Below are 57671 nucleotides of genomic sequence, written 5' to 3' on the forward strand. Positions count from 1 at the left end.
AAGACTTTCTCCACAGCCTGCAAAAAGAGAGGATTATATAATCCTCTCTTTTTTATACATTGTTGTATGTTTTGTTCATTTAATATAGGATAATTTTGAAGGGGAATAAAAGGAAAAGTAGGTGTAGCATGCTTCAAGAATTTAATATAGCTTTACGTTTTATGCTAGAGTTATGTGTTCTTGGGATTGTTGGATACTGGGGATTTCGAGTAGGAACAATAACGGCTATAAAAATTATACTTGCGATTATTCTTCCAATTATTGTTGCTGTCATATGGGCGCTATTTGGAGCGCCGCACGCAGAATGTGAAGTACAGGGTATATTACATGTACTTTTAGAAATTATCGTATTTGGAACAGGTGTTGCAGCATTGTATCATTTGAAGCATCCTATGCTGGCGAGTGGACTGGCTATTATTATTGTTGTAAATCGAATGCTAATGTTTGTTTGGAATCAATACCTCGGGTTATTAATTATATAGTATCATGAAAAAAATGGTAAAAATATTTGAATGTATGTGTGATAAGGAGAGATAGTATATGAATTGGTCAGTCTTTAAAGATTTAAAATTTTTATTGCGATTTAGCTTAGCTATTCTTTTACATGCATTAGGAGTTACTTTCGCAGCGTTAAGTTATGGTACTTGGGTAGTATTTGTAATGGCAGCGATGGTTGTAACATTCTTTATGATTCAAAGAGCTAATTACTTATATAAGAGCGTTATGGAATAACGTTATTCGTTTGTACGTATAACTCTCTCATCAATATGGAACAATAAAAAGTAAAACATCCATATTGAATGTGAGGGATATACGTATGCGTATGAATGAAAAAGGGCATTCTGTTACAAATGGTGCAAATCAACTGTTTAATGTAAATTTACATGATTTTATTTCGAAAGAACAAAACAATACTTCAATGGAGCTTGCTTCTGAATTTGGCATTTCGCTACAAGATGTAAAGCGCCTAAAGAAGCAAATGGAGCGCTCTTAGAGCACTTGACAATCCTACTGAACAAACGTATAGTAATTTTATATTTACATATGAATAGAACCGTTGATAGAGAAGAGTAAATGAGATACACATGGAAAGAGAAGAAATGTCTTAGGCTGAAAACATTTCTACATGATGACTGATTGAATGACACTCTAGAGGTTTCAACTTGAACGGCATATATGCTTAGTAGGGATGAACGCATATTTAAGCGTTATTAAAAAAGTGGAAGCATACGTGCTTCAATTAGGGTGGCACCACGGGTATAATACTCTCGTCCCTACTGTTCAAACAGTAGAGGCGGGAGTTTTTTTATTTTTATTAAGATTAAAACAATTTGAGGAGGAACTGAATATGTCTATTCAAATCCCACGCGGAACGCAAGATATCCTTCCGGGCACTGTTGAGCTATGGCAGTATATCGAAGGGCAAGCACGCGAAATTTGCCGTCGTTACAATTATAAAGAAATTCGCACACCAATTTTTGAACACACTGAGCTATTTTTACGCGGTGTTGGTGATACGACAGATATCGTACAAAAAGAAATGTACTCATTCCAAGATCGTGGAGAGCGTAGTTTAACATTACGTCCAGAAGGTACTGCACCTGTTGTACGTTCTTACGTTGAAAACAAAATGTTCGGTGATGCAACACAACCAACGAAATTATACTATATCGGTCAAATGTTCCGTTATGAAAGACCACAAGCGGGTCGCTATCGTCAATTCGTACAATTCGGTATTGAAGCAATCGGTAGTAATGACCCTGCAATTGATGCAGAAGTAATTGCACTTGCTGTAGAGTTTTACCGCGGCATGGGCTTAAAAAATATTAAAGTTGTATTAAACAGCTTAGGTGATGCAGCGAGCCGTCAAGCGCACCGCGATGCATTAATCGCTCATTTCGAGCCACGCATTGGCGAGTTCTGCTCTGATTGCCAATCTCGATTAGAAAAGAACCCACTTCGTATTTTAGACTGTAAGAAGGACCGTAACCATGAATTAATGGGTACAGCACCATCTATTACAGAATACTTAAATGAAGATTCAGCAGTATACTACGACAAAGTTCAAGAACTATTAACGATGATGGATGTTCCATTTGAAAAAGATCCAAACTTAGTACGTGGTTTAGACTACTATCAACACACTGTATTTGAAATTATGAGTGAGGCAGAAGGTTTCGGTGCTATCACTACATTAAGCGGTGGTGGCCGTTATAACGGACTTGTACAAGAAATCGGTGGACCAGAAATGCCAGGTATCGGTTTTGCAATGAGTATTGAACGTCTAATTATGGCGCTAAAAGCTGAAAACATTGAGTTGCCAATTGAACATAGTATTGATTGTTACGTTGTAGCTCTTGGTGAAAAAGCGAAAGACCATGCTGCAAAAGTTGCGTTCGATCTTCGTAAAGCTGGCTTATCAGTTGAAAAAGATTATTTAGATCGCAAAATGAAAGCACAATTTAAATCAGCAGATCGTTTAAATGCGAAATTTGTAGCTGTATTAGGGGAAGATGAGCTAGATAAAGGTGTCATTAACTTAAAAGATATGGCAACAGGCGGACAAGAAGAAGTCGCATTAGATGTATTTGCTTCATACGTAGCAGAGAAATTAATATAGGGGGAACTTACAGTGGCTGAAAGAACACATGCATGTGGAAAAGTAACAGTAGAAGCAGTTGGACAAACAGTTCAATTAAAAGGTTGGGTACAAAAACGCCGTGATTTAGGTGGATTAATCTTTATTGACTTACGTGACCGTACAGGTATCGTACAAGTTGTATTTAACCCAGAAACATCAAAAGAAGCACTAGAAGTAGCAGAGACAATTCGTAGCGAATACGTATTACACGTAGAAGGTACAGTTGTTGAGCGTGGGGAAGGTGCAATTAATGACAATATGGCAACTGGCCGTATTGAAGTACAAGCAACGAAAGTAAACGTATTAAACGCAGCGAAAACAACACCAATCATTATCTCTGATGATACTGATGCATCAGAAGATGTGCGTTTAAAATATCGTTACTTAGACTTACGTCGTCCTGTAATGTTCAACACATTCAAAATGCGTCACGACGTAACAAAAACAATTCGTAACTTCTTAGATACAGAAGATTTCTTAGAAGTGGAAACACCAATTTTAACGAAGAGCACGCCAGAAGGAGCTCGTGACTATTTAGTACCAAGTCGTGTGCATGATGGTGAATTCTATGCATTACCACAGTCTCCGCAGCTATTTAAACAGCTTCTTATGGTCGGCGGATTTGAGCGTTATTATCAAGTAGCACGTTGTTTCCGTGACGAAGATTTACGTGCGGATCGTCAACCAGAATTCACGCAAATCGATATTGAAGCTTCATTCTTAACACAAGATGAAATTTTAGATATGATGGAACGCATGATGACGAAAGTTATGAAGGATGCGAAAGGTGTAGAAGTGAGTGCACCATTCCCTCGTATGAAATATGCTGATGCAATGGCTCGCTACGGTTCTGATAAGCCAGATACGCGTTTTGAAATGGAACTAACAGACCTGTCTGAATTTGCAGCAGGTTGTGGCTTTAAAGTATTTACAAGTGCTGTAGAAAGCGGCGGACAAGTAAAAGCAATTAATGCAAAAGGTGCTGCGAGCAAATACTCCCGTAAAGACATCGATGCATTAACTGAATTTGTAAAAGTATACGGTGCAAAAGGTCTAGCTTGGCTTAAAGTGGAAGAAGACGGCCTAAAAGGACCGATTGCGAAATTCTTCGGTGAAGAAGATGCAAACGTGTTAATGACTACATTAGAAGCTACTGCTGGCGATTTATTACTATTTGTAGCAGATAAGAAGAGCGTTGTTGCAGATAGCTTAGGTGCACTTCGTTTACGTTTAGGTAAAGAACTGGAGTTAATTGATGAAAGTAAGTTTAACTTCTTATGGGTAACGGATTGGCCACTTCTTGAGTACGATGAAGATGCAGATCGTTACTTTGCAGCTCACCATCCATTCACAATGCCATTCCGTGAAGATGTTGAACTATTAGAAACAGCACCAGAAAAAGCACGCGCACAAGCATATGACCTTGTATTAAACGGTTATGAGCTTGGTGGCGGATCACTTCGTATTTACGAGCGTGACGTACAAGAAAAAATGTTCAAAGCACTTGGATTCTCACAAGAAGAAGCACAAGAGCAATTCGGATTCTTATTAGAAGCATTCGAATATGGTACACCACCACACGGCGGTATCGCATTAGGTTTAGACCGTCTTGTTATGTTACTTGCAGGTCGTACGAACCTTCGTGATACAATTGCATTCCCGAAAACAGCAAGCGCAAGCTGCTTATTAACAGAAGCTCCAAGCCCAGTTGCAGAAGCACAGCTTGAAGAGCTAAACTTAAAATTAAGCTTGAAAGAAGAGAAGTAAGAGAAGTAAAAATAGGGTCTAGATGGTTATACTAATACCATCTAGGCTTTTTTTAAACTCGTATTTAGGAAGAAATAAAAGCCGGTTTATACTATGTTTTCATTTTCGAAATATGTATTTTTAGGAATTCTATAACTTTTTCTATACAAATAGTCGGAAAAACGCTAGAATACATGGTAGACCATTTTTGTAATAGGAGTGTAGAGCTGAATGTTACATCAATTTTCACGTAATGAATTAGCCTTCGGTAAAGAAGGACTTGAAATATTAAAAAATAGTACAGTCGGTATTTTAGGAATTGGCGGCGTAGGGTCATTTTCGGCAGAAGCATTAGCACGTTCTGGTGTAGGACGTCTTGTTTTAGTTGATAAAGACGTTGTAGATATTACAAATGTAAACCGTCAAATTCATGCTTTAGTATCTACTGTTGGACGTTCAAAAGTAGAATTAATGAAAGAGCGTATTGCAGACATTAATCCAGAGTGTGAAGTAATTGGACTAGAAATGTTTTATACAGATGAAACATATGAAGAGTTCTTTAAACACGGATTAGATTTCGTAGTGGACGCATCTGATACGATTACGTTCAAAATTCATTTAATTAAACAATGTTTACGTCGTAAAATCAAAATTATCTCATGTATGGGTGCAGCAAATAAAATGGACCCAACTCGTTTCCGTATTGCGGACATCTCTAAAACACATACAGATCCAATTGCGAAAGTAATTCGTACGAAGCTTCGTAAAGAGGGTATTAAAAAAGGTGTAAAAGTTGTCTTCTCTGACGAAAACCCAATCGTAATTCGTGAAGAAGTACGTAAAGAAATCGTACCAGACGAAAATGCAAAAATTCGTAAAGCGAAATTACCACCTTCTTCAAATGCGTTCGTACCATCTGTGGCAGGCCTAATTATGGCAAGTCACGTTGTACGTGAGCGTATTAAAAACGTAGAAGTGAAACGTGTAGGGCAAGAATAAAAAAGAAAGCATATATCCGCCTGGGGTATATGCTTTTTGTATGTTTTAAAGAAATATTGTTAATGGCAATTTTTATCGGTAAATCGATATTCCTTGTCGAATCATTGATATATTTTGAGTTGTGATCGATATATTTGAAAAATCATCAATATAATTTCATTTACCGGTGTGCTGTTTGCCGAAGAAATAAACAGGGATGTCACTAAGTTGAAAAAGTGACATCCCTGTTTTTAATTCTCTGCAGAATATACAATATCTAAATTTCCATTTTGATCCGTTTTGAAAATCGGAGCAATTTGTTCCTCTTGTTCTTCGACCGAAACAAGCTTTCGAGCGCGATCCATAATTCTGACAAGCATTGCATAATCTTCTTCGATCGCTTGTTGTTTCTTTGTGAGTACAGCTAATTTTGTTTCAAGTTCATGATTTGTTTTTTTCAAGGAAGTGAGCTGATCTTGTAATACGTCATTTTCAGTTTGTAATTTCGCAAGTGAAGGGTTATTGTGCTCCAAATTTTTTAAAAATGAGATGACATGTTGCATTGTAAGTTCTTGTTTACTTGGCGTAATATCTTCTGAAAACTCAGCATCGATTACGAGTTGATGAGTTTTTGTAAATTGCTCTTTTTCTATTTTAGCTTCAGAACGTTTTAACTCTTTACGCTGTTTTTTTGCAAGTTGCACTGCATTTTCGTAATTTTGTCTTACTTCAGCGTTCCATCTAAAACCACAAGCTGCGGAAGTACGGTTTAAAGCATCGCCAACTTCATCAAACGCTTTTATTTGTGTACTTCCACTGCGAATATGTCGCAAAACAGTTTCTGCTAAAAGGAGATCGTCTTCTTTTGTCCATGCATCTTGACGTGTTTTCATAAGCGAAGCCTCCATAATGGTGACGTTTTCGTTTATGTTACCCTTTATTTTTCGTTTTATTCGAACTTTGTAATCTTTCATACACAGTAGAAAGTGCTTGTTCAAATTTCCCTGTCGTTTTCGGTTTATAATATTGCTTGTTTTTAATTTTGTCAGGTAAGTATTGTTGTTGTACCCAGCCGTTTGGATGGTCATGTGGATATAAGTATCCAATGCCTCTTCCAAGTGATTCGGCGCCTTTATAATGACTATCTTTTAAATGACTAGGAATATCACCTGTTTGTCCGTTACGTAAATCGTGTAAGGCGTCATCAAGTGCTTTATAAGCTGAATTTGATTTTGGTGATAAGCAAAGCTCGATAACGGCATTTGCAAGCGGTATGCGCGCCTCTGGGAACCCAACTCGTTCAGCTGATTCAATTGCTGCTAGTGTACGTGGTCCAGCTTGCGGGCTAGCAAGTCCGATATCTTCATATGCCATAATAAGAAGGCGTCTACCGATACTTTGTAAATCGCCAGCTTCAATAAGACGTGCTAAATAATGGAGTGCTGCATTCACATCACTTCCGCGTACTGATTTTTGAAATGCTGATAATACGTCATAATGAGCATCTCCGCCTTTGTCGTGAACGAAACTTTTCTTTTGTAAGCATTCTTCCGCGATTTCAAGCGTAATCTCAGCTGTTTGGTCGTCTGTAGTAAAACTAGATAATACAGCAAGTTCAAGTGCGTTATAAGCAGAACGCATGTCACCGCCGGAAGCATTTGCAAAGTGGTGCAGTGCTTCGTCTGTCACCGTTACATCATATTCTCCAAGACCTTTTTCTTTATCTTCAAGTGCTCGTTTTAAGCCGATTAAAAGATCATCTTCTGTTAATGCGTGTAATTCGAAGATTTGACACCTGCTCCGAATAGCGGAGTTTATCGCATGGAATGGATTACTCGTCGTTGCACCAATTAAAGTAAGAAGCCCACTTTCTAAATGAGGTAATAGAAAGTCCTGCTTTGCTTTATCAAGGCGGTGCACTTCATCTAAAATTAACACGAGATGTCGATGCATTTTCGCTTCTTGTACGACAACTTCCATATCTTTTTTATTATGAGTAACGGCGTTTAATAGACGAAACGGGGTGCCGGTACTTCCTGCAATTGCGCTAGCGATGGATGTTTTTCCTGTACCTGGAGGCCCATATAAAATCATAGATTGAAAATGATTTGCTTGGACCATTCGCCATAAAATCTTTCCTTCACCAACTAAATGCTGTTGTCCGATAATTTCTTGAATATTTGTAGGGCGCATTCGATGTGCGAGTGGTTGTTTCATTTAGACCTTCTCCCTTAATGTATAATCTCACTCTATCGTATCATTTTTTGTAATGGAATTTGAAATAAGATGCTGTTTTATGGGGAAAATGAATATAAATATTTTTATTTTTCTTTCAATTGTGATAATTCCCGAGTTTTTCAATGTGATTTTATGTTATCATTTTGATACACAAGTTGAAATTTCTTATAATACTATATTATGCTATAATTTCATAGGATTTTAAATTGTGTTTTTTTATAAATAAGATATAACCAATAGAAGTGAAAATTTGAAAAGAGGTGCAAAATAGATGAAGATTTCAACGAAAGGCCGTTATGGCTTAACAATTATGATCGATCTTGCAAAAAAGTTTGGTGAAGGTCCAATTTCATTAAAATCAATTGCACAGGCACATGACTTATCGGAACATTACTTAGAGCAATTAATTTCACCGCTTCGTAACGCTCGTCTTGTAAAAAGTACGCGTGGTGCATATGGCGGATATGTATTATCTGATCAGCCAGCTAACATTACAGCTGGAGATGTAATCCGTGTATTAGAGGGTCCAATTAGTGTTGTAGAAATGATCGAAGAAGAAGAACCGGCACAACGCCAATTATGGATGCGTGTTCGTGATGCGGTGCAAGAAGTGTTAGATAGTACAACGTTAGAAGATTTAGTACGTTATGAGGAAGAAAATCACGGGGGCTATATGTTTTACATTTAATTCCTTGTGAAACGATTTGGAAAGAAGGAGATTTAATGGAACGCATTTACTTAGATCATGCTGCGACATCTCCGACTCACCCAGAAGTGGTCGAAAAGATGATTCCATATATGACAGAAACATTTGGAAATCCGTCTAGCATTCACTTTTATGGGCGTCAAACGCGCCATGCGGTAGATGAGGCAAGACGTGCGTGTGCACGTAGTATTCACGCGAATCCGAATGAAATTATATTTACGAGCGGTGGTACAGAAGCTGATAACCTAGCACTTATAGGTGTAGCGCGTGCGAATCGTCATAAAGGAAACCACATTATTACAACGCAAATTGAACATCATGCGATTTTACATACGTGTGAATTGTTAGAGCGTGAAGGGTTTGAAGTGACATATTTACCTGTTGATGAAACAGGGCGCGTTCAAGTTTCTGACATACAAAAGGTACTAACAGAAGAGACAGTTCTTGTATCTGTTATGTTTGGGAATAATGAAGTAGGGACAATGCAACCAATTGCGGAAATAGGAAAGCTGCTGAAAGAGCATCAAGCTTATTTCCATACAGATGCGGTACAAGCTTACGGTTTAGTAGAAATAAATGTGAAAGAATTTGGTATTGATTTATTATCCATTTCAGCTCATAAAATTAACGGGCCAAAAGGTGTAGGGTTTCTATACGCTGGTGCAAATGTGAAATTTGAACCGCTGTTAATAGGCGGAGAACAAGAAAGAAAACGCCGTGCTGGTACTGAAAACGTACCTAGTATTGTTGGTTTGCAGCAAGCAATTTTGTTAGCTGAAAAAACTCGTGAGCAAAAAAATGCCCAATATGAAGAGTTTAAAGATATAATGGTATCTGTCTTCAAAAATGAAGGCATTACTTTCGAGGTAAACGGAAACTTGGAATATCGCTTACCACATGTGTTGAATATAAGTTTTACAGGAATGAATATTGAACCGTTTCTTGTAAACTTAGACTTAGCAGGCATTGCAGTATCAAGCGGTTCTGCTTGTACAGCTGGATCAATTGATCCATCACATGTATTAGTGGCGATGTTTGGAAAAGACTCCGATCAAATACGTTCATCCGTACGCTTTAGTTTCGGACTTGGAAATACGAAAGAGCAAATTGAAAAAGCGGCGTACGAAACAGTGAAAATCGTGAAGCGATTAACACAAAATTAGCATGGGAGGTGACATGATGAACAAACTACCTCACGAAACACGCGTTGTCATCGGGATGTCCGGTGGCGTCGATTCATCTGTAGCAGCTCTTTTATTAAAAGAGCAAGGTTATGATGTAATCGGAATTTTTATGAAAAACTGGGATGATACAGATGAGAATGGTGTTTGCACAGCAACAGAAGATTACAATGACGTAATTGAAGTGTGTAACCAAATCGGTATTCCGTATTATGCAGTAAACTTTGAAAAACAATACTGGGATAAAGTATTTACGTATTTCTTGGACGAATACCGAGCTGGTCGTACACCAAACCCAGATGTAATGTGTAACAAAGAAATTAAATTTAAAGCATTTTTAGAGCATGCAATTGCGCTTGGTGCTGATTATGTAGCGACAGGCCATTATGCACGTGTTGCTTATATGGACGGCGAATATAAAATGCTTCGCGGCGTTGATGATAACAAAGATCAAACGTACTTCCTAAATCAATTAAGCCAAGAGCAATTATCAAAAACAATGTTCCCATTAGGTGAATTAAAGAAACCACAAATTCGCGAAATGGCGACAGCTGCTGGTTTAGCAACAGCGGCGAAAAAAGATAGTACTGGTATTTGCTTCATTGGTGAGCGTAACTTTAAAGATTTCTTAAGTAACTATTTACCAGCTCAGCCAGGTGTAATGCAAACATTATCTGGTGAAGTGAAAGGAAAACATGATGGTTTAATGTACTATACAATTGGCCAACGTCATGGTCTTGGTATTGGTGGTAACGGTGATCCTTGGTTCGCTGTTGGGAAAAACTTAAAAGACAACATTTTATATGTTGATCAAGGATTCCATAACGAACTTTTATATGGTGATGAAGTTATTGCTACGAATGTAGGATGGGTAAGTAACAAAGCAAAAGAAACAGAATTTAAATGCACAGCGAAATTCCGTTATCGTCAAGCAGACAATAAAGTAACGGTTCAAATCGTTGATGAAAATACTGTTCGTATTCTTTGCGATGAGCCAATTCGTGCAATTACGCCAGGACAAGCAGTTGTTTTCTATGATGGGGATGAGTGCTTAGGCGGTGCTACAATCGATGAAGTATACCGTAGCGGTAAGAAATTAGATTATTTAGGATAAACGAGAAGCCTCTGCCGATTAGCGGTTAGAGGTTTCTTTTACATAAAGCGAATTTTCGTTCGCTTGGAAAATACATTCTTTGTTATAATTTGTTGTAGAGGTGAAGGACATGTCAAACAAACTTGAAACAGGTATTCAATATATGCAAGAAGGAAACTGGGAAGAAGCAGCTAAAAATTTTACAGAAGCAATCGAAGAAAATCCGAAAGATGCGCTTGGCTACATTAACTTTGCGAATTTATTAGATGTATTAGGCGATAGTGAAAGAGCAATTTTATTTTATAAACGTGCATTAGAGTTAGATGATAAATCCGCAGCTGCTTATTATGGCTTAGGAAACGTATATTACGGTCAAGAGCAATTTGCAGAGGCTAAAGCTGTATTTGAACAAGCGATGCAAGCAGGATTACAATCAGCTGATGTAACGTTTATGCTTGGTATCACACATGTGCAACTTGGGAAGGATCGTCTTGCACTACCTTTCTTACAAAGAGCAACTGAATTAGATGAAAATGATGTAGAAGCTGTATTTCAGTGTGGACTTTGTTTTGCACGATTAGAGCACATTCAAGAGGCAAAACCTTATTTTGAAAAGGTATTAGAAATGGATGAAGAGCATGCAGATGCGTATTATAATTTAGGTGTTGCTTACGTATTTGAAGAAAATAACGAGAAGGCCCTTGCTTTATTTAAGAAAGCAACAGAAATTCAACCAGATCATTTTTTAGCTGGTAATGGTATTCGTTTATTAGAGCAAGAAGCCGAATAAGATGAATATGTAGTTTAATGGGTAGTTATCCCTCATCTAAAGAGGTGGGGGATGTACTGCTCATTAAAGTGAAAATATCGGGAAGGAGAGGAAAGATGGGAAATCAACATGCAATGGATTTGTTCGAGGAAGAGAAAAAATTTATAAAAGCGCAAGTTCTTCATACCATTTTCCACAACGAAGAAAACCTCTATTCCGTTGTCAGTATGAAAATCATTGAAACGAATGAAACGTACGATGAAAAAAAAGTAATGATAAACGGTCATTTTCCCCGCATGCATGAAGATGAAGTGTTTACATTGACAGGTCATTTTAAAGATCATCCAAAGTATGGAAAACAATATTTGGTTGAAACATTTAAAAAAGAATTGCCGCAAACAAAAGCTGGCATGGTGCAATATTTAGCAAGTGATTTATTTAAGGGGATAGGAAAGCGTACAGCTGAAAAAATTGTAGACCATCTTGGGGAACATGCTATTTCTAAAATTATGGATGATCCTGATGCGTTACATGGTGTTGTCAACAAGCAAAAAGCGCAGGAAATCTATGAGACGATCGTTGAGCATCAAGGATTAGAGAAAGTAATGAGCTTTTTAAATGGTTACGGTTTTGGAACGAAGCTTTCTATTAAAATTTATCAGCAATATAAAGAGATGACATTAGAAGTGATTCGGAATAATCCATATCAACTTATCGAAGAGGTTGACGGGATTGGATTTGGAAGAGCGGATGATATAGGACGTGCGTTAGGGATATCGGGTAATCATGATGACCGTGTGCGTGCGGGATGTTTTTATACGTTAGAGAATGTTTCATTGCAACTCGGCCACGTTTATATGGGAAAAGATCAACTTGTAAGAGAAACGATGTCACTTTTAAATAATCAAGAAGGCAGAGTGACAGAGGAAGATATTATAGGTTGCGTTGAAATGATGCAAAGTGAAGGGAAAGTCATTATAGAAGAAGAACGAGTGTATTTAGCATCGTTATTCTACTCTGAAAAAGGTGTTGTAAAGTCTATTCGCAGGCTCATGAATCAGGAAGAAACACCTTCATTTCCTGAAGCAGAAGTGTTAAAGACATTAGGTGAAATTGAAGAGCAGCTGAATGTGCAGTATGCACCATTTCAGCAAGAAGCAATTCAAACGGCGCTTCATAAGCCGATGATGCTACTGACAGGTGGACCAGGAACAGGAAAAACAACTGTTATTAAAGGTATTGTTGAAATGTATGCGTCACTTCACGGGCTATCGTTAAATCCGAATGAATATAGTGATGATAATCCATTTCCAATATTATTAACGGCTCCAACAGGAAGAGCTGCGAAGCGAATGAGCGAATCAACAGGGCTTCCTGCTTGCACAATTCATCGTTTGCTTGGCTGGACGCCAGAAGGGTCTTTCCAGCGCAATGAAACCGATCCAGTTCAAGGGAAGTTACTCATTATTGATGAGTTTTCGATGGTTGATATTTGGCTTGCAAATCAGCTATTTAAGTCACTGCCGACGAACATTCAAGTTATCGTTGTAGGTGATGAAGATCAGTTACCATCTGTAGGGCCTGGACAAGTGTTAAAAGATTTATTAAATGCAGGTGCAGTTCCAACAGTAAAACTTACAGAAATTTATCGCCAAGCAGAAGGCTCATCTGTTATTCAACTTGCTCATGCAATAAAGGACGGCACGCTTCCGCCAGATTTAGCGCAAAATAAAAAAGATCGTTCATTTATTAGTTGTACAGGGGCTCAAATTGTAGAGGTTGTCAAAAAGGTTTGTGAAAATGCTAAGACAAAAGGCTTTAGCGCAAGAGATGTACAAGTATTAGCACCGATGTACCGCGGACCCGCTGGTATTAATGTACTGAATGAAGCACTGCAACAAGTATTTAATCCGAAAAGGGAAAAGAGTAAAGAAATTGCTTACGGTGATGTTGTATACCGAAGAGGCGATAAAGTCTTGCAACTCGTCAATCAACCAGAGAGCCAAGTGTTTAATGGGGACATTGGAGAAATTGTTTCAGTGTTTTATGCAAAAGAAAATGTCGAGCAACAGGATATGATTATCGTTTCATTTGATGGAATTGAAGTCACGTATACGAAACCAGATTTAAATCAAATTACACATGCATACTGCTGTTCGATTCATAAATCACAAGGTAGTGAATTTCCGATTGTTATTATGCCGATTGTAAAAAGTTACAACCGTATGTTACGTCGTAATTTAATCTACACGGGTATTACAAGAAGTAAGAAGTTCCTTATTATTTGCGGGGAAGAAGCAGCTTTCCAGTCCGGTGTAAATCGTCTTGATGATGCGATGCGTCAAACGACCTTAGCTAGTCGTTTGCAAGAATCACAAGGAGAGGTACAAATGGTGACGGTTAATGGGGAAGAAATGGACGTGGAAAACATTTCACCGTATGATTTCATGTAACAAGGTGAAATTATATAGTGAAACTTTCAAACGTATAACGTTGAAAGCCTCCAGCAATGTATAAATGAATGCAGTTTGGACATAATGGCGAATAGAATCTGGGAGACTGTAAGGAGATGAAAGCCATATGTTCAGTTGTCCAAATTGCAAAGGGAAAGACATTGGAAAAATAGGTGTTAACCAATTTTATTGCTGGAATTGTTATATCGAATTATCGGTTTCAAAGGGGAAAGTCCATACGCATCAAGTAGAGGAAGATGGTTCATTAAGCTCTCTTGATGATTTATTTGATGAGAATGAAAGAACGATCGGATAACGAAAAGGGGGATTTACTTTGAATCTACGCAATTCATTAATCGCATTAGGTGTTGGAGCTGCAGCGTATCAATATGCTCGCAAACAAGATGTGTTTTCAAAACGCAATATGAAAAAAGCACGTAAGATGATTAAATCTTATTTATAATTGTACGACATAAAAACTCCCTTATTAGTAAGGGAGTTTTTTACGTACCCATATGCAAATATAGAAGTCCGATTTCTGAGAAAAGGTAAGATAGGCCGTAACAGCCAACGCCAAGTATTCCGTAATGCCATAATTGTTTCGCTCTTTCTTTCCGTGATGAGCGTATAAAAAACCCTTTCCAAATACCAAACCCGATACAAATCCATTCAAGAATCATAAAAAGTGCAGATAATATGAGCATAAACAAAACCATAATGAGCCCTCCCGATTATATTGTTCCATGCTGCATTCTCAGGGATGGTTGTCCTTATTATGTTAAATATATGTACGTCTTTACAAAACAGTATTGTCTGTATGAAAAGATTTTAAAAGTTTCGCACATAACCTACCCTATTTATTTTCAAAATAAAGGTGGAGGAGGTTTTTCGTGTGAAGAATCTTAAAATCATTTGGATATATCGTTTAGGATTATTGTTACTCGTTTTTCTTTGTTTGCTTGTCTTCTTAAAAATTAAACCGCTATGGGCGCCGATCATTTTTGTATTTAAAGTGGCGATTACACCGTTTCTTATTGCGTGTTTTATTGCATATTTATTGCACCCTTTAATTGAAAAGATTCATAAAGAGGGAATGCCTCGCACGCTTGCTATTTTGCTCATTTACATCCTGTTCTTTGGCGGGATTGGGTATGGAATTTATAAAGGAACGCCAGTTGTGATTAAGCAGTTACAAGAGATTAATGAACAATTTCCGCAGTTTACAAAAATGTACGATTCTTGGATGGATGGGGTTACAGAACAAACCGCAAATTTCCCATCGTTTATTCATGAAAAGGTGAAACAAATTTTTGGTGGTGTAGAAACGAAGATTCAAGCACTTTTAAATAAAGTAATGAGTACAGCTCGTGGTGTACTTGATTCGTTGCTCATTATCTTCTTAATACCGTTCATTGTATTTTACATATTAAAAGATTATGGTGAGTTTTATCATATATTTTGGAAATTAGTCCCGAGTAAATGGCGTAGTACCGGCCAAATGCTTGCGAAAGAAATTGATAAGTCACTCGGAAGTTATATTCGAGGTCAGTTATTTGTTTGTTTAGTATTAGGGGGAGTATCTGTTCTTTCTTTTTGGTTTATCGGTATGAAATATCCACTATTACTTGGCATCATCATCGGGATAACCGATATAATCCCGTACTTTGGCCCTATTTTAGGGGCGATTCCGACGTTGATGATCGCGGCAACGGTATCGACGAGCTTACTCATTAAGGCGGGGATTACGATTGCTATTTTGCAGTTTTTGGAAAGTAACATTTTATCTCCTTACATCGTCGGTAAATCACTTCGTATGCACCCTGTTATTATTATGCTTGCATTACTAGTTGGGGGAGAAGTTGCGGGGATTGTTGGCTTGCTAGTATCAGTTCCAATTTTAGCTGTTATTCGTACAGTTATTGTGCATGTGAGACCTCTTTGGAAAAGAGAAGATGTTTAAATATGAAAGCCCTCTATGTATGGAATAGAGGGCTAATTATATATTTATTTAGGGAGCTGTTCGTATATTTTTTGAATGAGTGAGCTCACATCATTCGTTTGAATACGTTTTTAGCTTTGTTCAATAAGGTTGTCATTGTAACCTCTCCTTTTATTATTAATAATAAAAATTTCATATTCACATTTATTGATACGATGCATAATATATGAGAAGGCCGTTAAGAATGGATAGTAAAATAACTATGATTAATAAGTAATTAATACAATATAAATGATTATCTACATTGACAAACTTAAGAGAATTCAATTATATTTAGTCATATAATACATTAAATCAATGACGGAACAAGTACGTTACAGTCCATTTATAGAGAGAAGCTTCCACTGGCTGAAAGAAGCTTTAAATGAAGGGTAACAGAAAGCTAATCCTGAGAGCAGCTAATCACTGCCGTTTTGCCACGTTACGGCACCATGAGGTGATGATTTGATTCGTATCGTAATCAATTCATAATTAGGGTGGTATCGCGAGTTAACTCTCGTCCCTTTTATAGGGGCGGGAGTTTTTTATATTTAAGGAGGAAAATACAATGAAACAACTAACAGGCGCTCAAATTCGTCAAATGTTTTTAGACTTTTTCCAAGAAAAAGGACATGCAGTAGAACCTAGTGCATCACTAGTTCCACACGAAGATCCATCTCTTCTTTGGATTAACAGTGGTGTAGCAACATTGAAAAAATATTTTGATGGACGCGTAATCCCGCAAAATCCACGTATTACAAATGCTCAAAAATCAATTCGTACAAACGATATTGAAAACGTAGGGAAAACAGCTCGTCACCATACATTCTTTGAAATGTTAGGAAACTTCTCAATCGGTGATTACTTTAAAGAAGAAGCAATTACTTGGGCTTGGGAATTCTTAACGAGCGACAAATGGATCGGATTCGATAAGGAATTACTATCAGTTACAATCCATCCAGAAGATGATGAAGCATTCACAATTTGGAATGAGAAAATGGGTGTTCCGAAAGAGCGTATTATCCGCTTAGAAGAAAACTTCTGGGATATCGGTGAAGGACCAAGTGGACCGAATACAGAGATTTTCTATGACCGTGGAGAAGCTTACGGTAATGATTTTAGTGACCCAGAATTATATCCTGGCGGAGAAAATGAGCGTTACTTAGAAGTATGGAACCTTGTATTCTCTCAATTTAACCATAATCCAGACGGTTCATATACACCACTTCCTAAGAAAAACATCGATACAGGGATGGGTCTAGAGCGTATGACATCTATCGTTCAAGATGTGCCTACAAACTTTGATACAGACCTATTTATGCCGATGATTGGCGCAACAGAGTCAATTTCTGGTGAGAAATATCGTAATGGCGACTTAGAAAAAGATATGGCATTTAAAGTAATTGCTGACCATATCCGTACTGTAACATTCGCTGTTGGTGATGGTGCTCTTCCATCTAACGAAGGCCGTGGTTATGTATTACGTCGTTTATTACGCCGCGCTGTTCGTTACTCGAAGAAATTAAACATCAACCGTCCATTTATGTTTGAATTAGTACCGGTTGTTGGAGAAGTAATGAAAGACTTCTATCCAGAAGTACTTGAGAAGAAAGATTTCATCGCAAGAGTTGTGAAAAACGAAGAAGAGCGTTTCCATGAAACACTTCATGATGGTGAAGCAATTTTAGCTGAAGTAATCGCAAAAGCAAAAGAAGAAAAAACAACTGTTATTTCTGGAGTAGATGCGTTCCGTCTATATGACACATACGGATTCCCTATTGAATTAACAGAAGAATATGCAGAAGAAGCTGGTATGACAGTTGATCAAGCAGGTTTTGAAAGTGAAATGGAAAAACAACGTGAGCGCGCACGTGCTGCTCGTCAAGACGTTGATTCTATGCAAGTTCAAGGCGGTGTCCTTGGAGAAGTTAAAGTAGGAAGTGAATTCGTTGGTTACGGTACAGTTGCAACAGAAAGTAATGTTGTTGCACTTGTGAAAAACGGTGAATACACAGACAGTCTACAAGCAGGTGAAGAAGGACAATTAATGCTTGATGTAACACCATTCTACGCTGAGAGCGGTGGACAAATTGCAGACCGTGGTTACCTTCTTGCAGATGGCGTAAAAGTGCTTGTAAAAGACGTACAAAAAGCACCAAACGGCCAAAACTTACACAAAGTTGTTGTGGAAGAAGGTACATTAACGAAAGACGCGGCTGTGAAAGCTCTTATTGATACAAAGAACCGTAGTAACGTTGTGAAAAACCATACAGCAACTCACTTACTACACCAAGCATTAAAAGATGTACTTGGAATGCACGTTAACCAAGCGGGTTCTCTTGTAACTTCTGAACGTCTACGTTTTGACTTCTCTCACTTCGGTCAAGTACAAGCTGACGAATTAGAAAAAATTGAGCGTATTGTAAACGAGAAAATTTGGGAAAGTATTGATGTTGAGATTTCTCAAAAAGCGATTGAAGAAGCGAAAGAAATGGGCGCAATGGCATTATTCGGTGAAAAATACGGTGATGTTGTACGCGTTGTACAAGTTGGCGATTACAGCTTAGAGCTTTGCGGTGGTTGTCACGTTGATAACACAGCTTCTATTGGTATTTTCAAAATCGTTGCTGAGTCTGGTATCGGTGCAGGAACTCGTCGTATTGAGGCGGTAACTGGTAAGTCTGCATACGAATTAATGAACGATCAAGTAGGCTTATTAAAAGAAGCAGCTGGAAAAATGAAAACAAATCCGAAAGATATTTTAACAAGAGTGGATGGTCTATTTGCTGAAGTGAAACAACTGCAAAAAGAAAACGAATCTCTTGCTGCGAAATTAAGCAATATCGAAGCTGGAAACTTAACTGATTCTGTAATGACAGTTGATGGCGTGAAAGTATTAGCGGCGAAAGTAAACGTTGCAGATATGAACAACTTGCGTACGATGATGGATGACCTGAAAAATAAATTAGAGTCAGCAGTTGTCGTATTAGCTTCTGTAAATGATGATAAAGTAAACATTCTAGCAGGTGTAACAAAAGACTTGATTAGTCAAGGTTACCATGCTGGTAAACTTGTGAAAGAAGTAGCTTCTCGTTGCGGCGGTGGCGGTGGTGGCCGTCCTGATATGGCACAAGCAGGCGGTAAAAACCCAGCTCAAGTTGAAGAAGCTTTAGCATTTGTACAAGAGTACGTTAAATCTGTTTCAAAATAAAGAGATAGTAGTGTACAATGGTAGGGAGAGGAGAAGTTCTTCTCCCTATACTTACTATATAAGTGAGGTGCTTGAAATGGACGGTTTTGATAAAACAATGAAGTTTAGCATTCAAGATGAAAAACAGAGTGTCCATGTAAATGATGTACTTTTAACTGTGTATGATGCACTTCAAGAAAAAGGCTATAATCCGATTAACCAAATCGTTGGTTATTTATTAAGTGGAGACCCAGCATACATACCTCGCCATAAAGATGCACGAAGCATCATTCGCAAGCTTGAACGTGATGAGTTAATCGAAGAGCTTGTGAAGTCTTACTTGAAACATCATCGTGAGGAGTAGTTTATGCGGATATTAGGTTTAGATGTAGGTACAAAAACAGTCGGAGTTGCGATTAGTGACGAAATGGGCTGGACAGCGCAAGGACTAGAAACAATTAAGATTAACGAAGAACGAGGTCAATTTGGTTTTGACCGTATTTCTGAGTTAGTAAAACAGTATGATGTGGACAAAATAGTAGTAGGTTTACCTAAAAATATGAATGGTACAATTGGCCCACGTGGTGAAGCTTGCCAGCAATTTGCAGAAAACCTACGAGAGCTGTTACAATTAGACGTTGTAATGTGGGACGAGCGTTTGTCGACGATGGCAGCGGAACGTCTACTCATTTCAGCTGATGTAAGTCGTAAGAAGAGAAAGCAAGTCATCGATAAGATGGCTGCAGTCGTAATCTTACAAGGGTTTTTAGATAGTAAATAAGAGGTGACCAAAATGGAAGAAAATCAAATTACAATTGTAGACGAAAAAGGTAACGAACATTTATGTGAAATTATTTTCACTTTTGATGCTGAAAAATTTGGCAAAAAATCATACGTAGTCTTCTCTCCAATCGGTGAAGTAGACGAAGATGGAGACCAAATTTATGATGCAATGGCTTATGAGCAAAACGAAGAAGAGGGCGGAACTTTACTTCCAATCGAATCTGAAGAAGAGTGGGAAATGGTACAAGAAATGTTCAACACTCTTGCTGATGAGCAAGACGCAGAATAATAACCGCTGAGAAGATGGACGATATACAGTCCATCTTTTTTTTATCCCGCTATTTGCCGGACAGTAAGACCCCGCACCTCAAAATTTAGCGAAAGCAAAGAAGTTAGGCGGGCTGCCCTGCCCGTAAACGCCCGATTGGTGAAGGCTAATAATCAGTGGGAGTCGAATAAAATCCCCACTGATTAAAGTTTCACTTTATATGTAGAATGAAAGATTTTTTGTCGAAACTGTGTAATCCTTTGTAGTATAATGAGACGGATTGTACAAAAATAAGGTGTCTATCAAAAAACGATAGGTAAGTTTGCTATGTTTTTCCATCGCGTTGTATAGAAATATGTACATATGGCCTACAATTGAATAAGGAGGAAGAGTTTTGATAGAGAATCAAGTGAAAAAGAAGCGTAGACGCATTTTTTTATTTTCGATTATTGCACTGCTTTTAGTTTTTGGTTCAGTCTATGCGTATATTTCATCTGCATTAGGACCAGTTGATAGCGGGAATAAAAAAGAAATTGAAGTAGAAATCCCAAAAGGATCATCTACTAGTAAAATTGGTGAGATTTTAGAAGAAAAAGGTGCTGTGAAAAACGGTACAGTTTTTAGTTTTTATACAAAGGCTAAATCAAAAAATTTACAAGCTGGTACATATTTGTTGAATCCTTCAATGAGTGCTAAAGATGTCATTGAACAAATGTCATCGGGCAACGTACATCGTCCAGCTCTTTATAAACTGACGATTAAAGAAGGAGCGCAAGTAACTGAAATAGCAGAAGTGATTGCGACAGAATTAAAGTGGAATAAAGATGATGTTGTGCGTCAATTAAACGATAAAGCATTCGTTCAAAAAATGCAGCAAAAGTATCCGAAGTTATTAACGGATAAAATTTTTGATAGCAATATTAAATATCCGTTAGAAGGGTATTTATATCCTGCGACGTATTCGTTCTATAAGAAGGATACGACATTAGAAGAGATTGTGACTCCGATGCTGGAGAAGACAAATGCGATTATCGTCCAGAACGAGGCGAAAATGAAAGCGAAGAACTGGGATGTTCATCAGCTTTTAACATTGTCTTCACTTATTGAAGAAGAGGCAACAGGCTTTACAGATCGCCAAAAGATCTCTAGCGTTTTCTATAATCGTTTAGCAAAAGGTATGCCGCTTCAAACGGATCCAACGGTATTATACGCGCTTGGAAAGCATAAGCAACGTGTATTATACGAAGATTTAAAGGTGAATTCACCGTACAATACGTATGTTGTAAAAGGATTACCAATTGGACCAATTGCAAACTCTGGTAAAAATTCAATAGAAGCGGCGTTAGAGCCTGCGCAAACAGATTATTATTATTTCTTAGCTGCACCAAGTGGTGAAGTGTACTATGCGAAAACGTTAGAAGAGCATAATGCATTAAAGCAAAAATATATTACGAAAAAACAGTGAAATGGGGAGGGATCGCGAAAAGTGTCGCACATCCCTCTTTTTTGTGGTAAAATATATCGGGTTAAAAACTGGCAGAAGAATCGTTTTTAATATCAAAACGGGACGTACAAGCTAAAGGTAAAGCTGGCTTGTATTTTTATTGCATTCTATGTGTGAAAAGACGTCATAGAGGCACTTCTCCATGTAAATAAGGAGGACCATTTATGGAGGATGCAGTTAACGAGTACCTATTATCATTTATTGATCCAAAAGATAAATTAATTCTTGAAATGGAAGAATATGCAACAGAAAACCATGTGCCGATTATGGATCGACTTGGAATGGAATTTATGCTGCAATTTTTACGTTTAATTGGACCGAAAAGCATTTTAGAACTTGGAACAGCAATCGGTTATTCTAGTATTCGTATGATGGAAGCTATTCCAAATTCACGTATTGTGACAGTAGAGCGCAATCGTGAACGATATGAAAAGGCACTTGAATATATAGAACGTTCCCCAGTAACAGATCGCATTTCTGTTATTTACGGCGATGCGTTAGAAACGGGCGAACAAGTGCAAGAACATGGAACATTTGATGTTATTTTTATTGATGCAGCGAAAGGGCAATACCGTCGCTTTTTTGATTTATACGAACCGTTACTAAATCCTGGTGGCGTTATTATTTCAGATAATGTTATGTACCATGGCCTTGTAACGACTAAAGAGAAGATTGAAAACAGACGTACACGTGGTTTAATCCGTCGTATTAAGACGTACAATGAATGGCTTATGAACCATGAAGGATATGATACAACGATTTTCCCAATTGGTGATGGGGTAGCTGTTAGTAAAAAGAGAGGGTGACAAAGGTATGAAGAAACCTGAATTGTTAGTAACGCCAAAAACAGTGGCGGATATCGAACCTCTTGCGAAAGCAGGAGCAGATGCGGTAATGATCGGTGAGCAAAAGTTTGGTTTACGTTTAGCAGGGGAATTTTCACGTGAAGATGTAAAACAAGCTGTTCATATTGCACATGAAAATGGTGTGAAAGTATATGTGGCAATGAATGCTATGTTCCATAACGATAAAGTAGAAGAGTTAACAGATTATGTTGCATTTTTAAACGAAGTAAATGTAGATGCAATTGTTTTCGGAGATCCAGCGGTATTAATGGCTGTTCGCGAAGTAGCGCCAAATATGCAGTTGCACTGGAATACAGAAACAACAGCAACAAACTGGTTTACTTGTAACTACTGGGGACAAAGAGGAGCAAAACGCGCTGTATTAGCTCGCGAGCTTAGCCTAGATGAAATTGTTGAATTAAAAGAAAATGCTGAAGTGGAGCTTGAAGTCCAAATTCACGGTATGACTTGCATGTTCCAATCGAAGCGTTCGCTAGTAGGAAACTACTTTGAGTATCAAGGACGTAATCTTGACATTGAAAAGAAAAAATATGAAGAGAATATGTTCTTATATGATCCAGAGCGTAACAATAAATATCCAATTTATGAAGATGAAAATGGTACTCATATTATGAGCCCAAATGATATTTGTTTCATCGATGAATTAGAGGAACTAATCGATGGTGAAGTAGATAGCTTAAAAATTGATGGTGTATTAAAAAGTTCTGAGTACATTATCGAAGTAACGAAAAAATATCGTAAAGCAATTGATTTATGTGTAGAAGATCGTGATGCGTATTATGACGTGAAAGACGATTTATATAAAGAGATAGAAGAAATGCAACCAGTAAATCGTCCGTTAGATACAGGATTCTTCTTTAAAGAAACGGTTTACTAAACGAGGAGGGTGTAGGACATGACTGTACAAGAAATTTCACGAGTGATCGATGGCAAACGCGTTATTGTGAAGAAACCTGAACTGTTAATCCCTGCGGGTAACTTAGAAAAATTAAAAGTAGCTATCCATTACGGGGCAGATGCTGTATATTTAGGTGGACAAGAATTTGGTCTTCGTTCGAATGCAGGTAACTTTACGCTGGAAGAAATGGCAGAAGGCGTTGAATTTGCAAAGAAATATGGAGCAAAAATATACGTAACGACAAATATCTTTGCGCATAATGAAAATATGGACGGGCTAGAGGAATATTTAAAAGGGATTGAAAAAGCTGGCGTAACGGGAATTATCGTTGCTGATCCGCTTATTATTGAGACGTGCAAACGTGTAGCACCTTCTGTTGAGGTGCATTTAAGTACACAACAATCACTATCCAACTGGAAAGCAGCACAGTATTGGAAAGAAGAAGGTTTACATCGTCTTGTATTAGCTCGTGAAGCGAGCTATGAAGAGATGAAAGAAATTAAAGAAAAAGTGGATATTGAAATTGAAGCATTCGTCCATGGTGCAATGTGTATCGCATATTCTGGAAGATGTACATTAAGTAACCATATGACAGCACGTGACTCTAACCGTGGTGGTTGTTGTCAGTCTTGTCGCTGGGACTACGATTTAGTTCAAACAGTATCACAACATAAAGATGCAAAAGAGCTTCCTCTATTCCAAGAAGAAGATGCTCACTTTGCGATGAGTCCAAAAGATTTAAATTTAATCTTATCGATTCCGAAAATGATTGAAATTGGAATTGATAGCTTAAAGGTTGAAGGACGTATGAAATCAATCCATTACGTAGCGACTGTAGCAACTGTATATCGCAAAGTAATTGATGCGTATTGTGCGGATCCAGATAACTTTGAGTTTAAACAAGAATGGTTAGATGAGCTTGATAAATGTGCAAATCGTGATACAGCTCCTGCATTCTTTGAAGGGGTTCCAGGGCATCAAGAGCAAATGTTTGGAAATCATAGCAAGAAAACAACGTATGATTTTGCTGGTTTAGTGTTAGATTATAATGAAGAAACGGGCATCGTAACGATTGAGCAACGTAATCATTTCAAACCAGGACATGAAGTGGAGTTCTTTGGACCGGAAATAGAAAACTTTACGCAGACGGTGGAGAAAATTTGGGATGAGGATGGAAACGAATTAGATGCAGCGAGACATCCGTTGCAAATCGTGAAATTCAAAGTGGATCAACCAGTGTATGTGAATAATATGATGCGCAAAAGCATACTTCAATAAGAAAGAGTGATAGTCGAATGGGGACGAATAAGCCTGTTGTAATTGGAATTGCTGGTGGTTCAGGATCAGGTAAAACGAGTGTAACGAAAGCGATTTTTGACCATTTTAAAGGTCATTCTATTTTAATCTTAGAGCAAGATTATTATTACAAAGATCAAAGCCATTTACCAATGGAAGAGCGTTTAAAAACAAATTATGATCATCCGCTTGCGTTTGATAATGATTTGTTAATTGAACATTTGCAGCAGTTGCTTGCATATGAGCAAATTGATAAGCCTGTATATGACTATACATTGCATACGCGTTCAGAAGAAGTTATTCCAGTTGAACCGAAAGATGTAATCATTTTAGAAGGAATTCTTATTTTAGAAGACCCACGTCTTTGTGAGTTAATGGACATTAAGCTATTTGTTGATACAGATGCGGACCTTCGTATCCTGCGTCGCATGCAGCGCGATATTAAAGAGCGTGGTCGTACAATGGATTCAGTTATTGATCAATACGTAAGTGTTGTACGTCCAATGCACAATCAATTTATTGAGCCTTCTAAGAAATTTGCGGATATTATTATCCCTGAAGGTGGACAAAACCACGTTGCAATTGATATTATGGTGACAAAAATTGCAACAATTCTTGAACAAAAAGTAAATTTGTAATAGCATAGTAAAAGATATACGATAGGAAGGGATTTTTTCCCTTCCTATCGAATACAATGAAACATGCAACCTCATCTATATATAGGTGAGGGCATATTTATATCAACTTTCCATACATATCTTCTTTATATAAAGAAGAATTGGAAATACGGGGTTGTATGTGACAACTCCACTAGTGCACGCGTGCTAGAAACCTCCGCTCTACATATAAGCGGGGGAGTTTTCATATGGAACTCCTCTTTTTTTCGGGGGATTGGTATATAAAAGGAGTGGAAAATATGGCAACAGAAAAAACATACCCTATGACGCAAGAGGGTAAGCAAAAGCTAGAGAACGAACTTGAGGATTTAAAAACGGTAAAACGTAAAGAAGTTGTAGAGCGCATTAAGATTGCACGTAGCTTCGGAGATCTTTCTGAGAACTCTGAGTACGATGCAGCGAAAGATGAGCAAGCGTTCGTAGAAGGACGTATTACACAATTAGAAAACATGATTCGTAACGCAGTTATCATCACAGATAACGGTGAAGAATCTACTGTTGTTACATTAGGTAAAACAGTAACATTTAAAGAGTTACCAGGTGGAGATGAAGAATCTTACACAATCGTAGGTAGCGCAGAAGCTGATCCATTTGAAGGAAGAATTTCTAACGATTCTCCAATCGCTAAAAGCTTATTAGGTAAGCAAATTGGTGAGAAGGTAGCAATTCAAACTCCAGGTGGAGAAATGCAAGTAGAGATTATCTCTGTAAAATAAAAAAAGATTCTCCNNGGAGAATCTTTTTTTATTTTTATTGTATCTGTAGAATGAAAAACTTGTATGAACATTCGAATGATTCGACAAGAAATGTCAAAAAAATATTGTCAGCTTTGATATCATAATTAAGAACTATAGGTTTTAATAGGGAAAAGGGGCTAATTATGAAACATAAAATCTTTACAGGACTGGTTTGTAGTATATCCATATTAGGGCTCGTTGCATGTGGAACGAATGAGGAAACTACATCATCAAAGGGCGAAAAAATAAAGCAAGAAGAAAAAAAGCAAGAAGAAAAAAAGGATACTAGAGCAACTGAGAGTTCAAAAAGCGTAGAAAATCCACAAGATAAAAAGGAATTTGATGATTTTGACGTAGCGTATCAATTAGCTATTGTGATGAAAATGTTTCAAAATGTAACAATTAAGTATGATTATGCGATTGGGAATCCAGATTATTTATTGCGAGATTCAATGGATCAAAAAACAATAGATGATATGAAGAATATGTTGCAAGAACAGGCGAAGAATAATGATAAAATTTTAAAGGATGAAGTGAATCAAGCATACACATATTTAAAACAATCGAAAGTAAGTAATAAAGATGATATTCAAAAAATAATAGATGCAGAAAATAATTACTTACAAATTGTAGATAAAATGATTGCTTGTATTGATTCTGTAACAGTCGAGAATGCTAAAGAAAAAAGAAGTGAAATGAATAATTTAAGTGAGGAATATTTAAAAGTAGCGGCTAACGTGACAACTACTGTAATTGAAGCTGCCAAAAACTCTGGAGTGAATGAAACAGAATTTAAATCGCTTCTTATGAAATTTCTAGAGCAGCCAAAGAAGCAATAACAGCTTATGTAATATGTTTTTTGTTTTGTAGCTTGTATAAATAAAATGGTACCTCGTCTAAACTACAATAGACGAGGTGTTTTTTATGGAAATAAAACGGAGAATTACAATTGTTTTAATTTGTTTTATATGTTTCATGTTGTTATTACTTTGTCGTTTAATTCAAATACAAATTATAGATACAGAATCATTTACGGATCGTAAGATTAATTTAATTGAAAAAAGTGTTACGCAACGGACGCAATCTATTACGATAGATGATGGAAGAGGGCGTTTTATATATCAGAACGGTAAGGAAATAGATGAGGAAAAGTATCCGGTATTAATTATTTTTCCATTTTTACAAATAAAAAATGGCATGTTAGAGAAAATTGCGCATATCATTGGTTTGTCGAGACAAGAGATCGAGAATCAAATGAAAGATAAGAAAAATGCCTTTGTATTGCAAAGAGGAACTGGTCCATTTCGATTGACACAAGAGCACATGGAAAAGGTGAATCAATTAAATGTATTAGGTGTTGTAGCAGCCGAAGTTCGATTAAAGAAAACTGGAGCGATGAATCATTTAATTGGCGATGTGGGAGAGAATGAACAAGAATTTCAAAAGCGATACGGAGAAGTGAAAAAAATTTCAAAGCAAACGCCAATCGGTATTTCTGGATTACAGCAATCATTTGATGAATTTCTATTGACTGATGGAGAGGTAAAGGTATTGTATCAAGTGGATCGACAAGGGGAACCGATTTTTGGAAAACAAGCGAAATATACTTCACCAGGAAATCCATTTTATCCAGTTACGATTCAGACTACTTTACATAAAGAATTGCAGCAAAAAGCAGAACAGGCAATTGAAGAAAGTGAAATAAAGAAGGGGGGATTAGTATTACTTGATGTAAAGAAGAATGAAATTTTGGCGATGGTCAGCAAACCATCTGTACAAATGAAAGATAAGAATTTATATAAGACTACACTTGAAAATCAAATGTTAACACCACATTTTCCAGGCTCTGTTTTTAAAACAGTAGTTGCCGCGGCAGCGATTGATCAAAATGTGAATGTATTTAACCGTACATTTAATTGTGATAAAGATTTATATGGTGAAAATCGTCCGCAAGTTATGATGGGTACAATTAGTTTTAAAGAGAGCTTTGCTAGAAGCTGTAATAGGACGTTTTCAGAGTTAGGTAATGAGCTAATACAAAAGGATAGGACGGTGCTAGAAACTTATGTAGCGGCTTTAGGGGGCGCTGGAAAGATTGGGTGGAAAGGTTCGGTATTTCATACAGATCGTTTTGAGCAAATACCTGAGGAGAAGGGTGCTACTATTTGGGGGAGTGAAGTAAATAAGAATAGTAAAAAAGCAGTAGCACAAACAGCAATTGGACAGAAAGATGTACGTATATCACCTTTAGCGATTGCAAATATGATGGCGACGATTGCTAGAAATGGAGAACCGATGGAAGTGAAAGCTGTTGAAAAAATAGTGTACAAAAATGGAACGGATTTTTTTACATTTGAAAACCATACATTAAATGGAAAACAGCTTTCGTATGAAACAGTAAAAACATTACAAGAGTTATTAAGAAGCGTTGTAACAACGGAAAAAGGAACAGGAGCAGCATTCAGGTCGTTACCATTAAGTGTCGCCGGAAAATCTGGGACAGCGCAAACAGGAAAAGGAACGAAAGTGAATCGCTGGTTCGCGGGTTATTTTCCATATGAAAATCCAAGATATGCTTTAGTTGTCGTCGATATAGAAACTGATAGCAATATAAATAAAGTTACACCTGTTTTTAAAGATGTTGTAGAAGCAATTTATCGATTAGAGAATGAAAAGTAATCTTGCAATTTATAGTAAAATGTTTTCATTTCATGAAAATATTATTGTAAATGTTCAACCTTTCTAGATTTAATGTTACAATAGCAAGTATGAAAAACTGCATGGAGGTTTGAAGAATGGCAGGAGGATCTAGATTCCAACAGAAACAACAAAAACGTCGTCAAAACGGTGTTTTAAATATTGCAATTGCTATTGTGTTACTATTAGTAGCTATTGTAGCATACCAATTGTTTGTTCCTAATACGAAAGAGCAAGCATCTTCTACTGAAAAGAAAGTATCTCAACAAACAACAAAGAATGAGAAGGCTGGAAAATCAGAAGATAAAGAATCTACTAAGAAAAAAGAGCAAGCAGAAGCTAAACAAAAAGAAGAAGAAGAGAAGCTAAAAGCTGAGGAAGAAAAGAAAAAAGCTGAAGAAGAAGAAGCTAAATCTAATGAAAAAGTACCAGCTGAAAAAACACAGCCACAGGCAACAGATGCTTATACGAAATCTTCTTGGAAGCCAGTAGGAACAGAACAAGGTGCAACACCTGCGATGACGTTTAAAAAAGGTACAGCAGATTGGAATGAGATGAATCAAGCCATTTCAGCTGCAATTGACGTTCCGGTAGAGCAATTAGTTATTCATAGAATCGGAAATAACGGTAAGAATAAAGCTTACGGCAACGTACAAGATAAGCAATCAGGTAAAAAATATTATGTAAATATTGATTGGGTAGAAAATGAGGGCTGGAAACCAGTACTTGTTCAAACGCTAAACTAAAAAAGAGAAGCTCCNNGGAGCTTCTCTTTTTTAGTTAGCGTAATTTTTTTAATTTAAAATGAACAACTGCGCTATAATACGGTCTTTTGCTTTCGGGATCCATAACCATTTGATGTGAGATGTGATGGACTTCAAGCATAAGTGCTTTATTATTATCGATTTGTTCACTAATTTTTCGTTCTAAAGAAGCTAAGTCTCCCGCTTCAAAAAATTCTACTTTATCTTCTAACATTTCAAAGGTAAATGACACGAAGACGACCCCTCTCCTATGTAATCCCCTATAGTGTAACAAAGAAAAGAAGGAAATACCATGTGCATTTCAATTGACATTTTTAGAAAGAGGGCATATCATACTGATAAAACCGATAAGAAAAAGGGGAATTTTTATGGGTACAGAATTTAATGGTTTATTTGATGAGTGGGCTCATACGTACGACTCATTCGTACAAGGTGAAGATATACAATATAAAGAAGTTTTCGCCCGTTATGAGGACATTTTAGAGGATGTAGTTAACAAGTCATTTGGTAATGTATTAGAATTTGGCGTTGGTACTGGCAATTTAACAAATAAATTATTACTTGCCGGCCGCACAGTTTACGGTATAGAACCGTCACGTGAAATGCGCAGTATTGCTAAAGAGAAATTGCCAAAAGAGCTTTCCATTACAGAAGGTGATTTTCTTTCGTTTGAAGTCCCAAATTCAATTGATACAATTGTGAGCACCTATGCATTTCATCATTTAACAGATGAAGAAAAAAATGTAGCGATTGCGAAGTATAGTCAATTACTAAACAAAGGTGGTAAAATAGTGTTTGCTGATACGATATTTACAGATCAAGATGCATATGATAAAACTGTTGAAACAGCAAAACAAAGAGGTTTTCACCAGTTAGCAAACGATTTGCAAACAGAATACTACACACGTATTCCTATCATGCAATCTATTTTTGAAAGCAACGGCTTCCATGTAACGTTTACGAGATTAAATCATTTCGTTTGGGTAATGGAGGCAACTAAGCAATAGAAAGAGGGATTAGATTGAGAATTGCTGTAATTGGAGCAATGGAAGAAGAAGTACGTATTTTACGTGACAAATTAGAACAAGCAGAAACAGAAACGGTTGCGGGTTGTGAATTTACGAAAGGACAATTAGCAGGACATGAAGTAATCTTGTTAAAGTCTGGTATTGGTAAAGTAAATGCAGCGATGTCAACGACAATTTTATTAGAAAGATATAAGCCTGAAAAAGTAATTAATACTGGTTCAGCTGGTGGATTCCATCATTCTCTAAATGTTGGAGATGTCGTTATTTCAACTGAGGTTCGTCATCATGACGTAGATGTAACAGCATTTAACTATGAGTATGGTCAAGTACCAGGAATGCCGCCTGGATTTAAAGCTGATGAAGCGTTAGTTGCATTAGCTGAAAAATGCATGCAAACAGAAGAAAGTATTCAAGTTGTAAAAGGTATGATTGCAACAGGCGATTCATTTATGAGTGATCCGAACCGCGTTGCAGCCATTCGTGATAAATTTGAAGATCTTTATGCAGTAGAAATGGAAGCAGCAGCTGTTGCACAAGTATGCCACCAATATGAAGTTCCGTTTGTTATCATTCGCGCACTTTCTGATATTGCGGGTAAAGAATCAAATGTTTCATTTGATCAATTTTTAGATCAAGCAGCTCTTCATTCTACAAACTTTATTATAAAAGTACTAGAAGAGTTAAAGTAATGTAACAAAAAGGCAACTGTCTCATATAAAGAAAATACATACAGTTGCCTTTTCTTTATTGGCAAATAAGGGGGAGAACACGATGAATGTATATCGTGGAGTTCATGAGTTAATTGGTCATACACCAATTGTAGAAATTACTCGTTTTTTACTTCCGAAAGGAGTCCGTTTATTTGCAAAGCTTGAATTTTATAACCCAGGTGGAAGCGTTAAGGACCGTTTAGGAAGAGAATTAATCGAAGATGCACTAGAAAAAGGGCTTGTTACGCAGGGTGGAACAATTATTGAACCGACTGCTGGAAATACTGGTATTGGACTGGCACTTGCAGCGTTAGAACATGATTTACGCGTCATTGTTTGTGTACCAGAGAAATTTAGTATTGAAAAACAAGAATTAATGAAAGCATTAGGTGCAACGGTCGTGCATACACCGACTGAGCAAGGAATGACCGGTGCAATTGCAAAGGCAAAAGAATTAGTTAGCGAAATACCGAATTCATACTCTCCAAGTCAATTTGCGAATGAAGCAAATCCTCGTACGTATTTTAAAACACTAGGTCCTGAACTTTGGGATGCACTTAACGGAGAGATTAACATATTTGTTGCAGGTGCAGGGACTGGCGGTACGTTTATGGGAACTGCGTCTTATTTAAAAGAGAAAAGTATTGATATTAAAACGGTTATTGTAGAACCAGAAGGATCTATTTTAAATGGTGGTAAAGCGGGTTCACATGAAACAGAAGGAATTGGTCTTGAATTCATTCCGCCATTTTTAAAAACATCGTATTTTGATGAAATTCATACAATTTCTGATCGAAATGCATTTTTACGTGTGAAAGAATTAGCGCAAAAAGAAGGTCTTCTCGTTGGAAGCTCTTCAGGAGCAGCATTTCATGCAAGCTTACTTGAGGCGGAAAAGGCAAAACCAGGTACAAATATTGTAACGATTTTTCCGGATAGTAGTGAGCGCTATTTAAGTAAAGACATATACAAAGGATGGGAATAAAAAATGAGAGCAAAGACAAAGTTAATTCATGGTATTCGCATAGGAGAACCTTCAACTGGATCTGTAAATGTACCGATTTATCAAACAAGTACGTATAAACAAGAAGCAGTTGGTAAGCATCAAGGATATGAATATTCACGTACAGGCAATCCAACACGTGCAGCTTTAGAAGAGATGATTGCTGTATTAGAAAACGGTCATGCTGGATTTGCATTTGGTTCAGGAATGGCTGCTATTACAGCGACAATTATGTTGTTCTCAAAAGGAGATCATGTCATTTTAACAGATGATGTGTATGGCGGAACATACCGCGTTATTACGAAAGTCCTAAACCGCTTCGGTATTGAACATACATTTGTAGATACAACAAACTTAGAGGAAGTTGTAGAAGCGATTCGTCCAAATACGAAAGCAATTTATGTGGAAACACCAACGAACCCATTACTGAAAATTACTGATATTAAGAAAATATCCACTCTTGCGAAAGAGAATGATTTATTAACAATTATTGACAATACATTCATGACGCCATATTGGCAGTCGCCGATTTCTTTAGGAGCAGAAATTGTACTTCATAGTGCAACGAAATATTTAGGAGGTCATAGCGACGTAGTTGCAGGTTTAGTAGTTGTAAATAGCCCGCAATTAGCAGAAGACCTTCACTTTGTACAAAACTCAACAGGAGGCATTCTTGGCCCACAAGATAGCTTCTTACTACTTCGTGGTTTAAAAACATTAGGAATTCGTATGGAAGAGCATGAAACGAATTCACGCGCAATTGCTGAGTTTTTAAATAACCATCCAAAAGTAAATAAAGTATATTACCCAGGTCTTGAGTCACATCAAAACCATGAATTAGCAACGGAACAAGCAAACGGATTTGGTGCCATTATCTCATTTGATGTAGATAGTGAAGAAACGTTAAATAAAGTACTCGAGAAATTACAATACTTTACACTTGCTGAAAGTTTAGGAGCAGTAGAAAGTTTAATTTCTATCCCATCTCAAATGACGCATGCATCAATCCCAGCAGATCGCCGCAAAGAATTAGGAATTACAGATACATTAATTCGTATTTCTGTCGGTATTGAAGACGGTGAAGATTTAATTGAAGATCTAGCACAAGCGCTAGCATAAAAAAATGCACTGCTAATATAGAGCAGTGCATTTTTTTTATACTATTTTGTGAAATTTTTCACAAAATAGACATACACATATGAAATGATTTCATGTATATTGAATTCATGAAGTGTTACTCACGAACAAACTTGTGAAAAGTTTCACAAACAATGAAGTTCATGTAGGAAAGCAACTCTATTTTTTTTGCGCTAATCGGGACTGATTATGACCTATAGGGTCTTATTTAGTCCAAGATAGCAGAATAGGAGGAAATTTACATGGTAGTCAAAGAGAAAGTTGTAAATGAAATGCAGGAAGTAAAAGAGATGATTGATACGTTAGTGAATAACGGTCGGAAAGCTTTACAAGCATTAGAAAGTTTTACACAAGAGCAAATTGACAACATTGTTCATGAAATGGCACTAGCAGGTGTTGACCAACATATGCCACTAGCAAAGTTGGCTGTTGAAGAAACGGGCCGTGGTGTATATGAAGACAAATGTATTAAAAATATTTTTGCCACCGAATATATTTGGCATAGTATAAAAGAAGATAAAACAGTAGGAATTATTCACGAAGACCCTCATGAAGAAATAATAGAAATTGCGGAACCTGTCGGTGTCGTTGCAGGAGTAACACCAGTTACCAATCCAACGTCGACAACGATGTTTAAAGCGTTAATCGCGATAAAAACGAGAAATCCAATTATTTTCGCATTTCATCCCTCCGCACAAAAGTGTTCTATTGCAGCGGCAAAAACAGTATACGATGCAGCGGTGAAAGCTGGTGCACCAAAGCATTGTATTCAATGGATTGAAAGACCGTCTGTTGAAGCGACAAAACAATTAATGAACCATGAAGGTGTTGCACTTGTTTTAGCAACTGGAGGGGCTGGTATGGTGAAGTCAGCTTATTCTACCGGAAAACCAGCACTAGGCGTTGGTCCTGGGAACGTACCATGTTATATAGAGAAATCGGCACATGTAAAACGAGCTGTTAATGATTTGATTCTATCGAAGACATTTGATAACGGTATGATTTGTGCATCGGAACAAGCAATCATTATCGATAAGGAAATTTATGATGATGTTAAGAAAGAAATGATGGCAAACAATTGTTACTTTGTAACAGAAGAAGAGAGAAAAAAATTAGAAAAACTTGTTATTAATGAAAATACATGTGCAGTAAATAGTGATATTGTTGGGAAATCAGCACAGTATATTGCTGAATTAGTAGGGATTACTGTACCTGAAGATACAAAAATGCTTGTAGCTGAAATACAAGGCATTGGAGCAGCATATCCACTATCTCGTGAAAAATTGAGTCCAGTATTAGCTTGTGTAAAAGCAAATTCATTAGAAGAAGGATTTACATATTGCGAAGACATGTTGAACCTTGGTGGTCTAGGCCATTCAGCAGTCATTCATTCTACAAACAAAGAAGCGACAAAACAGTTTGGGTTACGTATGAAAGCTTGCCGTCTCATTGTAAATGCACCTTCATCACAAGGTGGAATTGGAGATATATATAATGGATTTATTCCATCCCTTACGCTTGGCTGTGGTTCCTACGGGAAAAATTCAGTTTCTAAAAACGTAACAGCAACGCATTTATTAAATATAAAAAGGTTGGCGAATAGAAAAAAGAATATGCAGTGGTTCAAATTACCACCAAAAATTTATTTTGAAAAACATGCTACAGCATATTTAGCTAATATGCCGAACATTTCCCGCGCATTTATTGTAACGGATTCAGGAATGGTTGAACACGGATATGTAGATACAGTGACGCACTATTTACGTAAACATGCAAATGATGTGAAAGTTGAAGTGTTCTTTGAGGTCGAACCAGATCCATCAGATGAAACTGTGTTTAAAGGTGCGGAAATGATGAAAAGCTTCAAACCTGATGTAATTATCGCGCTTGGTGGTGGTTCAGCAATGGATGCAGCAAAAGGCATGTGGCTATTCTATGAGCATCCGGAAACAACATTCTATGGCATTAAACAGAAGTTTTTAGATATAAGAAAACGTACATGTAAATATCCGAACTTAGGAAATAAAGCGCAATTTGTTGCCATTCCAACAACATCGGGAACAGGATCAGAAGTGACACCATTTGCGGTTATTACAGATAAGAAAAATAATATAAAATATCCACTCGCAGATTATGAATTAACACCAGATGTAGCAATTGTTGACCCGCAATTTGTAATGACAGTACCACCTCATGTAACAGCAGATACTGGGATGGACGTATTAACGCATGCAATCGAGGCGTATGTCTCTGTTTTGGCAAATGACTATACAGATGGGTTAGCATTAAAGGCAATTGATCTCGTATTTAAATATTTACCGAGAGCATATAAAGATGGAAATGATGAAGAAGCACGAGAAAAAATGCATAATGCTTCCGCAATCGCAGGGATGGCATTTGCAAATGCTTTCTTAGGTATTAATCACAGTTTAGCGCATAAAATTGGACCAGAATTCCATATTCCACATGGGCGTGCGAACGCAATTCTTATGCCTCACGTAGTCCGCTATAATGCTATAAAGCCAAGAAAGCACGCATTGTTCCCGAAATATGAGCATTTTGTAGCAGATGAACGATATGCACATATTGCGAGAATGCTTGGGCTTCCAGCAAGTTCTGCGGCAGAAGGTGTAGAATCACTCGTCCAAGCAATTATTACACTTGGAAAAAGCCTGAATATTAATATGAGCATTGCAGGGCAAGGAGTCGATCAAGAGCAATTTGAAGAGCTTGTTGGAGTATTAGCCGAAAGAGCTTTTGAGGATCAATGTACAACGGCAAATCCAAAATTACCGCTTATTTCAGAACTGAAAGGAATTTATATGGAAGCGTATAAAGGTGTGTAATAGATAAGAAAGAGTCGCAATGAAGCGACTCTTTCTCTTTTGGAAAACATCTCCCTCACTGGCTGTATTTACTTGTCTTTAAGTTTAATAGAATATGATACAGTGAAATGGAGGAGTGAGAACACAATGAAAGAATTACAAGGAAAAATAGAAGATTATACAAGGTTTGGACAAATCCTTCTCGCTGTAAGTACATTGTTAATGGTTGGTCTATTGATTCCGAATGGAGCAAAAGAAACAATACAATCTTTCGTTATGATGGGAAGCATCGTTATATTTTTAAGTTTATCAGTCTTTTTCTTTCAGCGCGTAAAAGTGATACGCAATCAGTTAGAGGAAAATGAATGTGAGTAATAGCGTTAAATGGGGCACTACGAAAAGAATGAATCTTTTCGTAGTGCTTTTTTGCTTTTTGCCAAAAATGTATGCGTTTCATATTGACAATGATAATCCCTATCAATTAAAGTAGAGTAGTAGTTAATGATTATCATTATCAATTAGAGGTGAAGAATGAAAAAATCTATTACGCTATTCACAGCGATTTTATCTATTTTTTTCTTATTAATAGGTTGCAGTGCAAAAGGAGACGAAAAAGCATCTGCAACAAAAACAGAAAAAGGAAAAGAGAAAATCGAGGTTACCGACCTGTCAGGAAGAAAGGTAACATTCGATAAAGTGCCAGAAAGTTTTGCAACATTAAGTATGGGAGACATGGATATTATTCATGCTTTAGGTGGAAAAATAGTAGGTCGTCCGGATACGAAATTAACTCTTCCAGAGGAGTTAAAGAAAGCGCAAGTAATTGGGAATGCGCATCAGCCTAATTTTGAGCAAATTGCTAGCTTAAAGCCGGATGTACTTATTGCTAATAATGGGTTCCAAAAGAATGTTCCAACGGTTGAAGGACAAGGAACGAAAGTAATAATCTCTTCTGCGAATTCTGTACAAGATATTCAAAAAAATATTGAACTATACGGAACGATAATGAAGAAAGAAGATAAGGCGAAAGTACTTAACCAAAAAATTAATGATCAAATGAAGAAATATGAGAAAAAGAACGATGTGAAAGCATTGCTAGTGTATGGTGCACCAGGTACTTATTTAGCCGCATTACCAACATCTTTATCAGGTGATATTTTAGAAAAAACAGGCGGGAAAAATATTGCAGCTGATTTTCCAGAAATGAAGGAATATCCGCAATATGCGCAGCTAAGTGTAGAACGCATTATTGAGGCGAATCCTGATGTGATTTATTTAATTACACATGGAGATCCAAATAGTGTGAAAAAAGCATTCGAAGGCGAAATGATGAAAAATGAAGCGTGGAAAAATTTAGACGCAGTAAAACAAAATCGTGTAGTGATTTTACCACCAGACTTATTTGGATCAAATCCAGGAACAAAAGTTACAGAAGCGATGGACTTTATGTATAAAAGTATACAAGATGTAAGGAAATGATAAGTATGGAGAGTAGTGAAGTAGTAAGAGAAAAAGAACATCCTTTTGCGAAAAAAAGATGGATCATGGCAGTTACTTTAGTGCTATTAACGATTCTAGGTCTTTTTTACGGTCTGTTCGCAGGAAGTTTGTCCTTTTCTTTACGAGATATTCTAGTAGGCATACAAGATGAGGGTTCGGCGGTTCATCGAATTGTATGGGACCTTCGTATACCGAGAGTGCTCGTTGGATTTATAGTAGGAACATGTTTAGCCGCATCTGGTGCATTACTGCAAGGGGTTATGAGAAACCCTCTTGCAGACCCTGGTATTATCGGAGTTTCATCTGGAGCAGGTCTTGTAGCAATTGTAATTATGATTCTATTTCCTCAGCATATGGCCTTTTTACCGCTAGGAGCATTTTTAGGAGCTTTCATCACAGCGATGGTCATTTATGCTCTATCATGGCAAAAAGGGGCACCGCCTTCAAGAATCGTCTTAGTAGGTGTGTCAATCAATGCATTAATTGGTGCAGCAACATCAGCATTAATGTTACTACATAGTGATAAAGTACAATCCGTATTACCGTGGTTAGCTGGTGGCATTGGTGGTGTAAGCTGGGTACATTTAAACATGATTATTTATTATGCAATATTCGCTATTATATTAGCCTTCTTTGGTATTAAGCATATTCGAGTATTAATGCTTGGAGATGAGATGGCGAAATTATTAGGTTATAACGTGGAAAGAAGCCGGTTTTATTTAATAGTAGTAAGTACATTATTAGCTGGAATTGCGGTTAGTGTTTCAGGCCTTATTGGATTTGTTGGTCTTGTTGTACCGCATATGCTACGTTTATTAGTCGGAAATGATTATAGATATTTGCTACCATTATCATGCCTTGGTGGCGGGATATTACTCGTTTTCGCGGATGCGATAGCTCGAAGTTGGTTCGATCCAATCGAATTGCCTGTTGGTATTTTATTATCCTTCTTAGGTGGTCCGTTCTTCTTATATTTAATTCATAGAGGAGGAAGACAAAGTGATTTCCGTTGAAAAAGTGTTTTACGCACATTCCGAAAGATTTCAAATGCAAAATATGAATGTACATATTAAAGCTGGAGAAGTCGTTAGTTTAATTGGACCGAATGGATCTGGGAAATCTACTTTGCTTCGTTTAATGGCAAGACTCCTTAAACAAAGCGAAGGAGAGATCATTTTAGATGGAAAAAATATTCATACGATGAAGAGTGCTGATGTAGCGAAGCAATTAGCAATGTTACCACAAATGCATGATCACCAATTAGATTTAACAGTGAAAGAATTAATTGAATTTGGAAGAGGTCCCCACAAATCATGGAGCGGTCGTTTAAATAAAGAAGATGAAGAAATTGTTGATTGGGCATTGTCTGTTACAAATCTTGCAGGGGATGAATATCGTCTTTTACAGTCTTTGTCAGGAGGAGAAAGACAACGGGCTTGGATTGCAATGACGCTAGCACAACGTACAAATGTCTTATTGCTAGATGAACCATCAACCTTTTTGGATATCGTTCACCAGTTAGAAGTAATGGAACTTGTAAAACGATTGAACGAAGAGTTTGGTATGACAATTATAATGGTTTTACATGACATTAACCAAGCAGCTCAATATAGCGATCGTTTACTCGTATTAAAGCGAGGGCAGATTCAGTATGATGGTGTACCAGAAGAAGTTTTATGTCATCAAATGTTTCAACACGTATTTGGCATAGAAGTTGATATTTTTCAGGGAAGCGACAAGCCATTTTTTACACCGAAACGAATTTCTAAAAAAGGAGCAGAGCGATGCGAACAGAAGAGCGTATTACCAATGAATTAGTAAGAGAATTTGTTATGGCAGCTCACGGAGATCTAGAAAAAGTACAAGAACTGTTGGATGAATCCCCAAACTTACTTCATGCCTCTTACAATTGGGATGGATCAGATTGGGAAAGTGCATTAGGGGCATCGGCACATGTAGGTCGTAAAGATATTGCTCTTTATCTACTTGAAAAGGGTGCTCGAATGGATATTTTTGCAGCAGCTATGCTTGGAGAGTTAGAAGTTGTACAAGCGATTTTAGTAGCACAACCAGAAGCATTGCATGCATCTGGCCCTCACGGCATTTCTCTCCTTCAGCATGCAAGAATGGGTGGAGAAGAATCTAAGCGTGTATATGATTACTTAGCGGCGCTTTCTCAATGAACGAAGGAAGTTCTTATGTGCGGTAAACTTTTCACTTTCATATAATTGGAAAGTTTACCGCCCGTTAGAACGGGATAAGTATCTAGTATATTTGAAAATCCTACACCCCCTCAATTGTAGTTTTCTTTATGCTAGTTATGATATGGATGCAGTAGACAATATTTGTCTACTGCTTTTTTATTTCTGTTAAGAGTGAATATTCTGTATTTTTATGCTGGTTCATTTATAATAGAGAGTAACATTTATTATACATACAAAATATGATCGTGTAATAAAGAACAAAATGGTGGGAAGGAGTTTAAAAATGTTCCATACAGATCGCTTGCAATTTCGTAAATATACAATGGATGATTTACAGTTCTATGCTTCACTATGGGGGAATGAAAAGGTAATGCGCTATATTGGAAATGGAACGTTAAAAACGTATATGCAATGTAAAAAAAGTTTGGAGGAGTGGGTGATTCCTAGTTATAAAAGTGGTCTCGGTTTATTCGTACTGATTGAAAAGGAAACAGGAATACGAATTGGTCATGCAGGGTTAGTAAAGCAGAATATAGATGGAAAAGAGGAAATTGAAATTGGGTATTGGTTACTTCCTCAGTATTGGGGAAAAGGATATGCGAAAGAAGCAGCGGCAGCATTTCGAGACTACGGTTTCCAAGCATTACGAATAAATAGATTAATTTCTCTTATTAACCCGAACCATCCCGCTTCAATATTTGTTGCTAGAAAAACAGGGCTCAGTTATGAAAAAACAACTTCATTTCATGGGATGGATGTTCTCGTCTATTCCATTAAGCGGGTTGGATGAAAAAAATATTTTTTAAAAGGTAAATTGCATCTTTTCAAGAATGGTATATAAAAATAAAGGGGGGATTACATGTACATTTATCATAATGGACTGATTATTCGTGAGGGAACGAGTGGTGTACCAGCATATGCAATTAAAGCTTTGTTTGAAGATGCTGGTTGGAGCAATCATAATATCCCTTCTTGGCAAATTGAGAAATTCACGATAGCATTTGAAAATTCAACATGGGCTTTTACAATTTGGGATGAAGAAGAGATGATTGCTATGGTTAGAGTCATTTCTGATCAAATTATGGTCGCGAATATAGTAGATTTAGTTGTGAAGTGTGAGTATAGAGGAAAAGGATTAGGTAAGAAACTTGTAGCCCTTTGCTTGCAAAAACTTCCTCACGGTGATTGGTTTGCACATACATCTGCGAACAATTTTGATTTTTATAGAAGCTGTGGTTTTGAAGTGAGAGAGTTATCAAGAAATGGAACATGTGCGTACTATGGATATCAAGTTGCAAAAACAGATCGGCATCGATAAATGAGTGGAATGTAAAGAAAAATAATAGTTAAGTAATTCTAATTTTTTTCATAATAGAAAATGAATTAAGGCTTATTTTATGATAATATGAAAGAAAATTCAGTTTATTATTAGGGGGATGAAAATGAGTATAAAAGTCGGGGATGTATTTAAATATGAAAGAAGATTTACCGAGGAAGAAGTTTTCGAATTTGCAAATATTACAGGTGATAAAGGTAGACATCATATGGAATATGATGAAAATGGGCGATTAATGGTACATGGTTTATTGACTGCTAGCATTGGGACGAAAGTAGGCGAAGAGTTACATTACATAGCAAGAGAATTAGTAAGTGAGTTTATTAGGCCAGTTTTTACAGGAGATACAATCACTTGTGAATTAACTTTAACAAATATTGAACAAATGGAAGGATATAAAAAAGTTTCAATTGAGTCAGTTTATCGAAATCAACATGAAAAGACTGTGCTAGTTGGGACAAGTTACGGAATTATAAGGGGATAAAAAGAAGCCTGTAAATCAGGCTTCTTTCTTTATTTAGTAAACACGTTTTCGATTTTCCGCATGACTAGAGATCAGTAATAATGCAGATTCTTCCCCTATATTACGGACAATATGAGGAACGCACGCATTCCAGGAGAAAGAATCACCTTCTTCTACAATTGCAATGTCTTCCCCATGTTGAACTTCTAGTTTGCCGCGTAATACAAGATGGCACTCTTCCCCTTCATGAGCATTTGGTGAGTTTTCTTTCGGAAATCCAGCAGGAATCTCTACGAGATTTAGGCGAAGGCCACCTTGCTCTGCAACATGCTCAATTCTTTGTTCGTCTTTTCCGTATACACTGTATTTACGCTCTACCTTTTTGACAACTTTCAAACGATCTTTTTGCTCTAATAATAAATAGGGAAGGGGAATGTTCAAAAAATTAGAGATCATTTCTAAAGTTGAGATAGATGGTGATGTTTTATTATTTTCAACCTGACTCATAAATCCTTTAGAAAGACCCGTTCCCTCACAAATTTGTGCGATTGTTATGCCTCTACGTTGACGAATTTCACGTATTGCAGAACCAATATTCATAAAATCAAGCTCCTTTTTGTAAACAACTATTTGTATCATAGCAAAAAAAATATATTTTTTCTCATGAAAAATGAATTGACGAATAAAAAAAATTAGTGTATGTTTTGTAATGTGAATAAAAGTTTCGTATAAGAAAACTATAAAGGAGAGAAAGAAATGAATCAACATATCGGTAATTTAATTATTCGTATCGTGTTAGGAGTAACATTCTTTATGCACGGTTTAACAAAATTCCAATCGGGAATTGACAATATTGCAGGGTGGTTTACAAGCATTGGTTTACCAGGAGGACTTGCATACGGTGTAGCAACTGTTGAATTAGTTGGAGGTCTATTGTTAATTTTAGGTTTAGGTGTAAGATATATTGGATTATTATTTGCACTTGTTATGGTTGGAGCGATTGTAAAAGTAAAATGGTCAGCTGGCTTGTTAGGAGACGGAAAAAATCCTGGATTTGAGTTAGAACTTGCATTATTAGCAATGGGTGCATACTTATTTGTTGCGAAAGCTGATGGTTTTGTAGATAATTTCTTAAAAGAGAAAATGTCAAAGAAGAACTAATTTAAATGGGGGTATAACAAGATGAGCTTTCAACTTCATCCCGAAACAACACTTGGTGTTGTTCATTTATACGTATCAAATATAAAGAAATCACTAGGCTTTTATACGGAAGTACTAAGCATGAAAGTGCTAAAAGAAGAGGAAACAGTCGTTACATTTGGAAATGAAAATGATGAACCACTCCTTATCATTGAAGAGAAGAAAGAAGCTTTTCCGAAACAAAGAGGAAGAACAGGGTTATATCATTACGCAATTTTATTACCAAGTAGACAAGACTTAGCAAACATTCTTCGCCACCTTGTAGAGATGGTATATCCACTGCACGGTGGAGCCGATCATTATTTTAGTGAAGCTCTTTATTTAGCTGATCCAGATGGAAATGGGATTGAAATTTATCATGATCGCCAAAAAGAAGTTTGGCGTGATGAGAATGGAGAGCTACCATTTGTTAGTAACCCGTTATCTGGTGAAGAATTATTACAGCAAGGAAGTGTATGGAATGGGTTCCCGGCTGGTACTGTGATGGGGCATATTCATTTACATGTGGCTGACTTAGAAGAAGCGAAACGTTTCTATGTTGATGGTCTTGGTTTTGATGTAACAATCCCAGCTCGTAATGGAGCGCTGTTCGTATCCGCAGGTGGCTATCATCATCATATCGGTTTAAATACATGGCAAGGTGAAGGGATACCAGCGCAAATGACAAATTCCGTTGGCTTGAAATATTTCACAATTGTACTAGCGGATGAAAAACAAAAAGAGCAAGTATGTGAAAGCTTAAAAAATATTGGCGAAATTGCTACGTACAAAGATGGAATATTACGGGCAAAGGATCCATTTGGACATTGTATATATTTCAAAATAAAAGGAGAAGCCTAAAAAAGGCTTCTCTTTTTTACTTTCTTATAATCGCTTTTTCGTTTTGTAAAAATAGTTCATCAAATTGCTTTGCAAGCTCAAAATCTAGTTTCGTTAAACCTTTCGCATTCCAAGATGACAAAGTAATAATAACGGCTTTATACTGGATAAGGATAAATGGGTGATGATTATGTTCTTCTGATAGTTTGGCGGCTTCAGAGACAAATTCGACTCCTTTTAAGTAGTCGGAAAACATATATTTTCGTTCAATCCATTTTTCATCTTTTACCATCCATTTATCTGCCTTCAATAATTCTTCTTGAACTTGTTCTTCAGTTAATCGTAGCATCATTTTTCACATCCTTTATTTTCAGTAATGCAAGACCATTGTTAATCAGACGTGTTACAGCTTCGTCCGTTGTGAAAGTAGACAGTTGTTGTAATAATGCTGTAGATGTTTCGTGACCTTTGTTATGTTCTAAAAGCAATTCTAAAATTTCAAGGCGAAGTAGCCATTCTTTCGGATGAAATTTATTTAATACTTCTTGAATAGCTGCTAACTGATCGATATGGGCGTCGTGTAACATACCTTCATTACGAATATCGCGAACTGTTTGATACATACGATCTAGTTCAGTTAATGTAAGAGGTGTTGGAGTTTCTTCTATTTCTTCATCCGCTGGGAAAAACGATGCTGCATCTGCTGCACCTGGGAATACGGAAGTGATTGTTGAACCAACCGCCATATCAAATGCTCCCCATGAATCGTCAAATAATAAGCGGTCTTTATAAGTAACTGTACAATCGATAAAGGAGATAAGAGCGATCTTTTTATCGCTTTTTTCGATAGCTGTTACCGTTCCTTTTACATGGATACCACTTGCAAAAGTAAATGCTGCTTTATTTCCAATTTTAATTCCTAATGATTGTAATTGTTCATCTGTACAATTTTCTAATGCAATATTTTCAGTAAGTAATCCAATTGGTGTTCCAAAGCCATCATTGTGTACAGAGGTAGAATGATCCGCTAGTTGTTTATTATGAATTGCTAATGCAGTTGGCGAATTTGTTCGCATGTAAATAAGTTCACCTGCGTCGTTTTCAATTGTCTCGTTGAATGTGCCTGTAATTTGTAATCCGCTATTTAGCTCAGCTGTTGCATGGTTTTCAGAGCGAATCGCTTTTTCTAATCCTTCTTTACCACCTGTTTTAAAGGCCATCGTTTCCGAGAACTTCTCAAGTGCTTCTGTTAATTCCTCAAATGATTCACATACAAATAGTTGTGGTTGCATTTTTGTTACGTCATAAGTTGTCCCTGTACATGCTTCTATAGAAAATGGAACTTTTTCTACAGCGTCCGTTAAGCAATGTTTGCTCTCGCCTACAGAGGAAAGGAGACCAGCACCATATATTTTTGGATTGTCTATACTTCCGATTAAGCCATATTCTACTGTCCACCAGAAAAGACGTGAAATTTGTTCCGCTTCTGACAAACCAGAAACTAAGTTTTGTTTTTCAATTACATTATTTTCAGCAGCTGCAACTTCTTCAGGTGTAGAAGTCGGGCTTTCTTTTACGATTGTTAATGTACGAACAGCTTCAAACGCCTCGTGTTCTTCTTTTGTAGAGAAAGCTTTCGCTCCAATTTGTCCAAATCGTTTCACATATTGTGCATATGTAGGATCAAGTAAAATTGGGGCATGGCCTGCAGCTTCATGAACGATATCTGGAGCAGGTGTATACTCGATATTTTCTACTTTGCGAATATCTGTTGCAATTGGTAATAATCCGTGTCCTTGAAAATCAAAGAATGCTACGCCAGGGATAAGTCCATCAATCGTTACAGCTCCCCAGCCGCTTGGTGCTAAACATTCATTCATTTCTTCAACCTTTGGAATTGCATCTATATTAATACCAGATGATTGTAGTCCATTCACATAGGCTGGATGGGCAACGTCTTTTAAGAAACTATGATTTTGTTTCATAATGTAACGCCAAACAGCATGATTTACCGGTGTGTATTGATTGTAATGTTGTGTGGATACGAATGGTTTTAAATGTGATGGAATTTCTGTTTTCTTTGTCATTTAAACATCCTCCTTTTTTTCTATAAAATTGAATATGTGATTTGTATAGTTTGTACCAACTCCTTTTAAAATTGTAAGCGCTTATAATTTTATCATAAAATTCTGAATTATTTAATATTTGTTACATGAGAAATAGAAAAATCCCCTATCGGAACATCCGATAGGGGCAGAAGAATGGGGGTACTACTTTATTTCACTTCCAAATCAACATTTAACTTAGATGTATTTCCTGCTGCATCAGTTGCTACAATATGAATTGTATTCTTTCCTTCTTGTAATTGACTACGATCGAAATAAATACCGTAATTTTTCTCCCAAGGATTTAGGAATGCACTTTCCCATACACCATTTCCGTTGATTTCATATTGCATGCTCACTGGAATACCAGGTGCTATCCAACCAGACTCTGACATCCAATCTAGTAGAATATCGTCCACTTTTCCTGTGATTACAAGGTTTTCTTGGTCAACTTCGTATGTTAACTTAGGTGCAGTTCTATCAAGAAATACAGCAGCTGTTTGTTTTGTTTCCCCACCAGAATTAGAAGCGACAGCTTCGATTTGATATAAACCATCCGCTAATGGTGATCCATCAATTTTGGTACCATTCCATTTGAAAGGCTTATAACCAGCTGTTTCGTTTTTACCTTGATAAATCATTCCTTCGTATGTCACACGGTCTTTTGTAACTAAGTTAGCATGTAACGTTACATCTTCGACTGGAGCAACTAAATAGTAATTGATGAGATTATCATCTAGTATGTTATCGCCATTTGGACTAAAAGTAGCATTAATAATTTCGAGTCCATCTATACGCTTGTAATCTTTAGGATCGATACTAAATGTAAATGGAATGCGAGTTTCTTCCTGCTTACCTTGTTCTTTTACATACACATTCCCAGTATATACACCTTGAGGCAATGAACTATCGACAGTGATAGTAAATGGTTTTTCGGTACTACTATTCGGCTGTATGCTAATCGATGAAGGTACAGAAGTTTTTACTTTTGTTTTTGTATTCGCATCTAGTAATTCTACACGAGTTGAAAAGCTTTTCTTTTTACTAGATAGATTTTGTAATGTAATATTCTGCGTCAGTTTTACCTTTCCGCTATTTGGCTTAATAAGACCGAAGCTGATATTGTTAGGTTTGACTAATACATCTGTTTGAGCTGCTTTTGGGATGTTAATTAAACCAGATCCTTGTGTCATAACAGGATATGTATTTTCATTCACATCTTTTAAAGTCTTTGCTGTATTGGCAAGTGATGCTTTTAGTTGTTCTGGCGTCCAATCAGGGTGCATTTGACGTAATAAAGCAACCGCTCCTGCTACTTGCGGAGCAGCCATACTTGTTCCGTTGTGAGATTCATAGCCACCTCTAGGTACAGTACTCGTAATTTGTACGCCCGGTGCAACGATATCAGGTTTAATAAGCCAACTACCTTGTGACGGCCCTCTAGAACTAAAGTTACCGATTAGTTCAGTTTGAGCTGGTTGTCCAATTTTTATATTTTTCGTGCGCTTTGTAATCAAGTTTTTCAACTCTTCACCATTTGCATTTGATAATTGCATAACTGGAAGAGCTAGGTTTTCACGTGTGAAGTATTCAGGCATAATATTGATTTCTTTTTCATTAGAAATTAATAGTACACCAAGTGCACCAGCTTGCTTCGCTTGTTCTGCTTTTACTAGCGTACTAGAAGTTCCTTGTAGGACAAGGGCGAATTTTCCTTTTACATCTTGTTTTGCATAATCACTTGGCGAACCATATCCAACATATACAAGAGGAGAATCATTTCCTATTGGGAAATCAGATTTTGATAATGGTAACCCTTGATATGTTTTGCTAGAACCAGCTACTTGGAATGTTGGGAACGGGATAGAAACGGTAGATGCTCCAACTGATATAACACTACTTGCATTACCAGGTGCATCAACAGACCAAGGGTGTGGTCCATCATTTCCATTTGAAACAACTGCAGTAACTCCAAGCTTTGCCGCACGCTCAAGCGTTAATGTTACAGGCTGATCAGGTGTATTTAAACTTTGCCCAAGAGATAAATTTAAAACGTCAGCACCGTCTTGAATTGCTCGTTCAATACCTTGAATAATATCGTCTGTTGTACCAGTCCCGCCATCATTCATTACACGATAGGCTAAAATGGAAGCATTTGGAGCAACGCCTTTAATTTTTCCGTTACCGGCAACAATTCCAGCTACATGAGTACCATGTACGTTACCATCCATCGGATCGTTATCTTCATCGACTGTGTCATATCCACCGATATAATTTGCTTTTAAGTCAGGATGTGTATAGTCTACGCCAGAATCGATAATCGCTACTTTCATACCTTTTCCATCAAGTGGTTTGCCAGACGGATCTTTTAAATTCCATGCTTCAGGTGCACCAATTGTCGGTCCGCCGATGTTTGGTGCTTCTTCGTTAGTAGCACTTTTTGATGTTTCATGCAATTTATATGTTAAGTTCGGATAGACTGCTTTTACTTCAGGTAAAGAAGCAAGAGTGGTAATTTGATCTCCAGGAACTGAAATAGAGAATCCAGAAAATAACGTATTATAAACTTCTTTAATTTTTGCACCAGGTGCTTTTTCTTTTATTTTCTTAGTCGTATCTTCTTGTGCTTTTTTAAGTTGTGCATGATAAGACTGCGCATTATTATTTTGTAAATCGGGTGCATGCTGAATATTACTTTGCGCAGCAAGAGGAGCATGTTGCAATTCTACAATGACTGAAATTTCTTTTGCTGTTTTTGTTTCAACATTTTGAGCAATTTTATTTTCGCCCCACTGCTCAATTGTGGTTTTAAGTTGTGGACTAAATTGCTTCTCTTTTTGCAGTGATTCAGCATGGGCGCTTAAAGCTCCAAAACTTGAAAAGACGAGCGCCATACTTAATAGTGTAGATGTCGTTTTTTTCATTGAAACTCCCCCTAATAAAAAGTGCTAATATTCCGAAAAATAATCTTACATTTTTATTCAGAATTATAAAATCGGATGTTAGCTAAACTATATTTTCGACATAATTCATACCAATCCTCTTTGGATTGAAAATTTCTTGGGAAATTTTTTCTGATTATGTCGAATGGGGATTTTTCACATATTGTAGGTGGGAAGTGAGGAATGCTATGTGGGAAATGGAGGAGTGTTATGAAAAGGCTCATAGTAAGTGGCAGCGCAGTGTTACTCATGTTTTTATGTTCCATCACTATTACTAGCGCAGAAAATAATGAAGCGAAAATTGCTTTTATTCGTCATCATGACCTTTGGATTAAAGTTGATGGGAAAGAAAAACAACTTACAAAAGGAGAGTACATAACAGGGCCAAAGTGGTCTTATGATGGAGAGTGGCTTGCATATGCGAAAGGCGAGAAACAAAATCAATTGGAATTGTATCGATTGAAAAATGGAAAGAAAGTTACACCGTTTCACTCAGAAACATCGAATTATCAATGGTCACCAAAAGAGAATATAATTGCATTTATATTTACAGGTACATTAAGTACATATGATGTAGAAAAAAAGAATGCTACTTTTGAAAATGTATCCAATGGTGTAGGGGATTATGCTTGGTATCCAGACGGACAGAGGTTTTTTGTTTCCTCTGAAGCGTACTTGCTTCCAACAGGATGGACAGGAGCCCAGCTATATGAAGTGCAAAAGGATGCAAACATGAATCCGCATAAAATGAAACATATATATGCATTACCAAATGAACATGATGATTTTTTAGCGTTAGTTGCAAGTGGATTCAAGTGGTCACCAGATCAAAAATGGATTTCGTTTTTAGCGGTGCCAACAGCTTCTTGGTCAGCTGATAGTAATACACTTTGTTTAATTCGAGCAGATGGCAGTCGGTTTGAAAAAGTAGATCAAATGTTATTAAATGCACAATGGTTCCAATGGGCACCATCAAAAAATATATTAGCCTATATTGAAGGAAGCGGGAGAGTTGCATTAGAAAATAAACATTTAAAAGTAAAAGAACTGCCAGCACTCCAGCAGAATACATTTACACCGAAAGGATATGTCGATTGGGATTTTACATGGAAGAACGATAACGTAATTATCGTTTCACGAGCAAAAGAGGCAGGGATAGAAACCCCGCCAGAAAAAAGGCCACTACCATCTTTATATGAGGTCAATCGTACAAGCGATAAACAGCATCAAGTCACAAAGCCATTTAATAAGCAAGGTGATTACCACCCCATCTTCTTGAAGAAAAACAATCAATTAATATGGATACGTTCAGACCGTAAGAAAGCAGATGTATGGCTTGCTCATAACGATGGAAAACATGAAAAGAAATGGATTGAAAATATAGATGTACCAGAGTGGTATTATGAAAGCTGGAATTGGGAAAATGTCATCTCGGTGAAATAACAATAAAAAGCCTGCCTAAAAGACAATTTTAGGCAGGTTTTTTATTGTTATTTATGTGTTTTATTTGGCTTTTTCTTCGCCGGGTTTCCGTTCCCTTGACGTTTTCTATTTTGTTCATCTTTTGCTTGTCTTTCATGTAGTGTATCTAAAAAGTCATTTGAGTTACTCATTTGTATATCTCTCCTTTCATTTCGTCATAGTTACTATAACCATTTAGGAGGATAATCATGAGTTAGAAGTTAGGCGCTTAATTTTCTCCGATAGTATAAGTAAAATAGTCCATACATAATAAGTAGCATGAGTAAAACTTGTAACTCTACATTGTCTTTTAAATAGTTGCGACAGGATCAGGTAAGAAAGGTGATTTTTCACTTCCCCCTAAATTTAACTATTTGTTTAAGAGGTTAATGATACAAAACATGAAAATGCCAGACCAACTCGCGATAATTGCTTGATGTTTAATTTTTGTTTCACGTTCATCATCTGTAATCCAAGGATTAGCAGTTTTATCGCTATTAAAAAGCTATTTATGTATCCCCATATGATCATTCCGATAAAGGTGATAATCCATTTCATATTTGTGATCCCCCTCTTATTGTAAAAAGTATTTGACACATATAGGTTGTTCGTGTAGCAGGAATAAAGAATGAAATAGGGAAGAAATACGTGAGCTTATTTTAAAGTGAGAGGGGAAGAGGTATGAAGTTCGTTTTTGTTCGGCATGGTGAAGGAGAGCATACAAAGAGTTTACCTTCAAGTTTACAATTGTTGAATCCCCCGTTGACGGAGGAAGGGAGAAATCAGGCTAAATTACTTCAACGAGATGTTTCGTTACAAGAAACGGATATATTAATTGTTAGCCCTACACTTCGAACCTTGCAAACTGCGACAATATGGAGTGCAGAAGTTGATTGTCAAAAAATCGTCCATCCATATGTATCTCCACGTATTTTTCCTTATCGAGAAGGAGCGAAAACATTACCATGTGATCGCATAGTAGATCAGGAAATGGTAACAAAGTTATTTCCACATTTTTCTTTAGAGAAAAGTGCAAATAAGCAGTTATGGATGGAAGGTATAAATATTATTTCAGAGAATAGTCTTCAGCAAATAGTAGATGAATTTGTTAGCTGGTGTTTTGAGGTAAGGGCTGAAAGAATTTGCATCGTCTCTCACGATGGAACAATTACAGCATATAGGCAATACTTGCAGAAAGTCGTTTTAACGAGATCAGATTTTTTGAAAGAAACGGGTATATATGAAATGAATTTATCCAGTAAAAGTCTAATTAATGAGGGAGTATTAAACATGAAAAAACGTTAGAAGAAGCTTTTCAAGAAGCGAGATTAATTGATAAAAAGACACATACATTTCGACTATATAAGTAGTGTGAAACGTGTTTATTCAAATATAGAATAAACACGTTTCACATTTAGCACACAGTTTTTTTACAATTTCTTCAATGAAAATGATTATCACTTATGGTATGATATGTTCAAGTTTTTACAGGTAATGAAAGCTACTATATAAACGTTAGTTTTCAATGATTAATGAGCATGTCACGAATTATTCATCATTAACATTTGAAAAATAAGTAACTAATGTTATTGTATCACTTGTAACTGACTTAATTACAACTTTAGGAGGAAGATATGGTTATTCAATTTTTAAGAGAAAACAAAGCAGTTTCTTTTGTGTTGGCAGTAATTCGAGTGTATCTTGGTTATACATGGTTAATGGCTGGAATCGGTAAACTACAAGGAAAAGGATTCGATGCAACTGGTTATTTACAAGGCGCAATTGAAAAATCTAAAGGAGCGCAACCGGCGGTTCAATCTTGGTGGGCATCATTTTTACAAGATTTCGCAATTCCAAATGTTGATCTATTTAATACACTTGTAACATGGGGAGAGATTTTAGTCGGAATTGGTTTAATTGTAGGTTGTTTAACAAAAACAGCGGTCTTTTTCGGTCTTTTAATGAACTTTTCCTATATGTTTAGTGGGTCAATTGGTGTGAACCCTGAAATGGTTATCTTATCTTTGTTTGTTCTCGTTTCTGGTATGAATGCTGGGAAATTTGGAATTGATGGCTTCATTATTCCGAAAGTATTAGGATCAAAAACGCCAAAACGTCAAAAGCAAGCTGCTTAATATATGAAAACGGGTATCTCAAAATGAGATACCCGTTTATGTTATTTTTCAGATGGAATTGGATTGTTTTTAAAGAAATCTTTTACATACCCTACAAACTCTTGTGGCTCTTGACGGAATGGTGCATGATAACCTTTTTCGATAATATGAAAAGTACTATTTTTTAAGAATTGATGATACGTTTCTCCTTCTTTCCAAGAAACGCTACTATCATTTCTTCCCCATATAATTAATGTTGGTTGTTTGATTTCATTTGCATTGATTTGAAGACGTCTAGGCCATAATTTCATGTTATTATAATGCTCTTCATCATTCCGTTTGAATTTCACTTTGCTTTCATCATAATCTGTAATAGAAGAAACGGTGTTTAAATCAGTCGATAATTGTGGTTTAGGAGAACCTTTTTTATTAACGAGTGTATGAGGGCCGCCTGTAGCATCAGTTAAGATAAGGTGGGTGACTGCTTCAGGGTATAAATATGTTAAATTAAGAGAAATTTCTCCGCCCATTGAATGCCCCAGTATTGCGAACGAATCATAACCTAGTTTTTTCATTAATTTATAATACAAATTTGCATGAGTTGGAAAAGAATAATAAAAATCCATCGGCTTTGATGAGCGTCCGAATCCTAAAGCATCTACAGAAATAATTGTATGATCTTTAGCTAAATCTGAGTAAATTTTTTGAAACCCATCTGAAGATCCTCCAAATCCATGGATCATAAGTAGAGGTGGTTTTTCATTACCAATCTTTTTAAAGTAAATGGTTTGCCCATCTATTTCTACCATTTTTTCCTCGGTAGTTAGTTTCGCTGTAATTGTATTTTTGACTTGTTTTACTTGTTCTACTGGCTTTTCTGCTGCACTACATCCTACTAATAGTGTAAGAGTAAGACAACCTACCATAAAATACCTAAATCGCTTCAACTAGGTGTCCCCTTTCTAACATAACGCTGTATCTATCATAGCAAATAGCATATTACGATTTCCAGGAAGTTGGCTACCATTTTTTATCATAAGGGGGGAAAGGAGCGTTTCTTGGAACTCTTCTGTTTGAAGAAATTTACGAAATGTATATTGTGAATGTGGGACATCAATTCGTACTGTGCCATTCCAACATTTACATATGTTTTGTAGTAATTGAACGGCATCTTCTTCTCGTTTGGCGATAAGTGGATTGATACATAATATATTACCTTTTTGTATGCATAAGGAAAAAGCTTCTATACAGTTATGTCTCTCAATTTTAAAAGAGTGGCTGGTTCTTGGTAATAGTAATGAATAAAGTAAAGAACGATTGGTACCAGTTGTAATTTGATCGAGAGAAATAAGTGATATAAGGTCTTTTTCTTTTACTTGTTGTGTATGAGTGATATGTGTCCTAGTAGTTTTTTTTTCAAAACGATGAATCGTCGTTACTGTTTGAAATCCGCATGATGTATAAAGAGGCTCGCCAGCTTTTGTTGCAATAAGTGCAATTGGTTGTTTTAGGTGAGTGTGTTCTAAGCAGTGATTAAGCAAAATACGCCCGATGCCTCGACCTTGAAAATTAGGATGGACGATTAACATACCAATAGTAGAAAAACTATTTTTAAAAGGAAATACTCCTCCAGCTGCAATCAGTTTATTTTCATACATATAACCGATAAATGTGCCGAGAGAAAGATACATTTTGAATTGTTTTCTCATAAATGCTTTATCTTGTAACCATCCAATTGCTTTGCAAAGGTCGAGTAAATCAAAAATAAAAGTTTCATCTAGCTTTATTATTTTCATAAATTTTCACCACATTTCTATTAATCTTCATAAAAGTAGATTGAAAATGTTAAATAAGAGATTTACGTTAAATGAAATCCAACTTGTTTATATTTCGATTGTAAAGGGTATGACGGTTGATACGGAAAGACAAAGTTATACAAATTATAACTGATATTTACATAACTTAACAAAAAATTTACATATAACTAATTTTCTCTTAATAGTCTTCCATTAAATTTGATAGTGGGAAATGAATAACCTAATTAGGGGGACAAGACAGTGAAAAAGTTTGTAAAAAAAGCATGGCCATTTGCAGTTGTTGCATCATTAGCAGTTACTTCGGTAGCAACATGGAATTTTACTCGTTCTAGTGAGGTTAATGCAGATGAGAACGGCAACAATGCAAAGATTAAAAATGTTATCGTATTAATTGGGGACGGTATGGGGCCTTCATATATGACGGCTCATCGTTATATGAAAGATAATCCAAAAACATTCGAGATGGAATCTACAGAATTTGATAAGCATCTTGTAGGAACACAAAAAACATATCCAGAAGATGAACATGAAAATATTACGGACTCTGCATCAGCAGCAACAGCTATGTCTGCAGGGATTAAAACATATAACGCGGCAATTGCGGTTGATAACGATAAAGCGGAAGTGAAAACTGTTCTTGAGCAAGCGAAAGAAAAAGGAAAATCAACAGGATTAGTTGCAACTTCTGAAATTACACATGCAACACCAGCCGCTTTCGGGGCGCATGATATTAGCCGTAAAAATATGGACGCAATTGCAAATGATTATTTTGATGAGAAAATTAAAGGGAAGCATAAAGTAGATGTTATGCTTGGCGGCGGCGTAAATAACTTTGTTAGAAAAGATCGTAATCTTACAGAAGAATTTAAGAAATCTGGTTATAGCTATGTAACAGATCGAAATCAATTGTTAAATGATAAAAATGATCAAATTCTTGGCTTATTTGCACCAGGCGGATTAGATAAAATGATTGACCGTAATGAAAAAACACCTTCATTAGAAGAAATGACAAATGCAGCAATTGAGCGTTTGAACAAAAATAAAAATGGTTTCTTCTTAATGGTTGAAGGAAGTCAAATTGACTGGGCGGGACATGATAATGATATCGTTGGTGCAATGAGTGAAATGGAAGACTTCGAAAAAGCTTTCAAAGCAGCAATTGAGTTTGCAAAAAAAGATAAAAATACATTAGTTGTTGCAACTGCAGACCACGCTACAGGTGGGTTATCTCTAGGTGCAAATGGCGAGTATAACTTTAAAGTAGATCCAATTAAAGCTGCAAAACGCACACCAGACTTTATGGCAAATGAGATTGCAAAAGGTGCAAATGTAGAAGAAACATTGAAAAAATATATTGATTTACAATTAACACCAGAAGAAATTAAACCGGTAAATGATATAGCTCCATCAAAAGATGTAACAAAGATTGATAATGCGATTGAAGATATTTTCAATAAGCGCTCGGTTACAGGCTGGACAACTGGTGGACATACAGGTGAAGATGTAAACGTGTATGCATTTGGACCAGGTAAATACTTATTCTCTGGTGTTCAAGAGAATACAAATATAGCGAAACGTGTATTCGATATTGTTGGCGGTGGCGATCCGAATAAAGGAAGACGCTAATTATAAATGAAAGTGAGGCGAAATGCCTCACTTTTCTTTTTAGGAGCTGGGAAGATGAAGATTTTCTTAGGGAAATTCAAATTGTTATTAGTAGTATTATTGTTAGTTGGATGTCAATCTCAAGAGGAAAATATAGAACAAAAAACGACGACTAAGAAAACTGAAGAAACGGTACAAGTAACAAAAGAAGAAGAGAAGTCTATTCAAGGTGTTATTGAGACGTTTGTACGAACAACGAATGAAAAAAATCTTGCTGAACATATGGAGTTATTTTCAAAGAAGATGCCTAGTGCCGAAGACTTAAAAACGCAAAAAGAAGCTGCTTTTCAAAAGGGGAATAAGAAAATTGAATTGGAACATATAGATATGAAAGCTAGTAAAGCAGGATATGTGATTGTTGAAACGAAGGAAAAGGAGATAGATGGGGAAGTCACTCTTCAGAAGAAAGTACAATATGCGCTTGGAAAAGAAGAGGATAAATGGAAAATCGAAGAGGTTCGCACGATTGAAAAGAAATAAAAAGGTTCTCATAGGAGAGAACCTTTTTATAGTGGTAACATAATTTGATTTGAGCATGCTTCAATGTCATCAATATCTTGGCGAATTGTTGCCATTTTATTGTCAAGATCTTCAGCTTTCATTGCTGCATCATGGAGCTCTTCTTTTAAATACTCAGGTATATTGCCTTCATATTTATAATAAAGTTTATGTTCTAAACTTGCCCAAAAGTCCATCGCAAGTGTACGTAACTGAATTTCTGCAAATACATCTTTTGTACCAGAATTTAGTGATAAAGGATATTTAATAATCATGTGCAAGCTTTTATATCCGTTTCCTTTTGGATTAGCAATATAATCTTTTACGTCTACGACTTCCATATCCTCACGATTTTCAATTACTTCTTTTAAATGATAGATATCTTCTACGAAACAACATGTAATACGAATACCAATAATATCTTGTAACTGTGTTTGAGCATTTTCAACTGTTGGTGATAAGTTTTTACGCTCTAGTTTTTTAATAATACTTGCAGGTTGTTTTAGTCTAGTTTTTATATGTTCAAACGGGTTGTAATCCTCTAGAAATTGAGCTTCCCGGTTCATAATTTCAAATTTAGTTTTTAACTCTTCTAAAGCAAATGTATACGGTAATACAAAAGCTTTCCAGTAGTTAACTGTTGATTGATTATATTCCATTTATATACACACCTTTTCCTATTTACAAGTGAGGTTGTTATTATACTAAACACCAGATCATATAAGCACAAGCAGCAAATGATGAGATCATAAAACGATATTTAGTTTTCATAATTTCAACTCCTTTCGAATGAGATTCTATATGAATAAACGTGATTGTTAATAAGTTCACTATGTACAAGTTCTATAGTAATAGATTCGTGTGAATTTCGTATGAACTAATTGTTTCAGCTTTTTGTCTTTTGTTTGCAATTGACAAATAGAATGAAGTTATATATTATGTAAAACGTAATCATTACGTTTTAGTTGCGATCTTTGAACGAAAGGAGAATTACATATGCGTGTAAATATTACATTAGCTTGTACGGAGTGTGGTGATCGTAATTATATTTCTAAAAAAAATAAACGAAACAATCCAGAGCGTATCGAACTAAAAAAATATTGTCCACGATTAAAGCGAGTAACGTTACATCGTGAGACGAAGTAGAAGACTAGAGATATCTCTAGTCTTTTTTTATGAGTCTTGATTTCATTTGTTATAATTACCTTAAATTGTAATAAAGGAGAGGTATGATGAATCAAAAAAATAAAGAAAGAAAAGAGCAAGTGGCTCATATTATTGAAATTCCAGATGAATATAGGCTTGTTGTAGATGATCAAGAAGGTGTGGATGACCCGTATCATCTATTATGGTGGGAGCATAAAGAGGCTGAGGAGAAAAC

At 36.5% G+C, this 57671-nt stretch carries 61 protein-coding genes, 2 pseudogenes and 2 other annotated features (1 of these 65 running past the window's edge); of the genes and pseudogenes, 50 read left to right on the forward strand and 13 right to left on the reverse strand.

Features of this window, described 5'->3' with window-relative positions:
- Positions 1–128: 128 nt before the first annotated feature.
- From COE49_RS11055 to COE49_RS11080, 6 genes are all read left to right on the forward strand, one after another.
- Positions 129–482 (forward strand): YrdB family protein, encoded by a 354-nt coding sequence (locus COE49_RS11055; RefSeq protein WP_088230667.1) that lies wholly within the window; start codon positions 129–131, stop codon positions 480–482.
- Between the two features lie 58 nt (positions 483–540).
- Positions 541–732, forward strand: a complete 192-nt coding sequence (locus COE49_RS11060) for a damage-inducible protein DinB (protein WP_088230666.1) — start codon at positions 541–543, stop codon at positions 730–732.
- Between the two features lie 85 nt (positions 733–817).
- Entirely contained in the window at positions 818–994 is a 177-nt protein-coding gene (locus tag COE49_RS27630; protein WP_088230665.1) for a hypothetical protein, read from the forward strand.
- 54 nt (positions 995–1048) lie between these two features.
- Positions 1049–1279 (forward strand) — a binding site (T-box leader).
- Between the two features lie 69 nt (positions 1280–1348).
- Positions 1349–2620: a histidine--tRNA ligase gene (hisS, locus tag COE49_RS11070; RefSeq protein ID WP_071712916.1), complete on the forward strand. Its 1272-nt coding sequence runs from the start codon at positions 1349–1351 to the stop codon at positions 2618–2620.
- Positions 2621–2632: 12 nt separating this feature from the next.
- Complete coding sequence (aspS, locus tag COE49_RS11075; protein ID WP_088230664.1) at positions 2633–4408, forward strand: aspartate--tRNA ligase; 1776 nt, start codon at positions 2633–2635, stop codon at positions 4406–4408.
- A gap of 210 nt (positions 4409–4618) precedes the next feature.
- Complete coding sequence (locus COE49_RS11080) at positions 4619–5386, forward strand: tRNA threonylcarbamoyladenosine dehydratase (RefSeq protein WP_000903182.1); 768 nt, start codon at positions 4619–4621, stop codon at positions 5384–5386.
- Between the two features lie 230 nt (positions 5387–5616).
- Here COE49_RS11080 and COE49_RS11085 read toward each other — a convergent pair whose 3' ends face one another.
- Together COE49_RS11085 and COE49_RS11090 are read right to left on the reverse strand one after the other, a co-directional pair.
- Entirely contained in the window at positions 5617–6258 is a 642-nt protein-coding gene (locus COE49_RS11085; protein ID WP_088230663.1) for an RsfA family transcriptional regulator, read from the reverse strand.
- Positions 6259–6295: 37 nt separating this feature from the next.
- Complete coding sequence (locus COE49_RS11090) at positions 6296–7582, reverse strand: replication-associated recombination protein A (RefSeq protein ID WP_088230662.1); 1287 nt, start codon at positions 7580–7582, stop codon at positions 6296–6298.
- Positions 7583–7874: 292 nt separating this feature from the next.
- On the opposite strand from COE49_RS11090, the gene cymR reads away from it, so the two are divergent.
- The 7 genes from cymR to COE49_RS11125 all read left to right on the forward strand — a co-directional run bounded on the left by cymR (position 7875) and on the right by COE49_RS11125 (position 14268).
- Positions 7875–8291, forward strand: coding sequence for a cysteine metabolism transcriptional regulator CymR (gene cymR, locus COE49_RS11095; RefSeq protein WP_000704116.1), 417 nt, complete (start codon positions 7875–7877; stop codon positions 8289–8291).
- A gap of 35 nt (positions 8292–8326) precedes the next feature.
- Positions 8327–9472 carry a cysteine desulfurase family protein gene (locus COE49_RS11100; protein WP_088230661.1) on the forward strand — a complete coding sequence of 382 codons (1146 nt, stop codon included), beginning with the start codon at positions 8327–8329 and terminating at the stop codon, positions 9470–9472.
- A 16-nt stretch (positions 9473–9488) separates the two neighbouring features.
- Complete coding sequence (gene mnmA, locus COE49_RS11105; protein WP_088230660.1) at positions 9489–10604, forward strand: tRNA 2-thiouridine(34) synthase MnmA; 1116 nt, start codon at positions 9489–9491, stop codon at positions 10602–10604.
- A 109-nt stretch (positions 10605–10713) separates the two neighbouring features.
- On the forward strand, positions 10714–11373 hold the full coding sequence (locus tag COE49_RS11110) for a tetratricopeptide repeat protein (RefSeq protein WP_088230659.1): 660 nt from the start codon (positions 10714–10716) through the stop codon (positions 11371–11373).
- Between the two features lie 95 nt (positions 11374–11468).
- The gene (gene recD2 / locus COE49_RS11115; RefSeq protein WP_088230658.1) at positions 11469–13805 is read left to right on the forward strand and encodes an SF1B family DNA helicase RecD2; all 2337 of its coding nucleotides are present in this window, start codon (positions 11469–11471) and stop codon (positions 13803–13805) included.
- Positions 13806–13932: 127 nt separating this feature from the next.
- The gene (locus COE49_RS11120) at positions 13933–14121 is read left to right on the forward strand and encodes a hypothetical protein (protein ID WP_098252961.1); all 189 of its coding nucleotides are present in this window, start codon (positions 13933–13935) and stop codon (positions 14119–14121) included.
- Positions 14122–14139: 18 nt separating this feature from the next.
- Positions 14140–14268 (forward strand): YrzQ family protein, encoded by a 129-nt coding sequence (locus COE49_RS11125; RefSeq protein WP_001053553.1) that lies wholly within the window; start codon positions 14140–14142, stop codon positions 14266–14268.
- Positions 14269–14308: 40 nt separating this feature from the next.
- Here COE49_RS11125 and COE49_RS11130 read toward each other — a convergent pair whose 3' ends face one another.
- Entirely contained in the window at positions 14309–14521 is a 213-nt protein-coding gene (locus COE49_RS11130; RefSeq protein ID WP_088230656.1) for a hypothetical protein, read from the reverse strand.
- 176 nt (positions 14522–14697) lie between these two features.
- Between COE49_RS11130 and COE49_RS11135 the strand changes: the two genes are divergently transcribed.
- The 14 genes from COE49_RS11135 (at position 14698) to COE49_RS11200 (ending at position 29445) form a co-directional block, all read left to right on the forward strand.
- Positions 14698–15765 carry an AI-2E family transporter gene (locus COE49_RS11135; protein ID WP_088230655.1) on the forward strand — a complete coding sequence of 356 codons (1068 nt, stop codon included), beginning with the start codon at positions 14698–14700 and terminating at the stop codon, positions 15763–15765.
- A gap of 327 nt (positions 15766–16092) precedes the next feature.
- Positions 16093–16311, forward strand: a binding site (T-box leader).
- 40 nt (positions 16312–16351) lie between these two features.
- A complete protein-coding gene (alaS, locus tag COE49_RS11140) occupies positions 16352–18994 on the forward strand; it encodes an alanine--tRNA ligase (protein WP_088230654.1) in 2643 nt (880 codons plus the stop codon).
- 76 nt (positions 18995–19070) lie between these two features.
- Positions 19071–19337, forward strand: a complete 267-nt coding sequence (locus tag COE49_RS11145) for an IreB family regulatory phosphoprotein (RefSeq protein WP_000348590.1) — start codon at positions 19071–19073, stop codon at positions 19335–19337.
- Between the two features lie 3 nt (positions 19338–19340).
- The gene (ruvX, locus tag COE49_RS11150; RefSeq protein WP_001221197.1) at positions 19341–19754 is read left to right on the forward strand and encodes a Holliday junction resolvase RuvX; all 414 of its coding nucleotides are present in this window, start codon (positions 19341–19343) and stop codon (positions 19752–19754) included.
- Between the two features lie 12 nt (positions 19755–19766).
- The gene (locus COE49_RS11155; RefSeq protein WP_098945906.1) at positions 19767–20045 is read left to right on the forward strand and encodes a DUF1292 domain-containing protein; all 279 of its coding nucleotides are present in this window, start codon (positions 19767–19769) and stop codon (positions 20043–20045) included.
- A 373-nt stretch (positions 20046–20418) separates the two neighbouring features.
- Positions 20419–21489: an endolytic transglycosylase MltG gene (gene mltG / locus COE49_RS11160; RefSeq protein WP_088230653.1), complete on the forward strand. Its 1071-nt coding sequence runs from the start codon at positions 20419–20421 to the stop codon at positions 21487–21489.
- A gap of 203 nt (positions 21490–21692) precedes the next feature.
- Positions 21693–22334: an O-methyltransferase gene (locus COE49_RS11165; RefSeq protein ID WP_088230652.1), complete on the forward strand. Its 642-nt coding sequence runs from the start codon at positions 21693–21695 to the stop codon at positions 22332–22334.
- Positions 22335–22341: 7 nt separating this feature from the next.
- The gene (locus tag COE49_RS11170) at positions 22342–23271 is read left to right on the forward strand and encodes a peptidase U32 family protein (protein WP_088230651.1); all 930 of its coding nucleotides are present in this window, start codon (positions 22342–22344) and stop codon (positions 23269–23271) included.
- An 18-nt stretch (positions 23272–23289) separates the two neighbouring features.
- On the forward strand, positions 23290–24570 hold the full coding sequence (locus tag COE49_RS11175; RefSeq protein WP_000217969.1) for a peptidase U32 family protein: 1281 nt from the start codon (positions 23290–23292) through the stop codon (positions 24568–24570).
- A gap of 17 nt (positions 24571–24587) precedes the next feature.
- Complete coding sequence (gene udk, locus COE49_RS11180) at positions 24588–25226, forward strand: uridine kinase (RefSeq protein ID WP_000537082.1); 639 nt, start codon at positions 24588–24590, stop codon at positions 25224–25226.
- A 278-nt stretch (positions 25227–25504) separates the two neighbouring features.
- Positions 25505–25981: a transcription elongation factor GreA gene (gene greA, locus COE49_RS11185; protein WP_000179964.1), complete on the forward strand. Its 477-nt coding sequence runs from the start codon at positions 25505–25507 to the stop codon at positions 25979–25981.
- Between the two features lie 164 nt (positions 25982–26145).
- Entirely contained in the window at positions 26146–26841 is a 696-nt protein-coding gene (locus tag COE49_RS11190; protein ID WP_088230650.1) for a hypothetical protein, read from the forward strand.
- Between the two features lie 85 nt (positions 26842–26926).
- The gene (locus COE49_RS11195) at positions 26927–28681 is read left to right on the forward strand and encodes a peptidoglycan D,D-transpeptidase FtsI family protein (protein ID WP_088230649.1); all 1755 of its coding nucleotides are present in this window, start codon (positions 26927–26929) and stop codon (positions 28679–28681) included.
- Positions 28682–28797: 116 nt separating this feature from the next.
- Complete coding sequence (locus COE49_RS11200) at positions 28798–29445, forward strand: YrrS family protein (RefSeq protein WP_088230648.1); 648 nt, start codon at positions 28798–28800, stop codon at positions 29443–29445.
- A gap of 34 nt (positions 29446–29479) precedes the next feature.
- On the opposite strand, the gene COE49_RS11205 is transcribed toward COE49_RS11200, so the two are convergent.
- Positions 29480–29695: a YrzA family protein gene (locus COE49_RS11205; RefSeq protein ID WP_000010984.1), complete on the reverse strand. Its 216-nt coding sequence runs from the start codon at positions 29693–29695 to the stop codon at positions 29480–29482.
- Between the two features lie 136 nt (positions 29696–29831).
- On the opposite strand from COE49_RS11205, the gene COE49_RS11210 reads away from it, so the two are divergent.
- From COE49_RS11210 to COE49_RS11275, 13 genes are all read left to right on the forward strand, one after another.
- Entirely contained in the window at positions 29832–30470 is a 639-nt protein-coding gene (locus tag COE49_RS11210) for a class I SAM-dependent DNA methyltransferase (protein ID WP_088230647.1), read from the forward strand.
- Between the two features lie 14 nt (positions 30471–30484).
- A complete protein-coding gene (gene mtnN, locus COE49_RS11215; RefSeq protein ID WP_088230646.1) occupies positions 30485–31180 on the forward strand; it encodes a 5'-methylthioadenosine/S-adenosylhomocysteine nucleosidase in 696 nt (231 codons plus the stop codon).
- Between the two features lie 82 nt (positions 31181–31262).
- Positions 31263–32186 carry an O-acetylserine dependent cystathionine beta-synthase gene (locus tag COE49_RS11220; protein ID WP_088230645.1) on the forward strand — a complete coding sequence of 308 codons (924 nt, stop codon included), beginning with the start codon at positions 31263–31265 and terminating at the stop codon, positions 32184–32186.
- A 3-nt stretch (positions 32187–32189) separates the two neighbouring features.
- On the forward strand, positions 32190–33323 hold the full coding sequence (locus COE49_RS11225; protein ID WP_098945907.1) for a bifunctional cystathionine gamma-lyase/homocysteine desulfhydrase: 1134 nt from the start codon (positions 32190–32192) through the stop codon (positions 33321–33323).
- A 260-nt stretch (positions 33324–33583) separates the two neighbouring features.
- Positions 33584–36187 carry a bifunctional acetaldehyde-CoA/alcohol dehydrogenase gene (adhE, locus tag COE49_RS11230; RefSeq protein WP_088230643.1) on the forward strand — a complete coding sequence of 868 codons (2604 nt, stop codon included), beginning with the start codon at positions 33584–33586 and terminating at the stop codon, positions 36185–36187.
- Between the two features lie 126 nt (positions 36188–36313).
- Complete coding sequence (locus COE49_RS11235; RefSeq protein ID WP_141552080.1) at positions 36314–36541, forward strand: YrhC family protein; 228 nt, start codon at positions 36314–36316, stop codon at positions 36539–36541.
- Positions 36542–36697: 156 nt separating this feature from the next.
- Entirely contained in the window at positions 36698–37645 is a 948-nt protein-coding gene (locus tag COE49_RS11245; protein ID WP_088230640.1) for an ABC transporter substrate-binding protein, read from the forward strand.
- A 5-nt stretch (positions 37646–37650) separates the two neighbouring features.
- Complete coding sequence (locus COE49_RS11250; RefSeq protein WP_141552079.1) at positions 37651–38679, forward strand: FecCD family ABC transporter permease; 1029 nt, start codon at positions 37651–37653, stop codon at positions 38677–38679.
- Positions 38666–39484 (forward strand): ABC transporter ATP-binding protein, encoded by an 819-nt coding sequence (locus tag COE49_RS11255; protein WP_098882471.1) that lies wholly within the window; start codon positions 38666–38668, stop codon positions 39482–39484. Before COE49_RS11250 ends, COE49_RS11255 begins: the two co-directional genes overlap by 14 nt.
- Positions 39451–39849: an ankyrin repeat domain-containing protein gene (locus COE49_RS11260; RefSeq protein ID WP_098253002.1), complete on the forward strand. Its 399-nt coding sequence runs from the start codon at positions 39451–39453 to the stop codon at positions 39847–39849. Before COE49_RS11255 ends, COE49_RS11260 begins: the two co-directional genes overlap by 34 nt.
- Positions 39850–40132: 283 nt before the next feature.
- The gene (locus tag COE49_RS11265) at positions 40133–40660 is read left to right on the forward strand and encodes a GNAT family N-acetyltransferase (RefSeq protein ID WP_098252966.1); all 528 of its coding nucleotides are present in this window, start codon (positions 40133–40135) and stop codon (positions 40658–40660) included.
- A 69-nt stretch (positions 40661–40729) separates the two neighbouring features.
- Complete coding sequence (locus COE49_RS11270) at positions 40730–41188, forward strand: GNAT family N-acetyltransferase (protein ID WP_088230636.1); 459 nt, start codon at positions 40730–40732, stop codon at positions 41186–41188.
- A gap of 124 nt (positions 41189–41312) precedes the next feature.
- Positions 41313–41690 carry a hotdog family protein gene (locus tag COE49_RS11275; RefSeq protein ID WP_000025008.1) on the forward strand — a complete coding sequence of 126 codons (378 nt, stop codon included), beginning with the start codon at positions 41313–41315 and terminating at the stop codon, positions 41688–41690.
- A gap of 33 nt (positions 41691–41723) precedes the next feature.
- Here COE49_RS11275 and COE49_RS11280 read toward each other — a convergent pair whose 3' ends face one another.
- Positions 41724–42269, reverse strand: a complete 546-nt coding sequence (locus tag COE49_RS11280; protein WP_088230635.1) for a helix-turn-helix domain-containing protein — start codon at positions 42267–42269, stop codon at positions 41724–41726.
- Between the two features lie 156 nt (positions 42270–42425).
- On the opposite strand from COE49_RS11280, the gene COE49_RS11285 reads away from it, so the two are divergent.
- Together COE49_RS11285 and COE49_RS11290 are read left to right on the forward strand one after the other, a co-directional pair.
- Positions 42426–42830, forward strand: a complete 405-nt coding sequence (locus COE49_RS11285) for a DoxX family protein (RefSeq protein WP_001071557.1) — start codon at positions 42426–42428, stop codon at positions 42828–42830.
- A 21-nt stretch (positions 42831–42851) separates the two neighbouring features.
- A complete protein-coding gene (locus tag COE49_RS11290) occupies positions 42852–43709 on the forward strand; it encodes a VOC family protein (protein ID WP_088230634.1) in 858 nt (285 codons plus the stop codon).
- A gap of 16 nt (positions 43710–43725) precedes the next feature.
- Here COE49_RS11290 and COE49_RS11295 read toward each other — a convergent pair whose 3' ends face one another.
- From COE49_RS11295 to COE49_RS11305, 3 genes are all read right to left on the reverse strand, one after another.
- Entirely contained in the window at positions 43726–44040 is a 315-nt protein-coding gene (locus COE49_RS11295) for a 4a-hydroxytetrahydrobiopterin dehydratase (RefSeq protein WP_088230849.1), read from the reverse strand.
- Positions 44021–45775 (reverse strand): aromatic amino acid hydroxylase, encoded by a 1755-nt coding sequence (locus COE49_RS11300; protein WP_088230850.1) that lies wholly within the window; start codon positions 45773–45775, stop codon positions 44021–44023. The genes COE49_RS11295 and COE49_RS11300 overlap by 20 nt, the downstream gene beginning before the upstream one ends.
- Positions 45776–45963: 188 nt before the next feature.
- Positions 45964–48717 carry a S8 family peptidase gene (locus COE49_RS11305; protein WP_098252967.1) on the reverse strand — a complete coding sequence of 918 codons (2754 nt, stop codon included), beginning with the start codon at positions 48715–48717 and terminating at the stop codon, positions 45964–45966.
- A 228-nt stretch (positions 48718–48945) separates the two neighbouring features.
- On the opposite strand from COE49_RS11305, the gene COE49_RS11310 reads away from it, so the two are divergent.
- Positions 48946–50178, forward strand: coding sequence for a TolB family protein (locus COE49_RS11310; protein WP_098252968.1), 1233 nt, complete (start codon positions 48946–48948; stop codon positions 50176–50178).
- Positions 50179–50225: 47 nt separating this feature from the next.
- On the opposite strand, the gene COE49_RS11315 is transcribed toward COE49_RS11310, so the two are convergent.
- Both COE49_RS11315 and COE49_RS28020 read right to left on the reverse strand, forming a co-directional pair.
- A complete protein-coding gene (locus COE49_RS11315; protein WP_088230853.1) occupies positions 50226–50348 on the reverse strand; it encodes a DUF4023 domain-containing protein in 123 nt (40 codons plus the stop codon).
- A 69-nt stretch (positions 50349–50417) separates the two neighbouring features.
- Positions 50418–50754: pseudogene (locus COE49_RS28020) on the reverse strand (phosphoglycerate mutase).
- Positions 50755–50877: 123 nt separating this feature from the next.
- Between COE49_RS28020 and COE49_RS11325 the strand changes: the two are divergent.
- The 3 genes and pseudogenes from COE49_RS11325 to COE49_RS11335 all read left to right on the forward strand — a co-directional run bounded on the left by COE49_RS11325 (position 50878) and on the right by COE49_RS11335 (position 52331).
- Positions 50878–51501 carry a histidine phosphatase family protein gene (locus COE49_RS11325; protein ID WP_088230854.1) on the forward strand — a complete coding sequence of 208 codons (624 nt, stop codon included), beginning with the start codon at positions 50878–50880 and terminating at the stop codon, positions 51499–51501.
- Positions 51474–51566: pseudogene (locus tag COE49_RS11330) on the forward strand (delta-aminolevulinic acid dehydratase); the annotation flags it as partial. The gene COE49_RS11325 and the pseudogene COE49_RS11330, both read left to right, overlap by 28 nt.
- A 264-nt stretch (positions 51567–51830) precedes the next feature.
- Positions 51831–52331: a DoxX family protein gene (locus COE49_RS11335; protein ID WP_088230855.1), complete on the forward strand. Its 501-nt coding sequence runs from the start codon at positions 51831–51833 to the stop codon at positions 52329–52331.
- Positions 52332–52372: 41 nt separating this feature from the next.
- On the opposite strand, the gene COE49_RS11340 is transcribed toward COE49_RS11335, so the two are convergent.
- A complete protein-coding gene (locus tag COE49_RS11340; RefSeq protein ID WP_088230856.1) occupies positions 52373–53257 on the reverse strand; it encodes an alpha/beta fold hydrolase in 885 nt (294 codons plus the stop codon).
- A 15-nt stretch (positions 53258–53272) separates the two neighbouring features.
- Positions 53273–54106: a GNAT family N-acetyltransferase gene (locus tag COE49_RS11345; protein WP_098252970.1), complete on the reverse strand. Its 834-nt coding sequence runs from the start codon at positions 54104–54106 to the stop codon at positions 53273–53275.
- A gap of 261 nt (positions 54107–54367) precedes the next feature.
- On the opposite strand from COE49_RS11345, the gene COE49_RS11350 reads away from it, so the two are divergent.
- A complete protein-coding gene (locus COE49_RS11350; protein ID WP_088230858.1) occupies positions 54368–55753 on the forward strand; it encodes an alkaline phosphatase in 1386 nt (461 codons plus the stop codon).
- 6 nt (positions 55754–55759) lie between these two features.
- On the forward strand, positions 55760–56272 hold the full coding sequence (locus tag COE49_RS11355; RefSeq protein WP_098252971.1) for a hypothetical protein: 513 nt from the start codon (positions 55760–55762) through the stop codon (positions 56270–56272).
- A 26-nt stretch (positions 56273–56298) separates the two neighbouring features.
- Here the strand turns inward: COE49_RS11355 and COE49_RS11360 are convergent, their stop codons facing one another.
- Positions 56299–56949: a GTP pyrophosphokinase gene (locus tag COE49_RS11360; RefSeq protein WP_088230860.1), complete on the reverse strand. Its 651-nt coding sequence runs from the start codon at positions 56947–56949 to the stop codon at positions 56299–56301.
- A 337-nt stretch (positions 56950–57286) separates the two neighbouring features.
- Between COE49_RS11360 and rpmG the strand changes: the two genes are divergently transcribed.
- Together rpmG and COE49_RS11370 are read left to right on the forward strand one after the other, a co-directional pair.
- Positions 57287–57436, forward strand: a complete 150-nt coding sequence (gene rpmG / locus COE49_RS11365; RefSeq protein ID WP_001265617.1) for a 50S ribosomal protein L33 — start codon at positions 57287–57289, stop codon at positions 57434–57436.
- Positions 57437–57519: 83 nt separating this feature from the next.
- Positions 57520–57671, forward strand: the beginning of a protein-coding gene (locus COE49_RS11370) for a YcdB/YcdC domain-containing protein (protein WP_088230861.1). It continues 1345 nt past the right edge of the window; 152 of the gene's 1497 nt are visible here — the first part of the coding sequence; the start codon lies at positions 57520–57522; the stop codon falls past the right edge of the window.

This window comes from Bacillus sp. AFS029637 (assembly GCF_002584985.1).
Taxonomy (GTDB): Bacteria; Bacillota; Bacilli; order Bacillales; family Bacillaceae_G; genus Bacillus_A.

Coding starts and splice junctions, on each gene's coding strand:
- COE49_RS11055 (WP_088230667.1), top strand. CDS start 129: ATGCTTCAAGAATTTAATATAGCTTTACGTTTTATGCTAGAGTTATGT.
- COE49_RS11060 (WP_088230666.1), top strand. CDS start 541: ATGAATTGGTCAGTCTTTAAAGATTTAAAATTTTTATTGCGATTTAGC.
- COE49_RS27630 (WP_088230665.1), top strand. CDS start 818: ATGCGTATGAATGAAAAAGGGCATTCTGTTACAAATGGTGCAAATCAA.
- hisS (WP_071712916.1), top strand. CDS start 1,349: ATGTCTATTCAAATCCCACGCGGAACGCAAGATATCCTTCCGGGCACT.
- COE49_RS11080 (WP_000903182.1), top strand. CDS start 4,619: ATGTTACATCAATTTTCACGTAATGAATTAGCCTTCGGTAAAGAAGGA.
- COE49_RS11085 (WP_088230663.1), bottom strand. CDS start 6,258: ATGAAAACACGTCAAGATGCATGGACAAAAGAAGACGATCTCCTTTTA.
- COE49_RS11090 (WP_088230662.1), bottom strand. CDS start 7,582: ATGAAACAACCACTCGCACATCGAATGCGCCCTACAAATATTCAAGAA.
- cymR (WP_000704116.1), top strand. CDS start 7,875: ATGAAGATTTCAACGAAAGGCCGTTATGGCTTAACAATTATGATCGAT.
- COE49_RS11100 (WP_088230661.1), top strand. CDS start 8,327: ATGGAACGCATTTACTTAGATCATGCTGCGACATCTCCGACTCACCCA.
- mnmA (WP_088230660.1), top strand. CDS start 9,489: ATGAACAAACTACCTCACGAAACACGCGTTGTCATCGGGATGTCCGGT.
- COE49_RS11110 (WP_088230659.1), top strand. CDS start 10,714: ATGTCAAACAAACTTGAAACAGGTATTCAATATATGCAAGAAGGAAAC.
- recD2 (WP_088230658.1), top strand. CDS start 11,469: ATGGGAAATCAACATGCAATGGATTTGTTCGAGGAAGAGAAAAAATTT.
- COE49_RS11120 (WP_098252961.1), top strand. CDS start 13,933: ATGTTCAGTTGTCCAAATTGCAAAGGGAAAGACATTGGAAAAATAGGT.
- COE49_RS11130 (WP_088230656.1), bottom strand. CDS start 14,521: ATGGTTTTGTTTATGCTCATATTATCTGCACTTTTTATGATTCTTGAA.
- alaS (WP_088230654.1), top strand. CDS start 16,352: ATGAAACAACTAACAGGCGCTCAAATTCGTCAAATGTTTTTAGACTTT.
- COE49_RS11145 (WP_000348590.1), top strand. CDS start 19,071: ATGGACGGTTTTGATAAAACAATGAAGTTTAGCATTCAAGATGAAAAA.
- ruvX (WP_001221197.1), top strand. CDS start 19,341: ATGCGGATATTAGGTTTAGATGTAGGTACAAAAACAGTCGGAGTTGCG.
- COE49_RS11155 (WP_098945906.1), top strand. CDS start 19,767: ATGGAAGAAAATCAAATTACAATTGTAGACGAAAAAGGTAACGAACAT.
- COE49_RS11165 (WP_088230652.1), top strand. CDS start 21,693: ATGGAGGATGCAGTTAACGAGTACCTATTATCATTTATTGATCCAAAA.
- COE49_RS11170 (WP_088230651.1), top strand. CDS start 22,342: ATGAAGAAACCTGAATTGTTAGTAACGCCAAAAACAGTGGCGGATATC.
- COE49_RS11175 (WP_000217969.1), top strand. CDS start 23,290: ATGACTGTACAAGAAATTTCACGAGTGATCGATGGCAAACGCGTTATT.
- udk (WP_000537082.1), top strand. CDS start 24,588: ATGGGGACGAATAAGCCTGTTGTAATTGGAATTGCTGGTGGTTCAGGA.
- greA (WP_000179964.1), top strand. CDS start 25,505: ATGGCAACAGAAAAAACATACCCTATGACGCAAGAGGGTAAGCAAAAG.
- COE49_RS11190 (WP_088230650.1), top strand. CDS start 26,146: ATGAAACATAAAATCTTTACAGGACTGGTTTGTAGTATATCCATATTA.
- COE49_RS11195 (WP_088230649.1), top strand. CDS start 26,927: ATGGAAATAAAACGGAGAATTACAATTGTTTTAATTTGTTTTATATGT.
- COE49_RS11200 (WP_088230648.1), top strand. CDS start 28,798: ATGGCAGGAGGATCTAGATTCCAACAGAAACAACAAAAACGTCGTCAA.
- COE49_RS11210 (WP_088230647.1), top strand. CDS start 29,832: ATGGGTACAGAATTTAATGGTTTATTTGATGAGTGGGCTCATACGTAC.
- COE49_RS11220 (WP_088230645.1), top strand. CDS start 31,263: ATGAATGTATATCGTGGAGTTCATGAGTTAATTGGTCATACACCAATT.
- COE49_RS11225 (WP_098945907.1), top strand. CDS start 32,190: ATGAGAGCAAAGACAAAGTTAATTCATGGTATTCGCATAGGAGAACCT.
- adhE (WP_088230643.1), top strand. CDS start 33,584: ATGGTAGTCAAAGAGAAAGTTGTAAATGAAATGCAGGAAGTAAAAGAG.
- COE49_RS11235 (WP_141552080.1), top strand. CDS start 36,314: ATGAAAGAATTACAAGGAAAAATAGAAGATTATACAAGGTTTGGACAA.
- COE49_RS11245 (WP_088230640.1), top strand. CDS start 36,698: ATGAAAAAATCTATTACGCTATTCACAGCGATTTTATCTATTTTTTTC.
- COE49_RS11250 (WP_141552079.1), top strand. CDS start 37,651: ATGGAGAGTAGTGAAGTAGTAAGAGAAAAAGAACATCCTTTTGCGAAA.
- COE49_RS11260 (WP_098253002.1), top strand. CDS start 39,451: ATGCGAACAGAAGAGCGTATTACCAATGAATTAGTAAGAGAATTTGTT.
- COE49_RS11265 (WP_098252966.1), top strand. CDS start 40,133: ATGGTGGGAAGGAGTTTAAAAATGTTCCATACAGATCGCTTGCAATTT.
- COE49_RS11270 (WP_088230636.1), top strand. CDS start 40,730: ATGTACATTTATCATAATGGACTGATTATTCGTGAGGGAACGAGTGGT.
- COE49_RS11275 (WP_000025008.1), top strand. CDS start 41,313: ATGAGTATAAAAGTCGGGGATGTATTTAAATATGAAAGAAGATTTACC.
- COE49_RS11280 (WP_088230635.1), bottom strand. CDS start 42,269: ATGAATATTGGTTCTGCAATACGTGAAATTCGTCAACGTAGAGGCATA.
- COE49_RS11285 (WP_001071557.1), top strand. CDS start 42,426: ATGAATCAACATATCGGTAATTTAATTATTCGTATCGTGTTAGGAGTA.
- COE49_RS11290 (WP_088230634.1), top strand. CDS start 42,852: ATGAGCTTTCAACTTCATCCCGAAACAACACTTGGTGTTGTTCATTTA.
- COE49_RS11295 (WP_088230849.1), bottom strand. CDS start 44,040: ATGATGCTACGATTAACTGAAGAACAAGTTCAAGAAGAATTATTGAAG.
- COE49_RS11300 (WP_088230850.1), bottom strand. CDS start 45,775: ATGACAAAGAAAACAGAAATTCCATCACATTTAAAACCATTCGTATCC.
- COE49_RS11305 (WP_098252967.1), bottom strand. CDS start 48,717: ATGAAAAAAACGACATCTACACTATTAAGTATGGCGCTCGTCTTTTCA.
- COE49_RS11310 (WP_098252968.1), top strand. CDS start 48,946: ATGAAAAGGCTCATAGTAAGTGGCAGCGCAGTGTTACTCATGTTTTTA.
- COE49_RS11315 (WP_088230853.1), bottom strand. CDS start 50,348: ATGAGTAACTCAAATGACTTTTTAGATACACTACATGAAAGACAAGCA.
- COE49_RS11325 (WP_088230854.1), top strand. CDS start 50,878: ATGAAGTTCGTTTTTGTTCGGCATGGTGAAGGAGAGCATACAAAGAGT.
- COE49_RS11335 (WP_088230855.1), top strand. CDS start 51,831: ATGGTTATTCAATTTTTAAGAGAAAACAAAGCAGTTTCTTTTGTGTTG.
- COE49_RS11345 (WP_098252970.1), bottom strand. CDS start 54,106: ATGAAAATAATAAAGCTAGATGAAACTTTTATTTTTGATTTACTCGAC.
- COE49_RS11355 (WP_098252971.1), top strand. CDS start 55,760: ATGAAAGTGAGGCGAAATGCCTCACTTTTCTTTTTAGGAGCTGGGAAG.
- COE49_RS11360 (WP_088230860.1), bottom strand. CDS start 56,949: ATGGAATATAATCAATCAACAGTTAACTACTGGAAAGCTTTTGTATTA.
- rpmG (WP_001265617.1), top strand. CDS start 57,287: ATGCGTGTAAATATTACATTAGCTTGTACGGAGTGTGGTGATCGTAAT.